Raw genomic sequence first — 57,671 nt, 5'->3', positions numbered from 1 at the left:
TTTTTTGTGTACAAAACGGAACTCTGCTGTGACTTTTGCCGGTTCCTGCCTGTTTAGGCAAAGGGAGGCGCAGCGCCCTTCAGGAATGGCGGCCTCAAAAAACGACAGCCTTAAAAAACGGCGTCCCCAAAAACCCGCGCCAAAAAAGGGGGCAGTCCCGCAAGGCCGGGCTTTTTCAAGACCCAGAGCCTGCACAGGACTGTCTCCCCTTTTTCTCACTTCTATCCGTTTTATATTTTTTATTTTTCTTCCTTTTTCTCCTCGTGATACTCTTTTTCTGTATTCACGCTCCAGATATTTTTCTTATCCTTACGGCCGCTCAGGATATTGTTTACAGCCTCAAAGGATGTAGCCATAGAGTGATCCATATTGTTGTAACGGTGCTGGCCGTTCCGGCCTACACAGTAAAGATTCTCAAAGGTATCCAGATAGGCGATCAGATCGTCCATCTGCGCATAGGTGTCAAAATACGCCGGATATGCCTTCTTCACCCGCTCGCGGTGGGAATCCAGCACATCCCGCTCGCTGGTGATAACGCCCATCTTGATCAGCTCCGCAACGCCGAACTTCACCCATTCCTCTTCGCTCATGTTCCAGTATTTATCGCCCTCAGCACAGAAATACTCCAGGCCGATCCAGACCGTGTGATCTGGATCCTTTACCAGATAGGGCGACCAGTTATTGAAAATCTGAATACGGCCCAGCTTCACACCCACATCCTGCACGTAAATCCAGCAATCGGGAACGATGTTGCCCAACGTCTTCAAATTCGTCTCGTTTTTCAGATTCAGCCTGTCAACCAGCAGCCCCACTGTCACAAAATCACGATACGGCAGTCCCGCCGCGATGGCCGCTGTCTCCTCCGGCACATCATTCATGCCGGCTACCAGATCCTTGATCGGCATAGATGAGATGAATACATCTGCTTCCACCGTGTATTCCTCTCCATCCTTCTCATAGGTCAGGCTCTGCACCCGTCCGTCCACCGTGTGAAGCTTTGTCACCTTACAGCCCTTACGGATCTCTCCGCCCATGGCTTCCACCTCGGCGGCAGCTGTCTCCCAGAGCTGGCCGGGACCGTATTTCGGATAGTTGAATTCCTCAATCAGAGAGGTCTGCACCTGATGCTTGTCCTGCTTTCCGGGCAGAAGCTTCTGAACGTTATCCTTCAGAATGCCCATGATCGACAGACCCTTGGTACGCTGCGCGCCCCAGTCCGGAGCAATCTCACGCGGATGGCGTCCCCAGAGCTTCTCTGTATATCCCTCGAAGAACATAGAATAGAGCTTGCGTCCGAAGGAATTGATATAAAAGTTTTCCAGAGAATCCACCGGCTTTTTCACAAATACCGTCTTCAGATAGCTGAAGCCTGCCGCCATTGTCGTGGCAAAGCCCATATTCCTGATCGTCCTGGCATTCATCTTCACCGGATAATCGAAAAATTTCTTATTGTAATAAATGCGGGATACCCGGTTCCTGGTCAGCATGACCCGGTCCTCCTTCTCCGGATCCGGACCGCCCTCCTTCAACGGAACGCTGCGTCCCAGCTTCCTGTCGTCGTAGGACGGCTGCCCCTGAAGCGGCATAATCCCATCCCACCACTCTGTCACGCGGTCATCCTTGGAAAAGAAACGGTGTCCTCCTATATCCATACGGTTCCCATTGTAGCGCACTGTACGGGAAATTCCACCGATCTCCTGGCTCTCCTCCAGCACAATCACCTGGTACTCGTCTGATTTCTTCAACAGCTCGTATGCCGCCGTCACGCCCGCCGGACCGGCACCGATAATCAATGCTTTCTTCATCTGAAGCTCCTTTATTTTCTACTTATGTATTCCCGCAGACAACGAGCGGCGCGGGTGGTATTTTTTACATTGTACACGATCTGCGCCGCCCCGTCAAATTCTTATTCTGCCAGGTAAATCTTCAGAAGCTCCACGGCCTTTTTCCGCCTCTTTTCATCACAGCCTCTTACCAGAAGCTGTATGCTGTCGGATTCCCGCTCCGATTCCTCTCTGCCATCGTTCCCGAAGACGAGGTAATCAAGTGTAAGTCCTAAGCTGTCTGCGATCTCTATCATTGTATCCAGAGACATCCCGCAATATCCGCGTTCTATATCCGCATAGTACTTTTCTGCCTTACCAATCTGCTCCGCCATTTCCTTTCTGGTCAGGCCGAGCTGTTTTCTGCGGCTTCGGATCCTGTCTCCCGCCGCAATTCTGCTGTAAAGCTGTTTTTTCTGATCCACGGTCAAACACTCCTTTTGTCTTTCCTGTTTTATTCGGATCTATTTTGTGTTTTTTCAGATTTTATCTTTCTGGTATAAAGGAGAATTCCGATTATGCAGCCTGCTGACAGCAGAATCAGGGCAATCCAGATCCCGGGGCTTTTGCTGTCTCCGGTCTCTGCTCCGCCTGCCTGAGACGTACTGCTGCTTCCGCTGCTTCCGGATGAAGAGCCTCCGTCTCCGTCCTCTGAGCCCGGCTTATAATTTTCAAACGATGCCTCCGAAGTGCTTCCGCCCTCTATCGTTCCTGCGGCGCCCTCCGCTGTCATCTCATAGCCGTCATTGCCGCTCTCGGTAATCTCATACTGCGTTCCCACCGGCAGATCCCAGATAGTGATCCTCTGACCGTGCTTCAGCTGAATGGCGTCTCCGCTCTTTATGGTTCCGCTGCCGCTGCCGGTATATTCATATTCTCCTGTCAGCGTATTTCCATCCGCATCCTTCAAAACGACTGTGAAGGTAAAATACCTGTCTTTTTCGGCTCCATCACCGGTTACGTTTTTCTCGATACTCAGAGCGCCGTACCTGCTTGTATTGGTTATCGTGTATCCGTCATAAGAAACGTCATACCCTTCTTCTTCCTCCTCTACCACCGTATATTCGATACGTTTTCCGTCTTCATTGTATTTCGGCAGATTCGTAAAGGTATAGGTCCAGACGTCCGTATCCTGTCCGGTCAGCGCTTTTGCCAGCCGGTCCAGGAGGCTGCCTGCTGAAACCTCAGCTCTCTGGTATTCGCTGCCATCCGCCAGCAGAATCACGGTAATGCTTTCGGGCCGCTCTCCCCGCCGGTCACTGCCGTCCACCCATTTCTTTGTCACCGTCACCTCCGTGGTTCCGGTCAGGGTGTTTGTAAGCGTGCCGGTCTCTGCATCCCAGGAGGACTCATATCCGTCTCCTGCACCCGCTGCAGCGTCCTCCGGCAGGGAAATCTCCGCTTCGCTCACCCGGTAGGTATAGGTTTCTCCTTTGCTGCTGTACGCAGGCAGCCCTGTGAAGCTGAAATACCACTCATCATCCGCCTTCGTCCAGCTCTCTGACAGGGAGGCTCCTTCTGCGTCCAGTGTCTCTTCTGTCACCTGTTCCCAGTCTCCCGCGTTCTCCGGATCCGGATTTTCCTCCGTGCTCCGCCAGAGAATCAGTTCCACGTCCTCCGGCCTTGTACCATAGAGATCCGCATTATCCTTCCATATCTTTGTCACCTCCAGTTCCGTCCGCTGAATATTTGTGATCACCGTGGAAAACGCATTGTCCCCGGCCTTTCCTTCATCCTCGTACAGAATCCGGAAGCCGGAAAGCTCCCCGCTTCCTCCGATCTCCGTCTCACGGACGTAATAGATATATTCCTCTCCATTTTCATCATACTTGGGCAGGTTTGAAACGCTGGCCTTCCAGCTGTTCGACGCGTTCAGCTTAAGCGTAACCGGACTGCCGTCACTGTCTGTCACCTGCTCAGAATTTCCGTCTCCCGCGCTGCCCGTGGTACGGTACAGGGCCGCCGTTACCTCCTTCTGCTGATCCGAATCCGCATACCATACCTTCTCTGCTGCCACTGTCACTGATTTTGAATTGATTAAGGTATATTCTGTGTACTCATTTCCTCCTTCTTCTACGACGTCCGTTCCGGAATCAACCTGGATATAGCCGCCCGGCACAGTCTCTACGATCCGGTACTGCGTCTTGCCTTCCGCATCCAGAAGGCTTCCAGGCATACTTTCCGGCACGTTCATCCAGACTGCCTTCCAGCCGTCATACTCATACCAGGAAGCTCCATCCCTTTCTGCATCTGTGTCGGCGCCGCCATCCAGCGTCACCTCTGCTCCGGATCCGATGCTGCCCCAGCTTCCTGCCTCGTTTTGATACTGAAGCTCCAGTGTGACACTGTCTGCCGCTTCCTCTCCCAGCCAGGATTTTTCCGCATAGAAGCGGGTTGTAGTCATCGTGTTCGTGACTGTCGTGGACATATGATCTGCTGTATTATTTACCGTATATGCGGCAGTATAAGCGGTGTTATACTCGCCGCCTTCCGCAATCACATCCTCTTCATCCACCTGTCTGTCCGCATATCTGTCCGCATCCGGCGCGAGCTCCTGAGCTCTGTAATAATAGGTATTCCCGGCGGCATCGGTCTTCGGAAGCCCTGTAATCTCCGCAGACAGACCGGAAACCGTATCGTCCCCATGCAGCCGGACGATATAAGCCTCCTCCGTCCCGTCATCGCCTACGGTCACGACGTTTTCCCAGTCGTCTTCGTCCGGATTTGCATTCGTGGTACGCTGAACTACAAAGCATACCTCCCAATCATAACCGCCTGCCGCGTACCTGGTGCCATAGCTGTTGTCCGCGTCGCCTGCCCAGACCTTTTCAATCGTAAAGCCGGTAGTCTGCAGTACGTTGACGTGGGTCACGGTAGATGCAGTGTTATATCGATTCTCCTCATCCTCGTAACCCGGCTCAAACATAGCCACTGAATCGAATTGATACGTGTAGGTGGTATTATCGTCACTGTCCAAAACTGTGACTGTCACAGAAGGCGCAGTATTCACATTATCTCCTGTAATGCCATAGGTAATCTTCGTTTCCACTACGCGGTAGCGCAGATTTACCTGCCCACCATCCTTTTTCTGAATCACCAGCGGAAGGCCTGTAAAGCTGCCGCCATTGCTCCAGGCGCCGCTGTCAATGCTGCCCTGGATAGATGCAGTGAAATCATATTCATCGCTGCCATCACCGCCAAAAATCGCAGTATAATTATCCTCAGACAACGCACTTTCAAAATATTCACCCGCATTCTTCCAGTTGCTTATCTCTTCCGTGCCGCCATTATCCGTGACCTCCGCTACCTGGAGCTGGAAATCTACCTTTAGCTCGTAGCCTAGGTAATCCTCTGTTATGACATTTCCTTCCGAATCCTGCCATTCCTTCTTATATGATATATCGGTCTGGAGGGTATTCGTCAGATCGTCCATTGTGATCGTGCCTGCGGCTGCGGCCGTGTCTGTACCCTCATTTTCAGAATAGCTCCCGCCGGACACCTCGCCGCTTGAAGGCTTACTTTGGTATTCACTGTCTTCAGCCAGTGTCTCCTCGACTACATAGACCCATTCCATGCCGTTAGGCGCGTAGCGTTCCAGCTCACCGCTGTCTGTTTTTCCGGTAATTGTATAGGTCCAGACATTTTCTTCTGCATCCTTATTCCATTCAAGATCATAGTTTTCCTCTGCAACCTCTTCTCTTGCAATCGCATTCTCCTGTCCCGGCTGTGAATCCGCATAGCGGTACAGTGTCAACGTAATATCACCAGGCCTGAGATGAAAGATATTTCCATAATCCTCCCAGACCTTCTGGCCCGTGATCTCCACTGTTTCCGCAGGATCCGCCTGTCTGTTGATAAAGGTGGCCGCTGCTGTATCACTAGATTCAGCCGGATCGCCGGATTCCTCCGTGTCACTGGACTCTGCCGGATAAAGACCGGTGACCTCTGTACCTTCATAGCTTTTATTTGGATCTGCAGGATCTGTAATGCTGTCTATATCTTCTGCCTCAACATCCCCGTTCACAGCCCAGGTATCGTATCCCTGCAGATTTGTCTTCACTTCTGTGATCGTATAAATGTACCGGGAACCGTTCGGCGCATAGACTGCCAGATCCTCTGCGGTGTAAAACCACTCTACAAGTCCGTCATGCTTCTCCGTGCTGCTTTCTCCAAGCGCATTATATGCCTCTTCTATCTCCGCCGAGCTCCAAGTTATTGTATCCACAACCTCCTTATCCGATGTTGCACCCTCATTCGTCGTATAGGTCCGCGATATCTCAAAGGTCACTGCCGGATAGGCCTCAGGCGTATCGGTTTCGTCAAGCGGCAAATACAGATATTTCCGGAAGGAGAGCTCTCCTGTCACCGGCTGATATGTATTGTTGAGCTGATAGGTGCCTGCCGTACCGGAAGACGTATCAAAAATATCACCTTCATCAGGAACCTCTTCTCCTGCAGCTTCATCATAGCTTCCCGTTACTCCGGCCGGCCATTGAATCTCCTTCTCTTTCAACGTATATTCATAGAGCCTTCCGGCCGGATCGTATTTGGGAAGATAAGCTGCGTCCGCTTCCCCGGTTATTTCAATAGCTGTTTCCCCTGTATCCGGATCCGTACTGATGGTCATCGTATTTGCGCCTTCATAAAGGATTTCGAAGGTATAGGAGCCGTTGGAATAGATATCTGCCCATTCCGATACGGTCAGTGTGGCCACCTCTTTCTCTTCCGACTCCGCTTCTCCCTGAACCTTCCTGCAGAGCGCGAAGGTCACCGTCGGGAAATCCTCAGCCGGATAAGAGGCCGGGAGATTCGTCCAGAGCTTTCTTCCCTGAATCGTCACCGTTCCGGATATGGTATTTACAAAGGTCCCTCCCTCCTTGAGGGCATAGCATTCCCCTGCGTCGGCGTCCGTCACAGACAATACCTCTCCGTTTGCCTTTGCTTCTTCGCTGGCTTCCTTCACTGTTCCAAGCTCTGTGCCATCCATACGGTAGGCTGTGTCCTGATAGTCAAAGGAGCTTCCGTCCACAGCCATATTCTCTACCGCGTAATAGATGATCTCATAGCCCAGCTCATCGTACATCGGCACACCCTCCAAAACAGCATGCCAGTGGCGGGTACTGTCGTAATCCTCGCCTGTCTCTCCATCTACGTCTCCCTGAGAAGACTCCCATTTGTAGTTTCTCTGATAAAGCTCTGTTACCTCGGCAATACTGCCGTCCGCATTCTCCACATGGCTGACCGCATAGATATTCAGATAGATATCCGGCCTCTGGCCCGTCTCATTATTGTAGATGTCATTCCACTGCTTATGCCAGAGCAGTGTCTTGGTTCCGGACAGCCTGTTTGTGATGGAGATCTCCTGCTTATCTATATCATGCCGGGCAGCTGTCTCGTAGCTTTCCTCTGTGATCGCAGTCTGATACTGGATCCAGAGTTCATAGAGCTCACCATAGGTATCCGGATCCTTTGCCGCAAGCTCTGAGAGTGACACAACTTCATGGCCCTTTACCCAGACCTCATCTATCTGATAATGAACTGTCCTTCCAGTCCGATCATATTTTGGCAGATTCCAGAAATAATACGTCGACGACTCCTCCTGCAAATCGATCGCCTGAATCGCCTCAGAATACTCTAAAGTATCCCTGTCGTCCTCTTCCTGCCAGTCTGCGCCTGGCTTCCGGATCTCTACCTCATTTCCCGGACTGATGGTTACAGTATTGTCCTCATAATTGATGGCATACCCGTTCGTATCCGCATCCATATCATCTGCGAATTCCAGTCTTACAGCCAGAGAAATTTTATCCTCTTCCGCCAGGCCCTCCAGAACATCCGCAATTTGATCCCGGATTTCCCCGGTTCCGTCTACCCATTCCTTTGTAACGGTCAGATCCACGTTGCCCAGACGGCGGTTTACTACCGTGTGGACTGTCTCACTGGCAATCTGCACAGCCTCCTGATAGGTAACCTCATATCTGTGGTTTTCAGTCTCGACCTGATCTGCCGTATATTCCGAAGCATCATCAGACTCATAAACCAGGTCTCCCTCTTCCCAAACCACGTTATTCCCATCTACCGAGATTTCCCGGACATATACCTCCGTCTCCGGATCAAGCTCTCCGATCCCTACCTGCGCCTGCCAGATTCCATCCTTCAGCTCCACCGCAGCAATCAGCTCATCCTGTGTATATCCGCCTTTCTCCACTTTACTGTAGACGCCGATCACCACCGTCCCTCTGTGGAGCAGATCGCTGTCATCGATCCATTCCTTACGGACCGTGATCCTGTGGCCTGTTCCCGGCGCATTGGTGATCGTCGTAGAATAATTTCCATCTTCATCACGAATCGTCTCATAAGTAGGCGTAATCCCGCTTGCCGCGTTCTCCAGCAGCACATACTCATATTCGCGGCCCTCCGAATCGTACTGGGGCAGATCTGATACCGTCACCACCCATGCTTTTGTCTCCTCCACTGTGAAGGTCTCACCATCCACGGTGATTTCCCGGGGCTCTCCGTCAGCTGTGCCGTCCATTTCAAAGGTGAAGTACGGCTCATCGGCCTCCGACAGGCTGCCGCCGCTCAAAATACGGTACACATTGAAGGTAATTGTTGTATTTTCCGGCTCATATTCTTCTCCCTCTTCATTCAGCCAGATCTTTTCCGCCAGATAATCTATGGTATTGGCGATGGAATTGGTCACATCTGTGGAATAGGGGTTTTCCGAAGACCCGTCTCCTCCTTCATCTATGACAGATTCAGAATCATACCGTACCTCTATATTCTCCTGAACCAGAGTAAAGCTTCCTCCCCCTTCTCCGTCCGTTTCCAGAAGGTTATCCGTCAGTTCCTCTCCCTGGTAGACAGCCGTCTCCACCCAGCGGTACTCCAGCTCACGCCCAAGCTCATCATATCTTGGCATGGTAAGGCTGACAGAGGCCGACAGGTTCTCTGCCGTAAAATCCCCCATGGTCTCCGTGACAGTGCTTCCGTTCTGAACCACATCCTCCCAGCCGGCATCCGGATCATTTTTCAGCCGCGACTGAAGAGTCAGCACTACTGTCACATCCTCAAAATCCGCCTGGAAAGCGGATGCCTCCCAGGTCTTTACCGCCTCCGTCTGAACGGTGTCCGTAATACGGTTGGAAAGCGTTCCTCCGTCATACAGATAGGTATCTCCGGATTCCCGCACTCCTTCCGTCAAATGACCGTCATCCCCGGAAACCCATACCGTATCGTCTGTGCTTCCATCCTCCTGGACTGCTCCAAATACCTGCTCGTATCCGTCCCCATCCATATATTCCCGGACCACATAAATATATTCATAACCCTCCGAGTCGTATTTCGGCAAATCAGAAAAATCAATAGATATCGTATCCTCCTGCGTCAGATCGATTGTCAAAATTTCGCCGTCCTCATCTCTGACAGGAGCAGCCGTGCTATAATCAGAGCCTGCGCGATAGCGCCAGAGCTGGAATTCTCCTGTAGGACGTTCGTCTTTCGTCTCCTCTTCTCCGTCATCGAGCCACATTTTGACTGCATGATAATCCGTCGTTCCCGTCAGCGTCAGGTAAAGCGATCCTCCGCTGTAAAGCCGGTCTGTCACAGAACTGACGTTCGAAACATTCGAATTGTCAATCGTGAGGCTGAAAGAATCTCCCTCCTCCAGCCCGGCATCCGGCAGATCTCCGGAGGTAATTGCTCCGTCATCGCAAGTAATATAATACACAGCCTCCGTTCCATCCAGATTGTATTTCCACATTCCAGAAATCGTCACCGTACCCGATGTAGGATTTTCCGTAATCCCGGAGGTATCAATCTGAAGGACATCCTGAATCTCATAAAGTGAATACGTCTGGGAATTGCCGCCTATCTCTATATAAAGCTGAAGCTCTCTTAATATCGCCTCCGTAAGTCCCTGTGCCGAGCCCAGATCTCCCCAGCGGACAGTAACATCAAAAGTAAATTCTGTCTCCAGCACATAATACCAGCCTGGCGTAGTTACAGAGGCAATCCCGCCGCTTTCTATCTCCTCCTTCGTCACCTCCACCAGCGTGTATCCTTCCGCCTCCACGGGATCTCCCAGCTCCCAGTCCACCTGGTAGCTGACAGAATTTCCATCGATATCCGTCACTGTGATTACGGAAGGCAGGCTGTCATAGCCCAGCTCATAGACGTCTACTCCATCCTCCTGCACAGACGGTACAGGCATCGCCTCAAGTCCTACATCAGCCATATTGCTCTCTGTCAGCTCCGTGGGGCCTTCCGCGCTGCCCACAGGCTCCCCAGCTTCGTTCAGCTCTGTCAGGGTAAATTTCAGTCCGGGCGCATAGCTTTCTGCATATTCATCCGCACCCGGGCGGGTGCTGCTCTCATTGTTGTTATCAGACCAGACGATGGTCTGTTCAAGAGCTCCTTCCCTCGCGGCGACCTCAACCGTGTCTCCCAGGCTCTGTACCTCCGGAAGACTTTCCTCCTCCGGCACGGCTTCCTCCGCATTTTCCGTTTTTTCGCCATCTGCAGAGATGCTGCAGGCTGCGGACGCCGTACGGCTGTCCGCAGTGCCTGCCAGCGGCACAGACTCCAGCTCCGCGTCCAGACGGATTTCAGACGCGCCGGCGGATGTCTGCGCGTCTGCCGCAAGGACGCTGCCGCTGACCGTCAGCGTCAATTCCAGATCTGCCAGCTCTTCCGGCTCCTGTCCGGTGCCGCTGTCATAAGCCTCCGAACGCTCCAGTGTGAAGGACAGCCCCTCCTCTGTCCTGGCGCACTCTGTCAGGGTCATCCCTTCCGGCAGCCCGGACAGCTGAATCAAAGCGCTGCCGTCCAGCATCAGCGTCTGGGTCTGCGCATCAAAAGTAAGCTCGCCCTCCGGAAGCGTAATTCCTTCCGGCAGAGCCAGCGTCAGGCGAAGCGACTGATCCTGCGTATATACAGTCCCCGTATCCTCTCGGTTCTGAGAACGCAGTACCACATCAAAACCGGCGTCACCGAGAAGCGCTTCGCTCTCTGTTCCGTCCTCTGAACCATTCAAAACAGTCTCAAGCGTGACACTGCCCTTCCCCACCGCCTCAAGCGTCCAGCCAAAAGACGCCGTAAAATTCAGCGTTCCACCCTTTTTCTCCTGTATCAGCTCCCGTAGCTCTGTGACCTCCGGTTCTTCCTCCGCCTTCCGCGTTCTCCAGAGCCAGTCCCTCCGGAAGCTCTCCCAGCATGGACGCCTCCTCTTCTGTGAGCGCAATTTTGACCTCCGCAGACTCTGCCGTCTCCGTATTTATGTAAGAGGAAAGCCGAATCGCTACCGTCTCTCCCGTCCTTGCCTCAGATGCCTCTGGCTGCCATTCTACAGACACATCTGCCCGGCTCTCCTTCTCGTCTTCTGCATATACAGTCGCCAGTGTATAAAGCAGAATAGCACTGATAAGGGCTATCAGAATACTGCCTTTCCATCTGAGCTTGTGATTTGCATATTTTTTCATCTACAACTTCTCCTTTCTCTTCCGTCCAAAACGTATCTCTTTAGATCTTCCAGAAAAAGTATGTTCATTCCATGAAAATTCCATGAAAAGTGTTTGAATATTGTGTGTCCTCGTTTCGTCTCTCGCATTGTCACCACATAATAATGATTCTGTGGTTAATTATCAGAATTTTTTAGAGAAAATCAGATATATATTACAAATATATACTTCATATAGCAATCGGATGTTCCTGTAAAACGCGGGATAAAATGTCTGATCTGACAAAAGACAGCAGAAAATACAGCCTGTACCCAGCTCCATAGGTTACAGGCTCTTTGGCATGTATGGATATTTCCGGCGTCACAGCCGAGGCTGTAAAAATAATTTGCATTTCACAAATTTTTCCGCTATACTACTATGTAAACAGATATTCCTTATCCGTCGAACGCGTATCACTACCACAGAATCATTATTCTGTGGTTTTTTACAGGACAAGCCTCATTCTCCGCATTGTTTTTTCATAAAGACTCACGCCTGCTGTCACATAGATCCTTGTGGTCTCAATAGAAGAATGGCCCAGGATATCGGCCAGACGGGCCAGATCCTTATCCATGCTGTAATAACTCCTGGCAAACAGATGGCGCAGGCTGTGGGGAAAGACCTTTCTCCTGTCCACCTCCGCTGTTTTGCACAGCTTTTTCATGTCGCTCCAGATATTGCTTCTGTCCATCGGACGCCCGCTTCTGGTTCGGAAGACGACCCCTGTCCTGATTCCTGCCTCTTTCATATAGCTCTTCAGCTTTTTTCTGAGCGCTTCAGTCAGGATTACAATTCTGTTTTTCCCTTTCATGCTGATCTCGGCACGCCCGGACAATACCGCCTCAGCCGTAATAAATTTCAGCTCCCTCACATATTTTTTTACAGTTGCGTAAGCCTTTTCTTTTTCGTAAAGGCTGTCACGGAACCTTTCCAATGACGAGTCCGTGATCTCTGCGACTTCCATCCTTATTTTCGTCTCCACTTGCTTCCTCCATTTTATTTATTTCAGCAAAAACTGCTCTGCTCTCAGTATGCGCTCCTAAACGTTAATCATACCAAATCCTCCTGCCTGCTTGAATCAGCTGATTCCTGATGGTATACTACATGCAGAAATTATTTTGCGGCAGGAGGGCTTCATAATATGTATTATTTTATCGTAAATCCCGGTTCACGCTCCGGCAGCGGAAAATACGTATGGAAAGCGGTAGAAGAAATTCTTGAAGAGGAGGAGGTAGAATATCGGGTTTTCTTCACCTCTTACCGCTATCACGCCGTGAAGCTGGCAAAGGAAATCACTTCCCGAAAGGAACGCGTCACCCTTGTGGCTGTAGGAGGTGACGGAACAGTGAACGAGATTCTGAACGGCATTCAGGATTTTTCAAAGGTAACCTTTGCCTATATTCCCACAGGCTCCAGCAACGATTTTGCACGGGCTCTGGGCCTGCCCTCTGACACTGCGGAGGCAGTGAGAAGCATTCTCCATCCTTCCTATTTCCGGCGTATTGATCTTGGATGCGCGCAGCTGGGAGAACGGACGCAGTATTTTGCGGTAAGCTGCGGCTGCGGTTATGACGCGTCCATCTGCCACGCAGCCTTTTCCTCCCATGTAAAAAATTTCCTGAACCGCCTGCGCCTGGGCAAGCTGACCTATATCGCTACAGGCATAAAAGAGCTGATTCTCTGCAAGCCTGCGCCCATGACCATTACGCTCGACGGAGGCCGGACCCTCCGGTTTCGGAGAACGTTTTTTGCATCTGCCATGAACTGCCGCTTTGAAGGCGGCGGAGTCCGATTTTGTCCCTCAGCACAGCCGGACGACGGTTTTCTGGATCTCTGCGTTGTGGAAGGGCCTTCCAGACTCCTAATCATACCCCTTTTTCTTCTTTCTCTTCTGGGTATCCACGGAATCCTGCCCGGTGTGCACCTGCTCCGGGCCCGTTCCATGGAATTCCAGAGTTCCCGCCGCCTCGCGGTACATACAGACGGAGAGCCCTATTTTCTGAAGGGTAAAATGCAGATCCGCTGTATTCCGGACGCTCTGTATGTCATTGCCAGGTCCGCTGAAAAATAGTAGAAATCGCTGATAACTTTTTGAAAATTTTCTTAAGATAAAATAAACTTCGTTGAACATGAAGAATTATTGTGCTATACTCCGTTTCATATAATGAGAACAAAAGCACTTCCGGCCTGAGCGCAGCATATGCTCACGCCCCCTGGCCGCCGGAATCCATTTTATAATATGTGGAAAAGAGGATGAGCATAATGAAGACACTATTTCAAAAGTACAGGCATGCTCTTGTCCTGCTCTACGGGCTGATCTATATGCCCTGGTTCATGTGGCTGGAAAGCAGAGCCGACCTGCCCTATCACGTCATTCATGTCCGCCTGGACGATATGATTCCCTTTGTGGAATACTTCATCGTTCCTTATCTTCTGTGGTTTGCCTATGTGGCGGTGGTCTTTGTGTACCTGTTTTTTAAAAGCAGGCGTGAATTTTATCAGTATTGTATCTTTCTGTTTACCGGAATGACGCTGTTTCTGATTGTCTCAACGATATACCCGAACGGACATCTGCTCCGTCCCTCAGGCTTTGAGCGGAATAATATTTTTACACTTGCAGTTTCGCTTCTGTATCAGATTGATACCGCTACGAATATTTTCCCAAGCCTGCATGTATTCAATTCCATCGCGGCCCACCGGGCTGTCGCCAACAATCAGTCCCTCGGCAAAAACCGCCTGATTCACGGAGCCTCCTTTGTGCTCATGGTCTCGATCATTCTGGCTACCATGTTCCTGAAGCAGCATTCCGTGCTGGACGTCGTTTCCGGCATTCTGCTGGGGCTTCTGATGGATCAGCTCGTATACCGCACGGACTACTCAGCCGTCAGAGCCGGATGGGGAAGGAAACGCAAGCCGCAGACGGAAGAAGCCGCATAGCTTGGATAATTTCAAAACAAAAATCTCTGGCCCCGTGCTGCCCCGCACGGAACCAGAGATTTTTTTACTGCATAAATTCAGGGATACGGCAGCCGCCGTATCCCTTCTGTCTGCTTTCTTCTCAGTTAAAGCCTACAAACCGGTTCGCAATCTTATAGGCCGTCTCCGAAATCTTTCTTCCGCTCTTGCCCGGAAGGTTCATCGTACGCCCAAGAATTCCCCATTTCAATTCGTAATAAAGCTTCCTGTCTTTTTTCTTCAGGTATTTCCAAAGCTCATATTTTTTCTGCAGATTTTCTTCCGTGCCGGAACGGATAGCGATAATCGACGAGATCACCATGATAATCTCCAGGTAATTCTTCATATAATGGCGCAGCTTTTTATTCGGAACCTGGCGGGAATCCGTCAGCTTATAGTCATCTATCATCAGCTTATTGACTTTGATCTGCTGATCGATGCGCCCTATCATCACCTTTTCATTCACAGACTGATCCTGCCGCCCGATATAATAACGGTAAAAATTCACATCCAGGTAATACAGATATTTCACATACGGAAGCGGATGATATACAAAAATGTTATCCACATAGAAGGTGTGCTTCGGCAGCTCCAATCCACACTCCCGGAGAAGCTTCGTCCGGTAGATTACCGAATGCATCAGAATGTACTGCCCTTTGTGAAGAAATTTCACGTCGTCCCAGGTAAAAACACGGTCCTGTGGGAACGCCGAACGGTAGCTCATGACCTTCTTACGCTTTGCGCCTTCCTTTTCATATACAAAATTGCTGATTAGCATATCCACAGAGGGCCTGCCTCCCGCCAGCTGGTTCAGCGTCTTCAAAATTTCCTTGTATGCGGAAATAGATACCCAGTCATCACTGTCTACCACCTTAAAATAGAGTCCCGTAGCATTCCTGAGTCCTGCGTTGACAGCCTCTCCATGTCCTCCGTTCTCCTGATGAACCGCCTTGACAATCGTCGGATACTTCTGAGCGTACTCATCGGCAATCGCTCCGGTTCCATCACTGGAACCGTCGTCCACAATGATAATCTCTACCTCCTCGCCGCCTGCCAGCAGCGAATGAATGCAGTTTCGCATATAAGCTTCGGAATTATAGCACGGAATTGTAACAGATAACAGCTTCATGGCTTCCTCCTCATATCGTTCGTTTACAGCCACTTCTGTGGCCGTCTTTTGTATTTATATTTTACGCCGGCCGGCGAAAAGCAATTCGCCCCTTTATCTGCCAGCGCTAATACCGCTCCTTAAAATACTGCGTATAGGCTCCAAATGCAGCCGGAATCGAGTAATTCTTTTCCATTTGTTCTTTTTCCACGAAAAAAATTTCTTCCTGCGCAGGCGCCTTTTGAATCTCCCTTCCTTCCGGCTCTGTTCCGCCGTTTTCCCAGAAAGCAGGCGGCTCCTCCACCTTCACCGCATATCCGGTCATATGCCATTCTATATGGCTGAATATATGCTTTGCCGCGGGCAGCTTCTGAATCCTGAGCGGGGACAGACCCTGTTTTTTCACAAATTCCAGTACCTCTTCCCGGTTCAGGCGGCCCGGGAGATTCGGCAGCTCATAAAGGCCCGCCAGCAGGCCCTTTTCCGGCCTCTTATGGAGCCCTGCTTTATTATCTGAAACGAGAACCAGGACGGTTCTGTCTTCCATTTTCCGCTTTTTGGGCGGCGTCTTTTTCGGCAGCTCCAGCTCCACGCCGTCCGCATGGGCCCTGCACACCTCCTTCAGCGGACATTCCGGGCATTTTGGCGCCCCGTTTGGCACGCATACAATCGCGCCCAGCTCTATCAGAGACTGGTTGAAGTCTCCCGCCCGTTCTTCCGGAATCACCTGCAGCAGCTCCTCCTCAAACCGGCGGCGGACCGACTGCTTCAAAATATCATCATAGCTTTTTTCCAGCCTTGACAAAACCCGGAGTACATTTCCATCTACCGCAGGCCGCCTCATGCCAAATGCGATCGAAGCGATCGCTCCGGCCGTATAGCTTCCGATTCCCGGCAGCGCCAGAATCGCATCGAAATCCTGCGGCATTTCGCCGCCGTATCCGCTCACAAGCTGCCTGGCAGCCTTCTGCATATTGCGGACGCGGTTATAGTAGCCGAGCCCCTCCCACAGCTTTAAAAGCCTGTCCTCCGGCGCCTCCGCCAGATCACGGATCGTGGGAAGCTCTCCGATAAACCGTTCAAAATATGGTTTTACGGCCTCCACCCGCGTCTGCTGCAGCATGATCTCTGAAACCCACACCCTGTATGGAGTGGGCTGCTCACGCCAGGGAAGGATACGCGCGTGCCTGTCATACCATGCCAGAAGAGGCGCGGGAATCTCCTGTAAATTCTCCATTTATAACCAAACCTCAATCCTCTGATCAATACTCATCTCATCCGGCCTTACCACACAGTCATAAGCCAGGATCTGCACGCCCTTCTTTGCCGCCTCCCGGAGAGCCTCCCCGAAGGCCGGGTGCGTCCTGTCGTTCGGTTCGAATGCCCGCACGCCCTTCATCTGGATTACAAAAAAGACATATGCCTCATACCCGGCGTTCAGGCACCGGATCAATTCCCGGATGTGCTTCACGCCGCGCTCCGTCGGAGCGTCCGGAAACCGTGCAATCCCGTCTTCCTCCAGCGTCACTCCTTTGACTTCCATAAACGCCTTCCTTCCATCTGCCTCCAGAAAGAAGTCAAAGCGTGAATCTCCATATTTATATTCCGGGCGGATTGTTATCTCCCGGCATCCCAGGCCGCCCTGGCGCAGCCATTCGGCTGCGGCCTTATTGGGCGCCTGGGAATCCATGTTGACCCACTGGCTTCCTTTTTTCACGGCGATCAGATCAAGAGCCGTCTTGCGGGCCGGGTTATCCGACCGCTGGACATACAGTTCTGCCCCCGGAACCAGAAGCTCCCTGCAGCGCCCGGTATTTTTTACATGGCAGATTTCCCGCCTTCCCGCCTGTTCCACATAAGCCACAAAGCGGTTTGGCCGTTCCAGAAATACAGCCGGTTCCATCTTTTCATAACGCATAGCTTCCAAGTATACCTTTGTTATTGTAATAAATATTTTTTAACATAAGATTGGGCTTTTCTTAATATTCTGTAAAATCGGCGCAGGCAGATCTGGTATCCAATCGGCCTACCGGACACAGGCGTATCCGTTATCTGCATCGAAGCCCAGAGCCGTCACCAGGCTTTCTGTAAAATGGTCATACACCAGGATATTCAGGCCATTTGCAGCGCGAATCTGGCTTTCGCCCTCATAGATGAATTCCATTCCTCCCGGACTGACTGTGAGCTCCAGATCGGAATGCTCAAATTCCAGATGCAGAAAGCCGTCCATTCCCGACGGCAGCGCAGTCTCACCGTCCGCTCCTGCGACGTACACGCCCCCCTGCTCCGCGATCACTTCCGGCACGCCGACAGAGACAAGCGTCTCCTTCAGGGGCTGTTCGCCATTGTCATAGCTTCCATTCAGGGAAATCACGTAGGTATAATGACCGTCTCCGCTTTCCGGAATGAGATGCAGCAGATCATACCAGCCCTCCTCCTCATAGACAAGCTGATTTTCATACTTTTGCTTCCAGTCGGCCAGGTTCTCATCCCAGCTTGCGTAAAGACTGCCGCCACGCCTGTCCGGAAGTCCATATTCCTCCTGCAGCCAGGACGCCAGCCAGGAGCTGAGCTTCTCGGAGCCCCGGTAGTTCAGATGGGAAGCCTCCGCAAAGTCTGTGGCAGGATCAATTCCCAGCTCTTCATACATCCGATTGAAATCCAAAAACGGTATGTCTTCCTCTGCCGCTATCTCTGCGCAGCGGTTGAAAATCCTCTGCTCACTTTCTATGATTCCCTGATAAGGGGAAATCATAAACACAAGAGGGATTCCCTCTTCTTTTGCAAGAGCAATGATTTTTCTCAGATATTCCTCCGTCTTCTCCGAGAGAGGATCGCTCTCCGTCACCTGGCTCATATCAGGCATGCTGTCAAAGGACTTCGTCACAAAAAGCGGATAAAAGCCCTTGGAAGCGCTGCCGTGGGGATCTCCGAGATACGGCTCAAAATCTTCCCGTGAAAGCTCCGTATAGCGGGAATGATACACCGGATATCCCAGCAGATAATCCAGCACATTCTCCTCTGCCGTACTGACCTGGATATCCTCAAGCTTTTCTCTCGAAAGCTTCATTCCCAGAGTATTCGTGATCGTTCTGGCCTCTTCTATATATTCCCGGCTCTCTATCGCCCGCACCAGCTCCACTACCATGACCTTCGGACGCTGGTATTTCAGACTCTCCTTCATATAATAATAGGTATTCCAGAGTGGCTGAAGGCTGCCGGCCAGATCATAGGAGGGAATCCCCTTTTCCTCCCAGAGAACAGCCGGATTGATGTCGGAATACGTATGGCTGCTTCCATAAAACATCACATCGATGCTTCCCGGCTCCTGCTCATAAAAAAGCTCCATCGGTATCACGCCGTCCTCCTGCTTCAGACGGAACACATCATTCAGCTTCCACAGAAGCGCTGCCGCGAGCGCCAGAAATATCACTGTGCCGATTATTTTCTTCTTCATCGCACACTCCTAAAACTGAAAATAAATAAACTGCTGGGCATCATAACCCGGCCCGTAAACGCCAAAGACCGCCACAGCGCCGATCAGCGCCAGGAGCACTCCCCAGCGGAACCAGAGATTCTGCTCCGCAAGAAACGCATCCGGCAGCTGTTGTTTGAAATACCGGACAAGCTCCACAAGGAAAAGTACCGCAAGACTCACAACCAGCACATTTATCTCTGTCCGGTCAAGTCCCAGATTGTAAAGCTCTCCGTTAAAGAAGGACCAGAGATCCGGTTTCGTCAGCATACGCCGGATATAACCAAGCGCATCCCCGATACTGGGGGCACGGAAGAAGATCCACGCAAAGGCCGTGAGTAAAAAGGTCACAAGCACCTGTCCCAGGCGGTAGCTGACGGCCTCTGTCTTTGTATGGAGCCTTTTGTTGATTTTCTCCTTCACACCCTTCAGCTCATACCCGATAATCTGATACAGGCCGTGAATGCCTCCCCAGGCCACAAAGCTCCAGCTGGCTCCGTGCCAGAGTCCGCTCACCAGAAAGGTCGCCATCAGATTGAAATAGCGGCGCAGCTTTCCGCAGCGGTTTCCACCCAGCGGAATATAGAGATAATCCCGAAACCAGCTGCTTAAGGATATGTGCCATCTTCGCCAGAAATCTCTCATAGAACGCGCAAAATAAGGAGTGTTAAAATTCTCCATGATACCAAAATCCAGCACCTTAGCCACACCCAGCGCCATCATCGAATAGCTGGCAAAATCACAGTATATCTGAATCGTATAGGCCACGGCTCCCACGAGCAGCCCAAACATTTCATACATCCGATAGTTGTCAAAAACCTGATTGGCCAGAATCGCCGCTCTGTCTGCAATGACCATTTTCTGAAACAGGCCGAAAAGCAGCAAAACCAGGCCGCCCGCCACACGGTCAAAATTCCAGAGCTTCTTCTCCGGCAGCTCCCGGATCTGGCGCAGCAGATTCGTGGAACGTTCGATGGGGCCGGAAAGAATCACAGGGAAAAAGGAGACAAACAGCGCGTACCGCACAAAATTTTTCTCCGGCTTTGTATCACCCCGGTACACATCCACCAGATACCCCAGCGCCTGAAACGTGTAGAAGGAAATGCCTACCGGAAGCGCAAAGCTGAAGGGTCTGGACACAGGCCCGGCTCCCAGCATGCCAAGAACCGTATTCAGATTTCCCAGCAGGAAATCAAAATATTTAAAGAAAACCAGCACCGCCAGGCTCGCCGCAAAGGTCAGAGCCAGCACCGTCTTTTTCCTGTTTTCCGGCGCTCTTTCAAGCAAAAGCCCTCCGCAAAAGGTTACTGCCGTAGAGAACAGCAGAAGCACCGCGTATTTCGGGCCTGCACTCATGTAAAAAGCATAGCTGGCTGCCAGAAGCCAGATACAGCGCAGCTTCCTGGGAATGATAAAATAGATTAACGCTGCCACCGGGAAAAAGACAGCAAACTGCAGGGAATTAAACAGCATTCGTTCTGTAGTCCTCCATCAGCCTCTCAAAGGCCGGCATTGAATTCACAATCGTTTTTTCAGATACACAGTAGGCAATGCGTACGTAGCCCGGGCAGCCGAAATCATCACTCGGCACCAGAAGCAAATCATATTTTTTCGCATGCTCACAGAAAGCAACGGCATCCGGCTCCAGAGCCTTCACAAACAGATAGAACGCACCCTGAGGCGGCACGCAGGTATATCCCAGCTTCTCCAGGCCGCCCATCAGAAGATCCCGGTTGCGGCGGTACGCAGACAAATCTCCCGTATCCTCCACACACCTCTCAATCACCTTCTGAAACAGGATCGGCGCACATACATAGCCCAGCACTCTGGCCGCGCCCGCGATCGCGGGCGCTACATGCTCATGATCCGCAATGCGGTCAGGAATCACAATGTAGCCGATCCGTTCGCCCGGCAGCGACAGCGACTTGCTGTAGGAATAGCAGACCAGCGTATTCTCATAATATTTTGTCAGATAAGGCACCGGAATATCGTCATATACGATCTCCCGGTAGGGCTCGTCCGTGATAAGATAGATCGGCGCGCCGTACTCTTCTGATTTTCTCCGCAGGATTTCGCTTACGCGCTGAACGGTCTCCTCAGAATACACCACTCCGGAAGGATTATTCGGCGTATTTACGATGACAGCTTTCGTCTTTGGTCTGATCATCCCCTCAAACACATCCGTATCAATCTGAAAATCCGGAATTCTCGGCGGTACCACCTGAAGGGAAGCGCCCGTGGCTTCCACCCAGCAGCGGTATTCCGTAAAAAAGGGCGCAAAGGTAATCACCTCATCCCCCGGATTGCACAGGGCCTTCAGGCAGATGCTTAAGGAAGCTGCCGCCCCGCAGGTCATAAAGATATGATCCGCCGTAAAGGACTCTCCGAATCTTCTGTTCAGAGACTCTGCAATCGCAGCACGGACCTTCGGATCGCCCGGCGCCGGAGAGTAGGCGTGCAGATTCTCTGCCGGCTCCTTCAGAAGCTCCAGAATCGCCTCCTTCACAGACACCGGCGCCGGGATGCTGGGATTTCCCAGGCTGAAATCATAAACCCTGTCCTCTCCCACCTCGGCTTTCCGCTTCAGCCCGTACGAGAATATCTCTCTGATGATGGAGCTTTTGCTTCCCAATTCATAACACTCCTGTGAAATCATACTCTGTATCCTCCTCGTTTCCTTCTTCCATATATTGTGTCTCTATCGTCTCCCGAAAAGCAGAAAATAAACCCAGATATCTGCTTCATCACCTGAATATTGTTTTTATTGTAGCACAGCGAGAGCCTCAGGACAAGAATTGTATGGGAATAAGTGCCGGATCTCCAGCAAAAATACCCCCAGAGCTCCGGATTTCTCCTTTGCCCTGGGGGTATTTCATCCGCCGGCCCACGACCAGCGCGGACTAAATCATAGATTTTTCGTTCTGCTTATACCAGCTCCAGCAGCACTTCCATCGCTGCATCGCCCTTACGCTGGCCGATCTTTACGATTCTGGTATATCCGCCGTTGCGGTTTGCGTACTTCGGCGCAATCTCATCAAACAGCTTCGCAGGCATATCTACCTTCTTGGTATTACGCTTCTTGCCGGCAGCTGCAGCCGGAACCTCAGTTACCGGATACAGAACCTTCAGCATCTGGCGTCTTGCATGCAGCCTGGAAGGCTGATCCTTCTTGATCGTCTTCTCTACCTCATCGTATACGGTTACCTTCTTGCCGTCTACGACTTCCTTCACGCGCTTTCCGTCTTTGTCCTTGCGCGCTACCTTAGCTGTTACAGTAACGGTATCGAAGTTATCCTTCTCCTTTACTGCAAGGGCAATCAGGCCTTCTGCAATCTTGCGTACTTCCTTAGCCTTTGCCTCGGTAGTTACAATCTTTCCGTTCTCCAGAAGAGCCGTTACCTGATTTCTCAGCAGGGCCTTTCTCTGGCTGGATGTTCTGCTCAGTTTTCTATACTTTGCCATCTTTCTTTTTCCTCCATCTGTGGAACCGCTTCCCCATGCATCTTCGGTCTTACTGGAGAAGGGCTGCTCCGGTCATGCTTATACGGCCGGAGCCTCCATAATTATTAAGACTCTTTGCTCGGAAATGGCGGAACCTCCCGGGGATATCCGGGAAGCAAACCCGCGCCTGCGTATTACTCCTCGCTTGGGTTCAGCTCCAGGCCGAGCTCCTTCAGCTTCGCCAGTACCTCCTCGAGGGACTTGCGGCCCAGGTTGCGGACCTTCATCATATCCTCCGGAGTACGGTTGCAAAGCTCTTCTACTGTATTGATTCCTGCTCTCTTTAAGCAGTTGAACGAGCGCACGGAAAGCTCCAGCTCGTCAATGCTCATCTCGAGCACTTTCTCTTTCTCATTGTCCTCTTTCTCTACCATAACCTCTGCGGTCTTGGCATTCTCGGACAGGTCAATGAACAGGCTCAGGTGCTCGCTTAATACCTTTGCAGCCAGGCTGACTGCCTCGTCCGGAACCAGGGTTCCGTTCGTATATACATCCAGCGTCAGCTTATCAAAGTCGGTCACCTGACCCACACGCGTATCCTGAACTGTCATGTTCACGCGCTCTACCGGCGTGTAGATGGAATCCACCGCAATCACGCCAATGGGAAGATCCGGATTCTTATTCTTCTCCGCGCTTACGTAGCCTCTGCCCTTCGTAATCGTCAGCTCCATGTACAGCTTGCTGTCCGCGCCGCCGTTCAGATGAGCGATCACAAGCTCAGGATTCAGGATCTCAATATCGGGATCTGCCTGAATATCAGCCGCCGTCACAACGCCTTCACCGTCAAACTCGATGTAGGCGATCTTCGGATCGCTGCTGTCGCTTGTATTCCGAATAGCCAGATTTTTGATATTCATAATGATCTCAGTTACGTCTTCCTTTACTCCGGGAATGGAACTGAACTCATGCAGAACACCCTCAATCTTTACCTGGCTTACTGCTGCACCCGGTAACGAAGAAAGCATGATTCTTCTCAGGGAATTGCCCAGTGTCGTACCATAGCCTCTCTCAAGCGGCTCAACTACAAATCTCCCGTATTTCTTATCATTTGAAATCTCTGCAATCTCAATTTTCGGTTTATTAAAATCGAACACTAAAAGGCCCCTCCTTCATATTTGGTCTGGGTGTTACGCTGCCGAATGTCTGGCTACAGCTTACTTGGAGTAGAGCTCGACGATAAGCATCTCATTTACCGGTACGTCGATAGCATCTCTGGACGGAAGCTCCTTTACAGTTCCCTTCAGGGCCTCCAGATCAGACTCCAGCCACTCCGGAACCAGTCTTCCGCCGGTTGCCTCTACGATATCCTTGTATCTCTGAGAGCTCTTGCACTTCTCCTTGATCTCGATGACATCGCCGGCCTTTACCAGGTAGGACGGGATATTTACCTGCTTGCCGTTTACCAGAACGTGCTTGTGATCTACGATCTGTCTTGCCTCTCTTCTGGTTCTGGCAAGGCCCAGACGGAACACTACGTTGTCCAGTCTGGATTCCAGCATGATCATCAGGTTTTCACCTGTCATGCCCTTCATTCTATCAGCTTTCTCATAGTAATTGCGGAAAGGCTTCTCCAGAACGCCGTAGATGAACTTTGCTTTCTGCTTCTCACGAAGCTGCAGTCCATACTCGGAAACCTTTCTGCTGGATCTCTTTAACTCTCTTGTTGACTTTTTATCAATACCTAAAACGGTCGGCTCCAGACCAAGGGAACGACATCTTTTTAAAACCGGAACACGATTTACTGCCATTGCTCTTCTACCTCCTAATTAGACTCTTCTGCGTTTGGGCGGACGGCATCCGTTATGCGGAACGGGTGTCACGTCACGGATACTAACTACCTCAAGGCCACATGCCTGAAGTGCACGGATTGCAGCCTCACGGCCGGAACCCGGTCCCTTAACCATTACATCTACAGTCTTGAGTCCATGTACCAGAGCTGCCTTGGTTGCTGTCTCAGCCGCCATCTGTGCAGCATACGGAGTAGATTTCCTTGAACCTCTAAATCCCAGACCACCGGCACTTGCCCAGGAGAGAGCATTTCCTTCAGTATCTGTCAGCGTTACAATCGTATTGTTAAAAGATGACTGAATATGTGCCTGTCCGCGTTCAACGTTTTTCTTTACGCGCTTTTTTGTCACTTTCTTTGTAACTTTCGCCATTTTAAACTAACCTACTTTCTTCTTTCTTAAAAATAAAAAATCAGGAAACACCACGGTCACTAAATTCATTTCCTCGTTTCACTCGTCATTCATTAAGTGTCCGGGTGGGCTTTCGCACTAACCTCAAGCTGCAAGGTGAATTGGCCGTAAGGCCAAGAGAAAGTCCCCTGGGGGACGCGCCAAGCGCTTGCTTTCGCTAAGTGCGGGGTGCCTATTTCTTCTTGTTTGCTACGGTTCTCTTCGGACCCTTTCTCGTTCTCGCGTTCGTCTTTGTCTTCTGACCGCGAACCGGAAGTCCTTTACGGTGACGGATACCTCTGTAGCATCCAATCTCCTGCAGACGCTTGATATTCATAGCGATCTCACGTCTCAGGTCACCCTCTACCTGATAGTCAGCGTCGATCACTGCGCTGATTCTTCTGACCTCATCGTCAGTCAGGTCTCTTACACGGGTATCCGGATTTACCTTCGCCGCTTCCAGAATCTTGTTGGCGCTTGCGCGTCCGATGCCGTAGACGTAGGTCAAGCCGATCTCCACACGCTTCTCTCTCGGTAAGTCTACACCAGAAATACGAGCCATTTGATTATTCCTCCATTTTGAAAAAATTGGGTTCGGGCGTTTTTTAATAGGTGCCCGCTGACACTTTCCTAAATGAGACACGCTTTCCCCGCGCGTCCAGCCGGATAAAGACCCGGCCTTTCAGATACTCTGTATACACATTTCTCCGTTTTAAGCAATATCATTGTGAATAATCCTGGTGAAATCTATTTTGTAAATACATTGGCGCTCTCCCTTCCGGGACTGCCATGACCGCTGAATCCGGCCTTTTTGCTCCTGTCAAGCGCGCAATGCACAGCCGCACAAAATTTTTATCACAAGAATCACAGTCTGCGGAATTATCCCTGGCGCTGCTTATGCTTCGGGTTCTCGCAAATTACTCTGATACTACCTTTTCTTTTGATGATTTTGCATTTCTCGCAAATGGGTTTTACAGATGATCTTACCTTCATCGTAAAAATCCTCCTTTCACATCTTGCGTTCTCCTCATCCTCCCGGCGACTGGGTTCTGAAGCGGAAGGGGTTTGGAAAACAAGGCGTCTCTTGCTTCAGACCTCTTTCGGACATCCCGCATAAAATCCGGCTTTCGGACTTTTTCCTGTCCTGCGCCCCATAAAAAAGCGCGCAAAAACAGGCGCAAAATCCCCGCAGAGATCATACGTATAGTAGTCTAGCATAACAGAACCTGGAATGCAAGCATTTTTTCTGTATTTTGCCAAAAACTTTTTTCCACTGAAATGAAAAGTTTATTTCCACTTTGAAGGTGGCGACCGCTGGCGCACAGCGTCTGGCAGGAACAATCCGCCGCTGCCTGCCATTGTGAACAAACATCACAAATGATATACTTAGATATACATATAAGCAGATACAGCCGGAATTCCGGCAAACACGGAAGGAAAGCGCAAAAAGGAAACGGGAAAAGGAGAAGGAAAGGGAAGATGACAAAAAAAGAAATCAGCATTCAGGAAATAAAAGGAATCCGGATCGGACAGGCCGAAAACTCTGCAGCCGGAACCGGCTGCACCGTATTTCTTTCAGAAAAGGGAATGGCTGCCGGCCTGGACGTCCGGGGCGGCGGGCCTGCGTCGCGTGAATCAGAGCTTCTGAAGCCCCTCGCGGCGGCACAGGCTGTCCACGGAATTCTGCTGGCAGGCGGCAGCGCCTACGGACTGGACGCGGCAGGCGGAGTCATGCAGTATCTGGAGGAGAGGGGGGTCGGCTTTGAGGTCGGCCCCTCCCTCAGGGTGCCGCTTGTATGCCAGTCCGATCTGTTTGACCTGACCACAGGCGATCCGCATGTGCGGCCAGATCGTGCTATGGGGTACGAGGCCTGTATGAATTCAGAAACGAACGGAACAGGAAACTACCGGGACGGAAATTTCGGCGCCGGCTGCGGGGCTACCGTGGGAAAATTTGCAGGCATGGATTACTGCATGAAATCCGGCATCGGCAGCTGCGCCTTTCAAATCGGCGGGCTGCAGGTGGGCGCTGTCGTAGCTGTCAATGCTCTTGGCGACATCTATGACTGGAAAACCGGCAGAAAAATAGCAGGGCTTCTGGCTGAAGATAAAAGGTCCTTCCGTTCCACAGAAGAGCTGATGTATGCCAATACGGAAATCATAGAAAACAAGTTTACAGGAAACACCACCCTGGGCGTCGTCATCACCAACGGAAAATTCAACAAATCCTCCCTGTGCAAAATCGCGGGCATGGCACACGACGGGTACGCCCGTTCCATACGTCCCGTACACACCTCCGCCGACGGGGACAGCATCTACGCCGTTTCTGTCGGAGACATACCGGCAGACCAGGATCTGACCGGAACACTGGCAGCCGAAGCTGTAAGCGAGGCTGTTATCCGGGCAGTAGAAAGCGCTGTAAGCGCTTATGGGTACCCGGGACTCGGGAAGCTTTCTTAGACCTCTGCGGCAGGAGAGGGCCTTAACGGCCCTGCTCTCCTGCTGCTATCTCTCCTTCTGACAGATAGATATATCCTGCGGAGAAATTTTCATTATAGAAGTAGTAAACGCCATCCTCCGGCGCCGTCAGCGTATAGGAAAACTCTTTGGCCTTCACATGCAGCTGTGCGCTCTGGAATGTGTGATTGCAGATATACCCTACACTCATAGTCTCTCCGTTTTCCACATCTCCCCCAAAGACCTCTGACGGATCTATCCGGTAGCGCAGAGTCAAGGTCTGCCCCTCCTTAAGATACCACCCCTCTCCATTCCCCCTGGCAAAAACAGTGACATCGCCATTGCCGGAAAGAAGCGGTTCTATCTTCCAGCTTTTCCCCTCTGAAGCCTCGTTCAGCTCAATCACCGTGATAATCTGTCCGTCATAAAGGCAGGGATTTCCTTCCCGGTCCAGCCCGATCTCCCGGATAATTCCATCTGTCTGCTCAGACGCCGCTTCCGCCGTCATGTATGGAGAAACCTCCGGCATCTCTGTACCTGCGTGCTCCTGCCCGATTCCCTCTTCTGCATCCTCTGATACTGCATACTGCTTTTGTCCTACAAGCTCCCTGTTTTCCTCTGTGATACGCGTAGTTCCCCGGATAGTCCGCAGCACGCTGGCCGACACGGGAACAGATGCAAGAAGCACCAGAAGCATCACGCAGAGCGCAACCCTCGCCTTCGAAATTCCCCTGTGCTGTTCCGGACGTCTTTCCAATATATTCTGAAGCTTCTGTTCATCCGCCTGAATATAGGAAAGCTCCCTGTCAATCTCTTCTTTTATATTACGCTTCATCAAAATATCCCTCCTTCAGTCTGGATCTTAGCATCGCTTTCGCCCGTTTCAGCCTTCCTCCCACAGTGCTGGCAGGAACATGGAGAAGCCGCGCAATCTCCTTCACGGTCAGTTCCTGATAATAATATAGAAGAATCACTTCTCTGTACTTCACAGGGAGCGCCATAATTTCGCCGCTGACCCAGAGACGCTCCTCTGTCTCTTCCGGTCTGCAGGACCTCAGCCCTTCCGATATGTTTCCCGCTTCCGTCAATTCCTCTATGCTCCGTTCCCTGTAAGCGGGAGATCTGAGTCGGTTCCGGCAGACGTTTATGGCGATCCGGGTCAGCCAGGTCTTCATCGAGGCCTGTCCGCGAAAACCGGGCAGTTTTCCCCAGGCCCGCAGAAAGGTCTCCGATACTGCATCCTCTGACAGATGATAATCCTTCAAATAGAGATAGCAAAGCCTTTGAAGCTCTGTCCCGTATCTGTGGTACAGCTCCGTCAGCTGCTTTTCCTGCTCATTCATAGGCTCCCTCCCTTCTGTTCTCCGTATCCTGTAGCAGCATATCCATCAAGATATCTACATCATATTAGACACCTCAGCTGCAGAAAATGAGACATAAAAAAACGCCTTAAAGCAACATTTCCGGCACATCGCCCGCTGTCTTTAAGACGTTTTTTCCGTTTTATAAGCTGTCGTGCACAGTCACAGAACATATCCTTCCGGCAGTCTTATTGCCGTGCGGAGAATTCCCGAATATACCTGTCTGTCTCCTGCATAATTGTCCTGAGGGTCTCCAGATCCTGCAGCGCGTCTCCGGTTTCCATCGAATGATTCGCATGCTCCGTCAAAAAGAGCGGCAGTCCCCTCTTTGCACACTCCTCCTTGATGGTCTCTGTCTTTGCCCAGTCGTCGCCCGTCCCATGGAACACGATCCCTTCCGTCCCAATAGCCTGAAACGACGCTGCCACCGGAGTGTAATAGACATGTCCTGCGCCAATCTGTTTTTTCCTATCATAGGACGCTGCCACAGCCGTCCCGATGCTCTTGGACAGGAACAGCACATGGCTGCAGGAAGAAAAATCTATCCTTGAAAGCTGCTCTTCCACATAGGCAGACGCCTGCTCATAGGCCTCATACATTTTCTTCGCGTCTCCCTTGATTCCAGACGGAAGTCTCCCATACTCCGCGCAGATTACTTCATAGCCATACTGCACGGCCAGCTTTCTGCTGTAATACAGAAGCGGCTTATCTGCATGATACCCCACTCCCGGAAATACTACAGCGATTTTATTATTTTTCATCACATTCGCCCTCCATTTTAAAGCTTTCCTTCGGAAACGTATACCGGGGCAGCCCCTTACTGTGCCTTCCATACTCAATCGCTTCCTTCGGGCAGCGGCAGATACAGGCCATACAATGAGTACAGCTGTTTCCCCACACAGGCTTCCCTTGATTCAGATGAATATTTTGAAGCGGACAGACCCTTTCGCATTTCCCACAGGAAATACACGCATCCGTCACATAAAATTTTTTCGAATGCACAATTACAGGATAAAAGATGTCGTTTACAATTCCGCTGCTCACTCTGTCTCCAAGCGTAACACCCGGCTCCGGAAACGCTCCCTCTCTCTTAATCACAGAAGCCGCCTGGTCAATCGCCTCTTCAGCCTGTCTGATAATCCCCAGGGCTTCTTTCTCTGACGGAGTCCGGAACAACGCAATATAATTCTCCGGCATCACCACCTTTGCACATCCACGGTAGTTCAGCCCCTTTTTCGCACACAGCGGTTTCAGGTATTTTCCTGCATTCCCAATGCTGTCGCCGCAGGTCATCACAAAATAAATATCCCTGTTTCCCGACAGCTCTGTCCTTTCCAGCCATTTCTGTAAAATACGCGGTATTCTCCATGCGTAGGTAGGTGTCACGATCACCCACGGCTTTTCTGAATTTATTCCGGAACAGTCGCCGTCACGCAGCCTCTCGAACAGATTCAAGACCTTGTCACCCGTCGCTTTTCCAATTCTTTCCGCTGCGTATTCGCTGTTTCCGGTTCCTGAAAAATATAGAATCATAAGTTCTCCTCCAGCAGTATCTCCTAATTTCTGGATTCATAGTACATATAAGTAAAAATCTCTGCAAACAATGATATAGTAAATGCAAGTGCCTTCTTATTGTAAATCTTCATACTGCTTATCCTCGAATTCCTTATTTTCCCTCAGACAGCATAAATCCTCTACTGTAACGCCAAACACCTGCGCCATCCTGTACGCCAGCATAAGTGACGGACTGTACTGCTCCTTCTCAATTGAAATAATCGTTCTCGAAGATACATGAACCAGATCGGCCAATTGCTGCTGTGTCATATTTGCCGCCGTCCGCAATTCCCTCACCCTTGTTTTCATGCACTCCTCTCCTATCAATATGCTCTCCTATCAATGTGAAGTTTGCTTCTTGTGAAGTTGACTTCATGTTATCACGCAGAGACAGATCTGTCAACGACTATATGAGATCGTTTTCTCACTTATACTATTTGAGAGCAGCTTTACAAAAAATTTCGTGATACTTATCTGGAAAATCCGGAATGAGGAGGGGCATGGAACTGGATGCTGCAGCTGCATTGTAGAAGCATTTCGCTGCAGCGCAAACGCAGCGGGGTACAAAAGTGTTTCGATCCAGCTCTTGATACAAACTTTAGCTTTTCTGTCTGGGATAAACGGCGCGGGGGTACTTGTTATCCCTTTTTATGGTCGAAAATAGCAAACGGGCTCCGAAGAGCCCGTTTGCGAATCATGCTTTATTCAAGCTTTATATAACTGATTTTCTACTATAATCAGTCACATCGCTTCCAATCTTTTCAACCAACGCTTTCACATTCATTTGCTTATTTCTCACCGCCATCAATTCATCATTCGTAACCCCTATAAATTCTATAAAATCAACCTTTCCATTTTGAGTATCTATGGAACCCAGTTTGTCATCCGGCACCGTGACAAATCCTGTTATATCCGATTTCATGTTCGCATCGATGCCTTGCGTTTGCCCCGTATATATCGTTTCATAAGCCTTAAAAAGCTCGCCATGTGTAAAAGTAATTCTGGCAATAGACTGCAAAATTCCACAAATACATCTTATTTCTGCCTCTTCCTCTTCGCAGCAATCTTTTTTCAGCTTGAACGTAAATTCCATCCCGTAACCGCTGACAGCTTCATTATCAGATTCTTTTTCGAAGATTTCTGACAAACCATAAGTCACAAAATGCCAATAGTCTCCTCCGTCATACACACTAATTCCTTCAAGCGGATCATTTCCACCCAAATCCCAGCTGATTATGGTCCCGTAATGTTTCGGTTCTTTTTGGTCTGGATATACTTTTTCACAAGCATTTGTAATAGCATCCCAGCCGGCTGCCTGAACCTCCTTTTTGTTCGATTCATCATCCTTTTTCTTAAAGCGGCTAAACAATCCCATAATTTTCTCCTTTTATAAACCTCAGCTTCTCTTAAATCATGCAAATTTAAGATATTTCCTTATTTACCCTTTATGTAATATTATAGTATAATTATTTTCAAGCTTCAAGTTCACAATCCACCCGATTTTCATACAAATATGGTAAAATATAAACCTCTCTGTATATTTCCTGCACACAAATAACTAAAAGCTCTTAAAGCGGGCAGCAAAAAATAATTTCACAGGTGACTGGATATGAAAAATTTCAAACGAACTAATCTGCTTTTCTCTTTGTGTGGGCTGAACTGCGGTCTATGTCCTATGAACTTAAATAAGTATTGTCCCGGCTGCGGCGGCGGAGAAGGAAATCAATCCTGTTCCCTGGCAAGGTGCAGTCTGCAGCACGGAAAAATAGAGTATTGTTTCCAGTGCGAAAACTATCCCTGTCCAAAATATGACCATATAGATGAATTCGATTCTTTTATCACGCACCAGCATCAGAAGCTGGATATACAGAAATTCATAGAACAAGGGGCAGAGACCTATTCATCCGTACAGCAGAATAAGCGAATTCTTCTAAACCACCTGCTCAATTCTTATAATGACGGGCGAAAAAAGACCCTTTTTTGCGTGGCAGTCAATTTGCTGGAGTTGGAGGATTTGGAAAACGTTATAGCCGAATTAGATGAACGTGCTTCAAATTTATCTTTGAAAGAAAAAGCGGCTCTTGCGTCCGGTTTACTGCAAGAAGCCGCCGAGAAGAAAAATATTATCCTAAAATTGCGTAAAAAGAAATAAGGCTGCCTCAATCATCCTTCTTCTATCTAGACAGACCGACACAGCTTATATCTTTTTTATGATTTCAACATACTTTTGAAAGCCATTCTCATCTTCCTGCGGATACGTATAGCCGGACTGTTCCGCGACAAACTGTGCCGTTTGATGAAACAGCTCACAGGCTGTGTCAATCGCCTTCCAGAAATGCTCATAGCTGCTGTCCGAATACGTTTTCAGATACTGCAGATACAGGTCTTCCGGCAGATACCTTTTAAAGTACTTATTCATTTTCCCACAGGATACAGAATAATCGGTCCGAATTCCCACATACCAGTTCAGCATCTGCTCCAGCATACTGCGCACAAGCATGTTATATGTACCCATGGCAAAGGGCAGTTCATCTCTGGCAATCCCTTTCACCACATCACACAGGCACCAGAAAAACTCCTTGCAGCAGCCCCGATACTTCTTCCCGGTCGGCGGAGTCACATAAAACTCCTCATCTGTCGGCGGCGGCAGCTGCGGCAGGCATCCCACTTTATCCAATAGTGGAAGAAACAGCCTGTTTCGATTTTTGCCCTTTTCCATCGCCGACACCGTCTCTACTCCAATATCAATACGGCTCCCATCCTCAAACAGCAGCAGCCAGGAATAGCTTTCCTCATAGTGGCTGCGTATTCCAAACCGTTCCCCATAACCAAAATCATCATCCTGCTCCTGCCTGAGCATAATATCCCCGAATTCATTCAGCCATGCCGGATCAGAAATAAAGCTTTCTGTCTCCCTGACCACATACATTACGTCAAAATCCCGATATCGATCTTTCGGGGCATGTGGATTAGTCCTCGAACCTTTCAGATAAGCCGCCAGGACTCTGTCATCCACTTCAGCCGTATGTATAATTAAGTTCATAATTTCTGTGTCTGTACGCAATTTTATGTCTCCTTTTCCATTCCAAGCTCCGGTAAAGTAAGCATCGCAAATATTCCAGAGCGTTATTCCCGAGCGTAATTATGGACTATGGTAATTTAATTAAGAAAAAGCGGGGCAAGAATCACCTGCCCCTATGCTTCTCTTTCTTTTTCTGCTGTTTCAGTTCAAACTGCCGCTGTTTCTCTGCTTCCCGTTGTTCCCGGCTCACAGCCTTACGTTCAGTTTTCAACTGCTCCTGCTGTAATTTTAAAGCCTGCTGAGACCTCGTGCCTATTCCGGTATTCTGTACCTGCTTTTGCACTTCTCTCTGTACCCGTTTCGGATTGCGGCCAGCTTCTTTTACAGCAGTTGCCACAGCCGGACTAAACCGCAGCCGGTAGTAATTTTTCAGGATAAAATCGTATATCTCATACTCCTTCGGTTCCGCTCCGAACGTAACCTTACATACAGATAGCTTTCCCTCCGATATGCGTTCAAACACACCGATCCAAAATGGTTCCTCAAAAAATACTGTCAGCCTGCCCGATACTTTGTCCATGACAATTCCTCCTTAAATGATTGTGATGAACAAAGAACGGACGACCCTAAGGAGGGAGGGTTACTTACACCGAAACGGTGCGGCCGGACTACCTACCGGCTCTGTAAGAGAGCTTATCCCTTACGTTGTGTTTTTATCTTTGCTTTCTGATTTTAACATATTATCGGAAATTTAGCTATAAAAATGAGGGATGGGAGATGCCTTGCTTTCTGAAATACGGAATATCAGAAATTTAACTTCTTATGGACTTTCCAAGGCTGAAAAGTGCATGGTACTAGCTTTTGAATGCGGCCTTGCATTATGATTTTTACAAATTTACTTGACTCTCACGTTGCGTGATATTGTATTCTTTTCTCAAGGGAAGCATAACAAATGTGACCGGTCACTCCCGTTTCCCTGTACTGAGAGGAGCTGTTTTGATGAAAAGTATAAGTCAGGTTGCCAAGCTGACTGGCGTCAGCATACGGACACTTCAATACTATGATGAAATCGGGCTGCTGAAACCAAGCGAACTCACTGCAGCCGGTTACCGAATGTATGATGATGGCGCATTGCAGACCTTACAACAAATCTTATTTTTTAAGGAACTTGGATTTCCACTAAGAGAAATAAAAGTGATTTTGGAAAAACCAGATTTTGACAGGATTGCTGCTTTCAAAAAGCAAAAAGAACTTTTCCTGCTGAAACGGGGTCGTCTTGACCGGCTTATACAGCTTCTCGAACGCTTAGAGAAAGGAGAACCATGTATGAGCTTTAAAGAGTTTGATCTGTCTGATTATATCAACGCTTTGGAAGATTTTAAATCCAATCAGACAGAAACTGTCATTCAGCACTGGGGAAGCATTGAAAATTTTGATATGTTCATCCAGAAAATCAGAGATGATGAAGAACACGTGGCAAAGCTCGCCATCCAGCAGTTTGGCAGTATTGAAAAATATACCGAAGAAATGAAGCACAATCTGGAGCATTTCTCTGAAATTATGGATGAATGGTATTCACAAGTGCCAGAAGAAATGCTGAAAGAAGATAAATTTCTTAAGCTGGCTTCTCACAAAGGAGAAGATGTGGCTTCGGAACTGGTTCAAAGCATTGTAGAGGAAATTATAGCCAGCATACAAACCACTACCTCAAAACTACTGGTTGGAAGTGCGGAAAATTACTGCCGAATGATGATTGACACCTATTCTAATGATTATCTTAGCAAGGTATTTGACACAAAACATGGCGCGGGAAGCAGTGAATATATTGTAAAAGCCTTCCGCTATTATTACGAAAATAACTTCACAGGAAACAATTAGAGCCATTTTAGAGTCAAAGGGCATAAAGTAACGCCGGAAATGCCTCATTTTATCAGCATTCCCGGCGTTTCGTCCGTTATTCAAACTCGGCGTGTCCTTTGTTTTTATTAACTATATTTGTTTAATTTTTATATAAATACATGCCATTCTTTACTTTAATTACATCATTTATTCTAGCTTGCTGATTTTCTGTTGCCAAAATGTTGCCACAGAGTTTTTTTAGTTTTGATTGGCAAATTATATCATTTCAACTATATCCCTCTGAATAATCAGTTCTACAGCAAATTTCCCTACATCCGAATCGATTTCTTGAAACGTTGTTTTTAATTGAACTCCAGACCTATCACATATTTTTTTGGCCAATCCCAAACCCAATCCGCTCCCCTTTGAGGTAACTTGAGCCTGTCCTCCTCGAAAACCATCATTATATATTTTTTCCATCTCATCAGCCGAAATATTTCTACAAATATTTACTATCTTAATTTCTGTTGTATCATGTCCATAATCATTAAAATCAATATCAATTGCTGAAAATTGCTCTGCATACTTAATTGCATTTTCAATAAAAATAAAACTAGCTAAATACATATCTCGACTACACAAAAATCTATTATTAGTATATCCATGAAATTCTATGGAAACATCTTTCTTCTTTCCTCTATACTGCATTAATTTGCATAATTTCATAATCATTTTATGAAAATTTATATTCCGTTTTTCATTTCCATAAACTACTCCATTATTTAATAGTTGATCATGATAATCCAAACGATATTGTATTAAACTATATCCTTCAATTGCAGAAAACAATTCTTCATCTTCTTCAATCTTCTTTGATAAATCCGTACTCTGTTTTACACTCTCCGCCAAATCCATAAAATGTTTTGTTGCATTTTTCAAATCATGTATTGTTAAGCGTAATATTTTTTGTTTATGTTCTAAACTCTCATTATATCCTATTATCATTCGCAATTGACTTATAGTATAGTTAGTGAAATCTTTTAAGCTCTGTTTATAAGTTTTTAAATGTATATTTACTTTTGATAAATCAGAATGTCCTCCTACAATTAAACAACTATAGATTTTACCATTACTTTTATAGCAACTAAATCCATATGGACATTGATATAAACCATCTATGTACTCATCTTTACTAATTTCTTCATAATACTTTTTACATTTTTTATTTTCATCGTAAAAGAACTTTTCACAAAAATATGGTATTTCTGTAGATACAATCAACTCTTTTTTCTCTATTGAATACTGATTAAACATCTGTAGATAATCTCCTCACAACTTCTACTACTTTTGCTAATATTTCAATATATTTTGAAATATTCTCCGCCGAAAATATTTCCGTCTCATTTAAATTAGCATTGTTGTATAAGTACCCTTTCCCTTCAAGTAATGATCTACAATACCTATCTTCAAGAAATGCTACTGTTTTTGTGGAAACTTTATTATTTAACATCTCATCTCTAGTTTTTTTCCAAACATTAATTGGATCGATCGATTGTTTATAATAGGCATCTAGGCTTTTAGCTAGTTCACTCATTGAGGATTGTTTTCTCAAATACCCGTCAAGATTCTTTGGCATTTCCCCAAAAGTCTCAACATTTTTCCCAGAATACAATAATACAACCTTTTCTGGATATACATCTTTTATTTGTTCTGCTACTGCCAAACCTTGCTTATCCACATCTACATTAATTCCAATTCCCTCTATATCACATAGTATTATATCATAGTCTTCATATTCATCCATACTCTCAAACTGTATTTTTTTTCGAATATTCTTATATCCCAAATCATACAGCATATTTATATCAAAACCTTCATCGTCAATAACGCAAACCTTGATAGTTTCTCTTGGTATTTTTATTCTCAAATCTATTCTTTGTTCTTCTACAGATGCTATTGTTTTTAAATTCGTATAAACATATTTTTTTGCATTTTTCTTTAATATAAACATGATTTCTCCTAATGTATATTATACCTGCAATATTTTACTATAATTTCCGAAATAGTTCAACTGTTTCTGCTATATTAAGATTAAGTGGCGCAATATCCTCTTCAAAAATTCCAATAAACAGACAGTTCTTATTTCCGATTCGGTTTTCTTTTAATAGCCAACAATTTCATATAATCATCAAATTCTGCCGTATCAGTCGGTTCAAACATTACCCATTTTCCATCATGATAGATTTTTGCTTCATCATATTGCCTGCAAACGGAATCAGAAAGCGTACTTCTTATATCTTCAAATTTTGTTCTTTCGTCTTTTCCAAAGATAATCATGAAACCAACGCAATTACTTTTTGCGTATAAACAACAAAGTGTTTTTCCACCTCTACGATATTTATACTCATAAGTCCAATTCTTACCACCAGTATTCCATAATCGTTCCATTTCGTATTTTTCATCAATAGCCGAACATAACTCTTGCCAAACTTCAAACAAAGATTGGCCAATCAATTCAGTCATAGTTGATTGAGACGGTATATTTTCAAGCATTGTATCCCTCCATAAATTTCGATTTTCACTATTCTAAAATTATTTTGCTCCTATCATACCTGCTTCAAACAAAGTTTCAAATGTATTTACCGCACCGCCATGCTCCACAATTAAACCGTCGATTACTTTATCAATGTCAACGCCTGTAAACACTAATCGTTTGCCAGTTGGTTTTATTCCAATCCATTCCCCTTTATGTGTACCTTCCATAATAAATTCTGAAATGACATAATCCCCATCACAAAACTGTTTGATAATCTTCATTTTATAATCGGGATATGTCTGCTTAGTTGCCTTTATGTGTTCTTTCATACCGTCAATACCGACTGGAATCAGCTTTTCTCCCATTTTTACACAGCATTCTGGCGATATAAACTCTGCCATTCTCTCAATTTCATTTTCAGATATGATAGTTTCATAAAAGTATTTTATTCTCTCTGCTGATTTCATCGTCCAATCCTCTTAAAGCACATTTTTTATTTACCATACAGCTATTCTACCAGAAGCCGCCATTACTTTCCACACATTATCAAAAGAAATAGCAAATCCCCACCAGCCAGTCAAGAGTAAACTAAATGGGCTACGCCGCTCTTGACTAACTGACGGAGATTCGCTTCATGGCGGCTAAGAGGGCTTTAAACAGCCCTCCATCTGTCAACGGGCTTCCCGATTATGTTTTCTCTTTGTAACCCGTTTCTGTTCGGCTTCTATCCGTTCCTGTTGCTTTGCCCGGTCAATCACAGCATTAACCTGTTCAGCGCCGACCACAGCTTTTATACGCCCAAAATCCGCCGCCACTATCCGCAGTTCCCGATTTTCCGCCAAGACTTCTTCCAGCCTGTTTGTCAACCGCTCATTTCCACTCCGTTCCCTATTATATGCCGCTTGCAGCTTTGTAAACTTATTTGAAATATCCAGATATGCCGAATAAACAGAGCGCATGACTTGTACGATTTTTTTTACCAGCGGCTTTGCTTTCTTCTCCCGATACGACTTTGCAGATTCCATAACCGCCGCTTCTGGAAGCGTCTGTTCCGGGTCTGCGGAAAAATCTGCCGCCAGCTTCTCCATGTTCTTTACCATAGGGGCAAGTTCATTCATGCGTTTCTGGTATTTGTCCGCCTGTTTCTGCGCTTTCTCTGCTTCCTGCCGGGATTCCTGTAAATTTTCCTGCAAGAAGCGAATCTCATCATCAACCTGTAACAACTGTTCATGCAAATCTTCGTTGATTTCTTGAAAAGCAGCATTTTCTTCCTGCAATTCCGCTTTCTTTGCTTCCAACTCTGCGACTTCCTTTGCCCGCTCCTTTTTCTCAAAATCCAGAACGGATAAATGCTTTTCATGTGTGCCTTTCTTCTCCCACTCAATCCCCTGTTCCAGCATGACAGCGGCAAGCTGTTCTTTCTCATAAGCCACCCACTGATTTAATTCCGTTTCCCGTCTTGTGCCGCCTTTAAATCCGAGAGCAGATAACGCCTGTTTCAGTGATACTCTTGTATCAAGTCCCCGCCTGCTTCCTGTCGTATACGGTACAAAATCTATATGCAAGTGGGGCGTCGCTTCGTCCATGTGAAGATAGGCGCTGAATACCCTCAACGTAGGATTTCGCCGCTGGAAGTCCTGCATATATTTATCCAACACCTTTGCGGCAAGCTGTCCGTTCTCCGTTTTCGCTCCCATATTGTCCTTATCCCCAATTTGCAGGATAATCTCATGGAACGGCTTTTCCTGCTTGCCGGAACGGATTTTCTCATAATAATCGTCAATCCGGCGGTCACTTCTGGTCTGCTTCTCATTGTACCGGGCGAGTGCTTCATCAAACAATTCGTGATATACATCCTTAACATTTTTATTGCAATATTCTACGTTTAGATAACTTCGTTCCGGGTCAGTGTTCTTTGCATGGAATTTTCTGCTGTTATGATTGACAGAGCCTTTCCCTGTCATAAAGCTGATAGTTCGCTTCAATCAATATCCTTTCTCCCTGTCCGGGTAATCAGCGCCGGATACGGCGCATAGGCTTTGTTACTTTCGTCGAAAGTAACTCAAAAGCACTTTTGACAGCCGTTCCGTCCATCAAAAGCTGCCTTTGCGCCCTGCCGGGGGCTTTTCCGTCCTACGGACGGAGCGGCTGTTCCCGCCGCTTTGCTTCCGCTGCCATAGCTTTTCGGATAGCGGAAAGTACGTTTTCTACCGTACATTCCTCCCACCCGCACAGCCATACCAGCGTCCGCATTTCTGCCGCAGTCAGTTCCACATCTCCAAAGATTTCATTGAGTGCGGCAATCCTACGGGCTTCACTTTCGTAAAAATATTTGTTCACATTTCGGGTTCCCCATTCCGGCTGAATTATCATCAAATCACACCTTTCTCGTTGTCTGCTATCCACAGGAGCGTGACACGCTCCTGTCTGTTATTATCAAAGAAAAATTACCAGCGGAAGCTATCCAGCACTCCACGTTTTTCCAGATATTCCTGTCTGGCTTTTTCCCGTTCTTCCTGTGTGGGAGCAGTCTTATATTTCGCATATAATTCATGGCGAACCAGAGAATCCAATTTCTGTTCCAACCCCTGCCGGATTTCATTCAGACAATCATCTTCTTCCATTAGATGATAGCGGAGCAGAGATACAAATAATTCATAAGGGATTTGCACGTTTTTCATAAAAATCCTTTCTGCGTCGGTTTGCGTCGATAGCGTCGATATTTTCTATACCAGCCCACTGTAAAAAATACCGTCGCAACCGACGCATATCGTCGCTTTTACTCTCTCGGCTCAAGCCGTTTCAGAATAATCTTCCTTTCATGCCCCCGCTTATTGTCATAAAAAATTCCATAGTCATTAAGCAACTGGCTATTGACTACATTCAGTTTTCTGGAAAGCACGTTTGCCTGTATCTGCATATCCGGCAACTGGCTCACAAGTTCTGTTGCTGTCCCCTCCCATTCCGGCTTATCTTCTGTCAGAAAATTGTTGATTGCTTCCAGCAGGGGATTCGGCGGCTGTTTCCACAGTTCCGTTTCTGCCTTTTTGAATTTCCAGACGCAGCGCTCCCGGTCGAACTCTATAGTCAGTTCCTGATCCGGCTGGTCACGCCCCACTATATCCATGACTGCCTCATTGTCAGTGCGCTTTTTCTTGTGCATGATAAATGCCCCGTCTGCCGCTCCAAGTAGCCCATTCGTGCCGGAAATCATATCAAAGCTGTCCTCAGATTCCAGCTTGCGTGTGTGATGAACCACCAGCAGGCAGATACCGTATTTATCGCTGAACGACTTTAATTTTGTCACAATCTCGTAGTCGCTGGAATAACTGTACCTGTCCCCGCCGACCTCACGCACTTTCTGGAGCGTGTCAATGATAATCAGCCTCGCGTCCGTATGCGCTTTCAGAAATTCTTCTAATTGCCTGTCTAAGCCCTCATTCAATGTCTTTGCCTGTGTCGCAAAATACAGGTTATCCGCACATTCCACACCAAACATACCGGAGAGCCGCCGCTGAAGCCTCGCATAATCATCTTCCAGTGCCAGATACAATACCGTCCCCTTTCGGATGGGATAATCCCACAGAGGAAGCCCCATTGCCACATGATAGGCAAGCTGCCCCATAAAGAACGATTTTCCAACTTTCGGCGCACCCACAAAGAGATAAGTGCCGCCATAGAGAAAACCGTCCACAATCGGCGTTCTCGGCGGGTAGACGGTATCATACAGTTCCGTCATAGAAACGGTTTGAAGCCCGCCGTTCCCGGATTTCTCCGGGTTTTGTGCGGCTTGCAGATTGATTTGTGCTGTTTCATTTGCTATAATTTCACTGTGATTTTTTAATTGCGGCTGCGCCCCATCTGCGTCAACAGATGATAAGGGAGCAGTCGTTTTCATTTTTTCTGTCATTCATCTTCTCCTTTCAGACCATCTAATGTGATTGCTATTACCTGCAACGTGTAAAGTAGTTCGTCATTGTCCGGGCTTAACGCTTCCAGCCGCTTCAATTCCTCGTAGATAGCCACCATTTGGTTTTTCAGCGCCTTATAAACCCTCGGATTGCCCTGTACCACTACATCCCGGCACAGCAGCCGCCTTGTGATATAGTCCTGCTTTGTCAAGCCCGACAGCGCCACCAAATCATTGAGCAGCTTTGATTCCTCGTCAGACACCCGAAACGCTACCGTATGATTACGCCACCGTCCTTTGTAATCAAGTGTTCTTTCCATTTGCACCCTCCTTTGTCATTCGCTCCATTTCCAGTTTCTCCGCCATTTCTGTCTGCACCGTAGGGAACAAGTGAGCATAACGATAGGTGATCTTCTCCGCTTCATGCCCCATGCGCTCCCCAATCGCCAGCACTGAAAATCCCATGTCGATTAACAGAGAAACCGCACTATGACGAATATCATGCACGCGAATCTTCTTTACGCCCGCCTGCTTCGCCCCTCGCTCCATTTCGTGATTGAGATAGGATTTCGTGACCGTAAATAGACGCTCGTCCGGCTGAATGTCATACAGCATTTTGATATATTCCTGCATTTCCTCACAGAGAAACGGCGGCATTTTGATTGTACGGTTACTCTTTTTCGTTTTCGGGCTTGTGATAATATCCCGCCCTTTAGAGCGGTGAAATGTCTTGCTGATTGTGACTGTCTGCTTCTGAAAATCAAAATCAGCCGGAGTAAGCGCCAGCAGTTCGCCGGAGCGGATTCCACACCAGTAAAGCATTTCAAAGGCATAATAGGAACGTGGCTTATCCATCATGGCTTCGGAGAATTTCAGATATTCCTCTTTCGTCCAGAAATTCATTTCTTTCGGAACCTCATTTCCCATTGTTCCTGCCCGTCTTGCCGGATTGTACGGCAGGTTATAAAAGTTCACAGCATGATTGAAAATCGCCGTTAGCTGAGCGTGTATGGTTTTCAGATAGTGAGATGAATAAGGCTTTCCTTTCTCATTCCGGTACGTCATAAGTTCATTCTGCCATGCGATAACGTCCTTTGCCTCAATCTCCGCTATCTTCCGATTCCCAAAATACGGTAAAATCTTTGTGCGGATTACATGGCTTTTGGATTCCCATGTGCTTTCCTTGACGCGCTGTTTCTTGTCGGCTTCGTAAACCTCAAAGAAGCTGGCAAACGTCATATCCAACTTTGAGTTCTGTTTCAGCATGACCTCATGCTCCCATGCCTGCGCTTCCCGTTTCGTAGCAAATCCCCGTTTCTGTGTCTGCTTCCGCTCCCCCTTCCAGTTCGTGAAGCGATAGATTACCCGCCACGTTCCCGTAGCATTGTCTTTGTATACAGCCATTCAAATCATCTCCTTTCCGCTTAATCGCTGTAACAGACTTTTTTGTAAAAAAATGTAGCGTTCACACGTCCCGCCACCGTCAGATAGCCCTGTTTCTGTAATTCTGCGTTCAGTTCCCGCACAATCTGGTAGGCTTTTGACTTTGACACCCGCAATTCCGCTGCCACTTCCTCCACAGTCATAAATGATTTTTCTGCCATTCCGTTATCGTCCCCCTTTCCTTTAAAATCTTCGCCGTTCTGCCTCCCTGTTCTGGCAGGCAACCCTGTTCGGCGCTGTGCCAGTCCCTCATATATGAGAGCCGCTCGTTCCATTTCTGGAAGTCATGGCGTTTGTTCAGTTTGGACGGTCATTCAGTTTTTAACTCTTTTTGTTTAAGTTATATTTATAATACTAAATAAATTCCGTTAAGTCAAGTGGTTTGCAGAAAAATATTAACTTTTTTTATTTAAGTTTCTCTTGCTATTCCTGTTGTGCCGTGTTATACTAAATTCAACAAATTTGTTTAAGTCAAGAATGGTTGTATCACTATAACTGCAACGGAGGTTTTATTATGGCAATCGGCAAACGAATACGCTTTTTCCGCAATCGAAAAGGCATGACGCAGAAGCAGCTAGGCGAAATCCTCGGTTTTCTCGGAAAAACTTCTGATGTTCGTATGGCGCAGTACGAATCAGAAGCCAGAACGCCGAAACAAGACCTTGTAAAAGAAATGGCACATATCCTTGATGTAAGTCCTCGTGCAATCACTGTCCCGGAAATAGACAGCTATATAGGTCTTATGCACACACTCTTTGCACTGGAAGATATGTACGGGCTGAAAATCGGAGAGATTGATGGAGAAGTATGCCTGCGGCTGGATAAGTCCACCGGCTCCACCTACTCCACTATGTTTGATATGTTCCACGCATGGCAGGAGCAGGCTGCCCGTCTGGAACGGGGAGAGATAACCAAAGAGGAATACGACCAATGGCGATACAAATATCCCGAATTAGATACTTCAAATCACTGGAAGAAAACTGTACCCTCACAAAGATTAAGTGACTTGATTACACAGGCTTTAAAAGACGAAACTAATTGATTTTCAACCTTAAAACACACACTATTCCTACCGCCTATCAGTTCTTTATTCACGCAAAAAACCTTACCGACTTTCAGCTTCATTTCTGAAAATCAGTAAGGTTTTCTGTTATTGAAGTATTCTGTTATTTAGTGAGTGATACCCAAAATGTTGCCAAATCGTTGCCAGCACTTAAACAAACTTGCTTGAAGCACGCATAAACACTGGGTTCTTACAACTCATTTCATCACTCAAACTCAATCGTTCCAGGCGGCTTACTGGTCAAATCATACATGACCCTGTTAACCCCCTTAACCTCATTAATAATCCTGCTGGTCACTTTAAACAGAACCTCATAAGGAATCTCCGCACACTCAGCAGTCATAAAATCACTCGTATTCACCGCACGGAGCGCTACCGCATAATCATAGGTTCTGAAATCCCCCATAACTCCTACGGACCGCATATTGGTCAGGCCAGCAAAATACTGTCCAAGCCCCTTGTCGAGACCTGCTTTTGCGATTTCCTCGCGGTAAATCGCATCGGCGTCCTGGACGATGCGCACCTTCTCCTCCGTCACCTCACCGATGATGCGAATGCCAAGGCCAGGGCCGGGGAAGGGCTGGCGGTAAACAAGATTCTCGGGAATGCCAAGCTCCAGGCCGGCCTTGCGGACCTCGTCCTTAAAAAGCATGCGCAGAGGCTCAATGATCTCTTTGAAATCCACTACGTCGGGAAGGCCGCCCACGTTGTGATGGGACTTGATGACGGCCGACTTTCCAAGGCCGGATTCGATGACGTCCGGATATATGGTTCCCTGTACCAGGAAGTCCACAGCGCCGATTTTCTTCGCTTCCTCTTCGAATACGCGGATAAATTCCTCGCCGATAATCTTTCTCTTTGCTTCGGGCTCTGTCACGCCCTTCAGCTTGTCATAGTAGCGCTGCTGGGCGTTGACGCGGATGAAGTTCAGCTCATAGGGACCGTCGGGGCCGAAAACTGCCTCTACCTCATCGCCCTCGTTTTTCCGGAGCAGGCCGTGATCTACGAAAACGCAGGTCAGCTGCTTTCCGATTGCTTTGGAGAGCAGGACGGCTGCTACGGAAGAATCCACGCCGCCTGACAGGGCGCAGAGCACCTTTCCGCCGCCTACCTTTTCGCGGATCTGCTTAATCGTTTCTTCCACAAAGGAGCCCATCTGCCAGTCGCCGGAGCAGCCGCATACGTCATAGACGAAATTGCGCAGCATCTTCTGTCCCTCGCGGGTATGCATAACCTCCGGATGGAACTGGGTCGCATAGAGCTTTCTCTCCGGGCACTCCATGGCTGCCACGGGGCAGACCGGCGTGTGCGCCGTGACACGGAAGCCCGCAGGCGCTTCCGCGATATAGTCTGTATGGCTCATCCAGACCACGGTTTCCTTTTCCACATCGTGGAAGAGGACGCTTGTCTGATCAACTGTCGTATCTGTTCTGCCATATTCGCTGACCGGCGCAGTCTTTACCTGACCGCCCAGGGTGTAGGCCACCAGCTGGGAGCCATAGCAGATCCCGAGAATCGGGATTCCCAGATCGAAGATCTCCTTCTGGTAATGGGGGGACGCCTCATCATATACGCTGTTTGGGCCTCCCGTGAAAATGATTCCCATGGGATTCATTTCTTTTATTTTCTCAAGGCTCAGGGTATAGGGGTGCACTTCACAGTACACATTGCACTCACGGACCCGGCGCGCGATCAGCTGATTATACTGCCCGCCAAAGTCCAGTACGATAACCATTTCTCTATTCAAGCCGTATCTTCCTCCTCAAATTTTTCTGTGCTTTCACTGCCACTGTCTCTATTATAAGTGATACCCCAATCCTTGACAAGTAGGGAAATTCCTGTATCTGGCGCCCCGGCGCGCCACAAATATTTCTCCGGAGGCATACCTGTCCTCCTGTTTTCATATCTTAGGACAAAGCCCTGCGGCCTTCCCGTCCGGTGCGAAACCGTATTCCTCCATAACCTTTAATAGAAAGGACCGATAATCTATGAATAACCACGACGCCTCCACCGGCATCCAGCGCGGCCAGAACGTCTTAAAGGACGCCCGCCGCAAGACGCTGCCGGAAACCTTTCTCGAGCAGCTCAACGACCCTCTGATTTTTATTCTGTTTATAGCCGCGGCTATTTCCATGCTTCTGGGTGAAGTCAGCGACACAGCCATTATTCTGGCTGTGATTCTGGTCAATGCCCTGGTGGGCGTGATTCAGGAGGGAAAAGCCCAGAAAGCCCTGGACGCCCTGAAACAGATGACAAGTCCCACCGCCCTGATAAGGAAGGATGGAAAGAAGGTGGAGATTCCGGCCCGCGACCTGATTCCAGGCGACGTCGTCTGCCTGGACGCGGGCCGGCAGGTGCCTGCCGATCTGGAGCTGATTTCCGTAAACAGCCTGAAAATCGAGGAGTCTGCCCTGACCGGGGAGTCTGTGCCGGTGGAAAAGGATCTGGGACAGCACAACCGGGCCTATATGTCCACGAATGTGACCTATGGCCGCGGAGAAGGCATCGTCACCGCCATTGGCATGGATACAGAAATCGGGCGTATCGCGCAAATGATCGGCGAGACTCCCTCCGAGACCACGCCCCTGCAGCACAGGCTGGCAGATCTGGGAAAGCTGCTGAGCGCCGTCTCAGTCGCCCTCTGCGCCTTTCTCTTCGGCATCGCCGTGCTCCAGAAGCGTGACGTAATGGAAATGCTGATCACGGCCATCTCCCTGGCTGTAGCCGCCGTGCCGGAAGGCCTTCCGGCCGTCGTAACCATGGTGCTGGCTTTAAGCGTTTCCCGGATGGTAAAGGTAAACACCATTGTAAAGCGCCTGCCAAGCGTCGAGACGCTTGGCTGTGTCAGCGTCGTCTGCTCAGACAAAACAGGAACTCTGACCCAGAACCGGATGACTGTGACAGCCTGTTACCTGGATGGGAGGATTCTGGAAGCCTCCCGGCTGGAGCCTGGCAGGGACAGGCGTTTTCTCGAGGGCCTTACCCTCTGCAACGATGCTGTCGCAGACCCCGGGAACCGGCTGGGGGATCCGACCGAGCTGGCTCTGCTTGACCTGGCACGCCGCTTTGGCCTGGAGCGTCCCGGGCTTGAAAAGGCCTGTCCGCGCATCGGTGAGATCGCCTTCGACTCGGACCGGAAAATGATGACTACCCTTCATCAAACAGACAGCGGCTCCGTCTCCTATACCAAAGGCTCGCCCGATATCATCCTCAAACGCTGCGACACAATCCTTTCTTCCGGGCGTATCCGCCCTCTGGACAGCATGGAGCGCAAAAGCATCGAAGCTGCCCTTCACACGCTCTCAGGCCGCGCCCTGCGCCTGCTGGCTCTCGCTATGCGCACAGGAGATAAGACGCCCTCCGAAGACAGGCTGACCTTCATAGGCCTGGCAGGAATGATTGACCCGATCCGTCCCGAGGCAGTCAAGGCCGTACAGGATTTCCGCCAGGCCGGGGTAAAGACGGTCATGATCACGGGAGACCGCAGCGATACCGCCTTTGTCATCGCCCAGGAGCTTGGCATTGCAGAAAAGCCCTCAGACTGTATGAGCGGTCCGCAGATTGACGCTCTGTCTGACAAAGAATTCCGCGCCGCAGCCCGCAGTCTCTCCGTATTCGCCCAGGTATCGCCCGAGCACAAGGTCCGCATCGTAAAAGCGCTGAAGGCTTCCGGCAAAATCGTGGCCATGACGGGCGACGGCGTCAACGACGCTCCCTCCCTGAAGGCTGCCGACGTAGGCGTCGCTATGGGAATCACCGGAACAGACGTGGCAAAAAACGCCGCCGATCTGATTCTGACCGACGACAATTTCGCCACCATCGCAAAGGCCATCGCAGAAGGGCGGGGCATCTATGAAAACATCAAAAAAGCCGTGCTCTTTCTTCTCTCCTCCAATTTCGGAGAGATCATTACGATGCTTGCAGCCATTCTGCTGGGACTCGGCTCCCCCTTAAAGCCCAGCCATATTCTGTGGATCAACCTGATCACGGATTCCCTGCCCGCTCTGGCTCTGGGCGTCGATCAGAATGATTCCCGCCACTTCATGAGCCGGCCTCCGCGTCCCCGGAATGAAAGCCTGTTTGCGGGCGGCGGCCTTGGCTGCACCCTGTTTTACGGCTTTTTGATCGCTTTTATCAGCACGACCGCCTTCCTGCAGCTCCCGGTGTCTCTGCTGCTTGCAGGCGAACTGCCGCTGACGCTGGAAAATTTAAAAATTCTCCTGGACGTGCCGGAGATCCTGACCCGGTGCCAGACCTACGCCTTCACTGTGCTCGGCATTTCCCAGCTTTTCCATGCCATCGGCATGCGCGATGTGGAAACCAGTATTTTCCGCAAGAATCACCTGGAAAACCGGCTGATGCTTGCCGCCTTCTGCATCGGTCTGTCGCTTCAGATCCTGGTTACAGAATTTCCGTATTTTGTGGCAGCCTTTGGAACCTGCCGTCTTTCCCTCTCCGAGTGGACCCGGCTGATTCTGCTGGCTGCAGCGCCGCTTCTGGCTCATGAGCTCCTGCTGCTCGCTCCCGGGAAAACGGCGCGCCGCACCTCGTCTACATCAGCTTGGAAATCGCCAGAATCAGCAGCAGAAGGCCGCTGACGCGGCCTGCGGCCCTGCCGCCAAGGCTTTGGGACTTCGACATACCCGCCATACGATGTCCGAGTCTGCACCCAAGAAAAAGTGCTGCCGACCCGGCCGCAAAGGAAGCCGTCACAGCCGGGATAAGGGGCATGGCAAGTGCGCCGGCCCCGATTCCGGCTGCCAGGCTGTCGGCGGAAAGCGCTGCGCCAAGTGCCAGCGCTTCCGCCGGCGATACCAGCCGGTCCTGGTTCCTGTCAGCGCTCTGCGCGCTTTCCCCGCCGGAACCATCAAACAGCTTCCAGACGCCAATCGCCGAAAGCGTCAGAAAGCCAAAGGCTTTCACGGCCCCCTCCGGAAGCGAACCGCCCGCCATTCCCCCGAGCAGAAACGAAAAGGCCAAAACCAGGCTTGATACCGCAGAAGCAGTCAGAAGCGAGACGGCAGGCATGCGGATCCCGCCTGCGCCGTACGCCAGGCCCGCGGCAAAGGAATCTACAGACAGGGCAATCACCAGAGCCCCTGTCTCCCAAAATAAAACTGTCATAATATCACCATAGAAATAGCAAAGGCATCCCTAAAAGCTTTCACTTTCGGGATACCTTCTGTTTTTTATTATTATGATATTCTGACAATCCTCGGGGTGACAGGGAAGCTGTCTTATTTTCCTGGCACCGCCCTGTATGGTATGAGGCTTGCTTGAGGCCCTGATATCTCTTATTATCTCATGTAGATTCCTGACAGCTCCATATTTTCATTAAAGGAGATCTGATATGTGACGCTCCGGTTCTCATAAAGGGCCGTCAGCTCTGTGAGTGCAAAATGCTTCCCCTGCTGGACGACCTCCACAGAAATGCTGTTCGTGAAGTCCTGGAATTCTCCCCAGTCTCCGCCCAGCTGCGCCTTGGCGTTCTGCATAAATTCCTCTGTCATCACTGTCCGCATCTGATCGGTAGATTTCTCCTGCAGCTCTTCATAGTTGTCCTCATTCAGAAGCAGCACGATTTCTTCCGATTCCTCCGCCACCGTCTCCGCATCGAAAATCTCGCTGTTTTCTATCAGATAGCTCTTAGGCAGGAACCAATATGCCGCTGCAATCAGAACAGCCAGCACCGCGGCCACAATCCCGCAAATCAACAGAATTTTTCTGGAGCGCTTCATTTTCCTTCCCGTGCTCCCGCTGCCCATATTTTCATTGAATTCCTGCGCAAGCTCCCTGGGCCCGCCCATGCGGTCACGAATCTCTTCCCAGCTTTCGCCGCGCTCCGACGCCGCACAGATATCCGCCTCCAGATCCCTTCGAATCTGTTTTTTCTGTGCCTTCCTGCAATTCAGATATTTTTCTACTTCCTTCAGATAGCTTTCCTGGTTCATCGTTTTTCCTCCAATATCCCTGATACGTTTTTCTCAAAGCTGCGCCAAAGCTCCATAAGCTCTGAAAGCTCCCCGCGTCCTTTTGGGGTAATTGAATAATACTTTCTGGAAATCTCTCTTCCCTCCGTCCGGCTCCAGCGGCTGCTCGCCAGGCCGTCATCCTCCAGCCGGTAAAGAATTGGATACAAGGTTCCCTCCTTTACCGCAAACATCTCTCCGCCTCTTTCCTTCAGCTCCATCAGCAGTTCATATCCATACTTCTCCCCTTCACTCAGAAGCTTCAGCACAAGGATTTCAAACACTCCCTTTTTCAGCTGCCGTTCATACTTAGCATTCACTCTGTTACTTCCTTACCTTCACATTTCATGCCCACAGTTTTATTATTTAGTATTACTAAATATATATTATTGCAAAATATATGTACTGTCAACAGAAAGCATTGTTTCATAACGTAATTTTTACGAGAGTAGCCAAATACCCCGCAGCAAGCTGGCGGGGCATTAAAAAGGAGAACCGTTTTCCCCGTCTCCAGAGGAAAACAGCTCTCCCATCTTTTCTGATTGTCCGTATATCGGCGGAAATTAATAAGAATAGCCGCCCACGCTGCTAATCACAGCGCCAAGAAAAACAAAATAAACTATCATAAGCACCACAGCAAGCACAATCTGAATTGCCATAAAAATCAGGTAAGCCTTGAAATAATTCGATTTGCTCTTCTTTTCCTTACTGCTGAAGGCCCACACAAAGGCCATGATAATATTCACGCAGGGAATCATCATGATCAGGAGCGAAATCACCCATTCGCCCATGGTAACCGGCTCTTCCCGCTCGTCGTCAGGCTGCTGATACTGGTACTGAAGCTGCTCCTGCACAGTCGGCTGATACGGCTGCTGGTAACCGCCGTTCTCCTGGGCTGTACCGGCCTCCTCGTATGCGCTGCCGCCGTTTTCCTCGTTTGTATTGCTGTTATTGTACATATCGTCCATTGTACATTCCCTCCTCATGGAAGCTGCCATGCCGGCAGAAATTTTATGCTTTTTAGTGTACCATGTTCCGTGTCCATCTTCAAGACGCCGTCATAAAATTTTACATAAATTTGTCACACAAGGCTTTTACCGTTTCAGGGAGCGTCCGTCCCGGTTCCGCTATCCCTTCCGGGAATCCATGGAAAATCCGGTATCCATAAAGAACCAGGCTGCTGATTAGAAGAAGAGAAAGAAGCAGCAGCCAGCCGCTTTTTTCTCTGGGCGAAAATGGCTTCCGGATAAAATACCTCCGGATTCCAAACGCCAGCCCAAACAGAATCCATCCGTAGACCGGAGGCTGAAACTCCCACGCCCTGGAAAACTGTCCTGTCAGCGCCAGAAACAGCGCTCTCGTCATCCCGCAGCCGGGACAGGGACAGCCTGTCAGAATCAGCATCGGACAGAAGCGGTCGAAAATCAGGTGCGTAACCAGGCCGTATGCCAGAATCGCTCCTATCGCAGGCGCCAGCATCCGGATATCATCCAGAAAAAGGGGCAGACCTGTCTTCCTGCGCGGCAGCTTCCCTTCCGGGCCTGCCTGCCGCGCTTCTCCGGCCAAAGCCCTCTTATGCAGAGCTTCACGCAAAGAAGACCGCAGACAATGCTGCGGTCTTTCTTCATTCCTATGGTTTACAGGGCTCAAGCCTTGCCCTCGCTGCCAAGTACGTCTTTGATCTTGTGAGCAACTACGTCCTTTACGTTCTGACGTGCAACAGTCAGATACTGTCTCGGATCGAAGTAGTCCGGATGCTCAAACATTACCTGACGGATACCTGCTGTCAGGCCCAGACGAAGGTCGGAGTCGATGTTGATCTTGCACACTGCAGATCTTGCAGCCTCACGCAGCTGCTCCTCCGGTACGCCGATCGCGTCCTTCAGTGCTCCGCCGTGCTCGTTGATGATCTTTACGTATTCCTGCGGTACGCTGGAAGCGCCGTGAAGAACGATCGGGAATCCCGGGATCTTCTTCTCAATCTCATGCAGGATATCGAAACGAAGCTGCGGCTTTGTGCCGGGTTTGAACTTGAATGCGCCATGGCTTGTACCAATTGCGATAGCCAGGGAGTCAACGCCAGTCTTGCTTACGAACTCCTCAACCTCTTCCGGCTGGGTGTAAGAAGAATCCTCTGCGGATACGTTTACGTCGTCCTCGATTCCAGCCAGCTTTCCAAGCTCAGCCTCTACTACTACGCCGTGAGCATGTGCATACTCAACAACCTTCTTTGTGATCTCGATGTTCTCCTGGAACGGATACTTGGAAGCATCGATCATAACGGAGGTAAATCCGCCGTCAATACAGGACTTGCAGATCTCGAAGTCTGCGCCGTGATCCAGATGCAGAGCGATCGGAATATCCGGATTCTCGATCACTGCAGCCTCAACCAGCTTTCTCAGGTAGGTAGCGTTCGCATACTTTCTTGCGCCTGCGGATACCTGAAGGATAACCGGGGACTTCAGCTCGCCTGCTGCCTCTGTGATAGCCTGTACAATCTCCATGTTGTTCACATTGAAAGCGCCGATTGCGTAGCCGCCTTCATATGCTTTTTTGAACATTTCTGTTGTTGTTACTAATGCCATTGGTATCATCCTCACTTTACATGATTATTTTTAGGATCAGGCTTAGTATACTACAAATTTCCCTAATCATCAATGCGTATTTTGAAAATTTTACAAAAGCCGGGGCTTTCCTTCTGGACTTTAAACGGGTTCTGTGATAGGGTTATACTGTAAAAAAATCGATTTATGATATCTGACGCAGACCACAGAATATTCTCTGCGCCGCAGACTGGAAAAGGAGAATCTATGGGCGGAATATTTGGCGTCGCCTCCAAGGGCGACTGTTTATTTGATCTATTTTTCGGAACAGACTACCACTCTCACCTGGGCACCCGCCGGGCAGGTATGGCCGTGTACGGGGAAAAGGGCTTTGACCGGGCTATCCACAATATTGAAAACAGTCCGTTCCGTACGAAATTTGACAAGGACATGCAGGAAATGAAAGGCAATCTGGGGATCGGCTGCATCTCGGATTACGAGCCCCAGCCGCTGATTGTGCGTTCCCATCATGGCACCTTCGCCATCACAACCGTGGGCCGGATCAACAACGCGGCCGCTATCGCGGAACAGATCTTTGAGCGGGGGAACGCTCATTTCCTGGAAATGAGCGGAGGCGACATTAACCCCACGGAGCTGACCGCCGCCATCATCAACCAGAAGCTGAACCTGATCGACGGCATCCGTTACGCGCAGGAGCTGATTGACGGTTCCTTAAGCTTCCTGATCCTGACTCCAAAGGGCGTCTATGCCGCCAGAGACCGTCTCGGACGGACACCTCTCGTCATCGGGCGCAAGGAAGAGGCATACTGTGTATCCTTCGAGGATTTCGCTTACCTGAATCTGGGATACCATACAGAGCGGGAGCTTGGCCCCGGAGAGGTCGTCATTCTTACGCCTGAAGGCGTGAAGACCCTGGCCGCTCCCGGGAAAGACATGAAAATCTGCACGTTCCTCTGGGTTTACTATGGCTATCCCTCCAGCTCCTATGAGGGCCTGAGCGTGGAAAAGATGCGCTACCGCAGCGGAGAGCTGATGGCAGGGCGCGATCAGCTCGGCCCCGACACGATAGATACCGTAGCAGGCGTGCCGGATTCCGGACTGGCCGCAGCCATCGGCTATTCAAACGCTTCGGGAATTCCATTCTCCCGCCCGTTTATCAAATACACGCCGACCTGGCCCCGTTCCTTTATGCCGACGATCCAGAGCAAACGGAACCTGATCGCCAAGATGAAGCTGATCCCTGTGCACGATCTGATCGAAGGGAAACGCCTTCTCCTGATCGACGACTCCATTGTACGGGGCACCCAGCTTGGAGAGACTACGGAATTTCTCTATCAGAGCGGAGCAAAGGAGGTTCATATCCGCCCGGCCTGCCCGCCGATTCTGTTCGGCTGCAAATACCTGAATTTCTCCCGTTCCTCTTCCGAAATGGATCTCATCGCAAGAAGAGTGATCGAGAAGCTGGAGGGCGGCCCGGTGACGGACGAGGTCCTGCAGGAATATGCGGATCCGGAGACCGGACGCTATGAAGCCATGCTTGAGGAAATCCGCAGGCAGCTGAATTTCACGACGCTGCGTTACAACCGGCTGGATGACCTGATTGCATCCACAGGACTTCCCCGCGAAAAGCTCTGTACCTACTGCTGGGACGGCAGAGAATAAGCACGGAAGGCCTTTAGAAGGACAGCCTCAAAATCATTTCCAGATTTTGAAGCTGTCCTTTAGTTTTTGTTTATTCTTTTTATTCTTTTTTTATATATATCTCCATTTGTCTGGACAATTTTAGCAAAAAAAGTTATAATGTTAGCATTACGGAGGTATTTTATGCAGTTAAAGACATCCAGTCTGGAATTTGAAAAATTCGGTTCTGTCTATGAGCAGCCCATCGTTCCGGAAGAGTGTGGTATGATCAGCCGCGACTGGCATCTGATTGCCAAGCGGAGTGTCAGCCAGCTCTATCACTTTGACTGTGAGGTCTGCCTGGAAATGCAGAGCGGCATGGCGGCCCTGATCGTCGGCGATACGCCGGATTCCGGACAGCTGCAGGTCTTTGCGGTTCACCGGCTTGTAAAGCTTCATCCAGGGGTTTACTTTGCTCTCGTAGCCGTTACATCCAACATTACCTGCAAGCTGATTACGACCGCAGACTACAATTATTCTCTGGAAACCTTGAGCCCTCCTTATCTGTTTGAGCGCATTCTTCCCCGCATCCGGATTAGTGAGATCCTGGGATATTATTATTCCATCCGCAATTCCGGCTACCATTTTAAAGGGGAAAAGCACAATTACTTCGAGCTCACCTATGTAGATCGGGGAACCCTGAATACAGATGTGGAAGGAAAGCATTACGAGCTGAAGGAAAAGGAGCTTATTATTTACGGCCCAGGACAGTTCCATACGCAGGACATTCCTGAAGGCCACTCCTGCTCCTACGTAACGATCATTTTCGATATGGAAACTGTCGTTTACGACGCAGAGAGCTCCCATTATGAGCTTCTTTTAAACAAGGTCTTCGGCTACGACAAAAAAATCTATACCCTGATCAAAACCTTTGTCACGGAAAGTACCTCGCAGATTCCCTATATGAACAGCCTGATGCTCTGCCTGCTGCAGGAGACTGTCATCCGCCTTCTTCAGTCGGAATTTATCGGGAAGAAGAACGACCGGCCTGTCACCGGAGCCCGGCAGCACTATCAGGACGAGCTGCTGGAAAAGATTCTGGCGTACATCGACGAGACGATTTACGAGCCTCTGACTATCGCAGAGCTCTGTCAGAAATTTTCCATGTCGCGCTCCTCGCTTCAGATTCTGTTTAAGGAAAACATGGACATCTCGCCCAAGAAATACATCAATGAAATGAAGCTGGAGAAAAGCCGCCAGATGATCTGCGAGAACAAATATACGATCAGCGAGATAGCGCTGATGCTCGGCTTCAATTCGATTCACTACTTCTCGCGGGCATTTACCCAGAAATATCACATGGCGCCCAGCGAGTATTCCAAAACCCTGTACAAAGCATAGCACGGGCATACAAAAAGCCATATAGGCCGGTCGGTACACACGCAGAAGCGCGTGTACCGGCCGGCCTTGCTGAAACTCATAATTTTTGGCTTAAAAAATGCAAACTCTTTACCTTTTCTTTTCCATTCCCGGTGATATAATAAGATTATCAAAAGAACAGGAGGAACTTTTTATGCTGATTCAAAGCAAAAAGGTATGGATTGCGGATCAGTTTATCGCTGCCGCGATTGAGATAACCGATGGTAAAATCACGGACATCCTTCCCTATGGAAGCCGTCCCGCGGACGTGGATTACGGGGATTTGCGCATCGTGCCCGGCTTTCTGGATATCCACTGCCACGGCGCGTTCGGTTTCGATACAAACGACGCGAATGAAGAAGGCTTACGCAACTGGACGAAAAACATCGTAACAGAAGGCGTAACCGGCTTTCTGGCTACCACAATCACTCAGAGCGAGAAGGTTCTGACAGACGCCGTCGCCAATGTGGCGAAGGTCATGGATGATGGCTACGAAGGCGCGGAAATCCTGGGCATCCATTTTGAGGGTCCCTATCTGGATATGGTATATAAGGGAGCCCAGCCGGAGCAGTACATCGTAAAGCCTACGATTGAACAGTTCAAGCATTATCAGGAGGCTGCCAAAGGACACATCAAATACATCACGATGGCTACGGAGACAGATGACGATTTTGCCCTGACCCGTTATCTGACTGAAAACGGCGTAGTCGTCAGCATCGGGCATTCTGCAGCTACCTATGAGCAGGCCGTGATGGCCTACGCGCACGGCGCCCGTTCCATGACCCACGTGTACAACGGCATGACTCCCTTCAAGCACCGTGAAAACGGCCTGGTGGGAGCCGCTTACCGCCTCCGCACCATGTACGGCGAAATCATCTGCGACGGAAATCACTCCACGTACGCTGCCCTGAATAATTACTTCATGTCCAAGGGACCGGATTATTCCATCATGGTATCTGACGCCCTGATGGCTAAGGGATCTCCGGCAGGAAGCAAATATATTTTCGGCGGAAACGAAATCATCATCTACGAGGATGGCAGCGCCCATCTGACCTCCACCGGCGGCCTGGCAGGCTCTACGCTCCGGCTGAACGATGGTCTCCGGATCCTTGTAGAGGAGGCTATGGTTCCGTTTAACTATGCAATCAACGCCTGCACGATCAACCCTGCCCGCTGCCTTGGCATCGACGATCATAAGGGGGCGATCGGCGTAGGATATGACGCTGACCTGGTAGTCCTGGAACCGGATTACAAGGTTCATCAGACCTGGTGCCGCGGACAGGCCCAGCTTGGCTGAACCGCTGCAAGCTGTCAGAACGTGCGCCTGCCGGGCGCACATACAGGCGCAGCCGGGATTTCCACATCCCGGCTGCATTTATGTCTCTGCTGTCTTATGCCTCTGCTGCTTTATACCTCTTCTATCTTGTATCTCTGCTGTTTTATACCTCTTCTGTCTTATACCTCTGCTGTCTTAATGCCACAGCCGTGCTCCGCCGTCCCGCCGGCAGCCTTTCTCTCATTCGTCCGCAGCAGCTTCCTTCACATGCTCCATGACCTGATCGATGGTATTGCAGTAATCGTTGACCTGAAGCCAGTCCATCTTATCGCGGTCAAGCTGAAAGCTGTCGCCCAGATTCCGGTAGAGACGAACCTCCTTCAGGGTGCCTCCGCTGGCTGTCGTGATCAGCGGCGCGTATTCACAGATCACGATCACGTCCTTTTCCCCGTCTCCGCTGTAGTCCTGAAAGCTGACCGCAAGAATATTGAGGAAGGTCTCATGGGAGCGGAAATTACCGTCCATGACATCCGGAAATTCATAAACCACGCTTCCGTCCTTCACAAGCGCAAAGCTCACATCCTGGGTGCTGTAGACACTTGTGTTGGGTCCGTAGGAGGTGAAGGTCACCTGCCCCCAGCTTCCGCCCAGGTCTACGTCAAAGCTCTGCTCCTCCATTTTCCAGACATCCTTAGAATATTGAATGCTTTCATCATAAACATTGGACAAAACCCGATAGCTGTCCCCGTGCCTTGTCAGGGTCAGACGGCAGGGCGGATAGATGGACGGATCCGACTGTCCGTCTCCCTGCACGCATTCCAGCTCATAGACTCCTTTCTGAATCTCCCTGCCGCCGACACAGGTAAAGGGCGTATAATTTGTATCTCCGTGCTGGTGCACCCAGGCGTCCGTCTCCTCCAGATAGGTCCAGTCAAGGCTTCCTGTCATCTCATCCAGCGTATACCCCAGCCTGCTTTCCAGAAAGTCATTGATCTGGGATGTGGTCAGGCGGGTCATGTCCGTATAAATCTCCGGCTGTCCCGTGATTTCCAGATAAGCCTGCTTTTCCCCTTCCGTCAAAGGCTCTGTCTCCATTCCCGCTCCA

General features: G+C 49.3%; 54 protein-coding genes (1 of these 54 only partly in view). 10 read left to right on the top strand and 44 right to left on the bottom strand.

Annotated features, from left to right (window positions below; translation table 11 throughout):
* Positions 1-239: 239 nt before the first annotated feature.
* The 5 genes from B5E77_RS02150 to B5E77_RS02130 all read right to left on the bottom strand — a co-directional run bounded on the left by B5E77_RS02150 (position 240) and on the right by B5E77_RS02130 (position 12,299).
* Entirely contained in the window at positions 240-1,805 is a 1,566-nt protein-coding gene (locus B5E77_RS02150; RefSeq protein ID WP_087163750.1) for an NAD(P)/FAD-dependent oxidoreductase, read from the bottom strand.
* Positions 1,806-1,906: 101 nt separating this feature from the next.
* Complete coding sequence (locus B5E77_RS02145; protein WP_162609620.1) at positions 1,907-2,248, bottom strand: helix-turn-helix domain-containing protein; 342 nt, start codon at positions 2,246-2,248, stop codon at positions 1,907-1,909.
* A 29-nt stretch (positions 2,249-2,277) separates the two neighbouring features.
* On the bottom strand, positions 2,278-10,887 hold the full coding sequence (locus B5E77_RS02140; protein ID WP_087163748.1) for a Cna B-type domain-containing protein: 8,610 nt from the start codon (positions 10,885-10,887) through the stop codon (positions 2,278-2,280).
* Positions 10,888-10,891: 4 nt separating this feature from the next.
* A complete protein-coding gene (locus tag B5E77_RS02135; RefSeq protein WP_087163747.1) occupies positions 10,892-11,299 on the bottom strand; it encodes a hypothetical protein in 408 nt (135 codons plus the stop codon).
* A 463-nt stretch (positions 11,300-11,762) separates the two neighbouring features.
* The gene (locus B5E77_RS02130) at positions 11,763-12,299 is read right to left on the bottom strand and encodes a tyrosine-type recombinase/integrase (protein WP_242963549.1); all 537 of its coding nucleotides are present in this window, start codon (positions 12,297-12,299) and stop codon (positions 11,763-11,765) included.
* A 159-nt stretch (positions 12,300-12,458) separates the two neighbouring features.
* Here B5E77_RS02130 and B5E77_RS02125 point away from each other — a divergent pair, with 159 nt between their 5' ends.
* Both B5E77_RS02125 and B5E77_RS02120 read left to right on the top strand, forming a co-directional pair.
* Positions 12,459-13,388 carry a diacylglycerol/lipid kinase family protein gene (locus B5E77_RS02125; RefSeq protein WP_087163745.1) on the top strand — a complete coding sequence of 310 codons (930 nt, stop codon included), beginning with the start codon at positions 12,459-12,461 and terminating at the stop codon, positions 13,386-13,388.
* A 191-nt stretch (positions 13,389-13,579) separates the two neighbouring features.
* Complete coding sequence (locus tag B5E77_RS02120) at positions 13,580-14,254, top strand: phosphatase PAP2 family protein (protein ID WP_087163744.1); 675 nt, start codon at positions 13,580-13,582, stop codon at positions 14,252-14,254.
* A gap of 121 nt (positions 14,255-14,375) precedes the next feature.
* Here B5E77_RS02120 and B5E77_RS02115 read toward each other — a convergent pair whose 3' ends face one another.
* The 12 genes from B5E77_RS02115 to rpmJ all read right to left on the bottom strand — a co-directional run bounded on the left by B5E77_RS02115 (position 14,376) and on the right by rpmJ (position 25,526).
* Positions 14,376-15,401, bottom strand: coding sequence for a glycosyltransferase family 2 protein (locus B5E77_RS02115; RefSeq protein ID WP_087163743.1), 1,026 nt, complete (start codon positions 15,399-15,401; stop codon positions 14,376-14,378).
* Positions 15,402-15,507: 106 nt separating this feature from the next.
* Entirely contained in the window at positions 15,508-16,617 is a 1,110-nt protein-coding gene (mutY, locus tag B5E77_RS17455) for an A/G-specific adenine glycosylase (RefSeq protein WP_087163742.1), read from the bottom strand.
* Positions 16,618-17,298 carry a DNA/RNA nuclease SfsA gene (gene sfsA / locus B5E77_RS17450; protein ID WP_087163741.1) on the bottom strand — a complete coding sequence of 227 codons (681 nt, stop codon included), beginning with the start codon at positions 17,296-17,298 and terminating at the stop codon, positions 16,618-16,620.
* A gap of 108 nt (positions 17,299-17,406) precedes the next feature.
* Positions 17,407-18,837 (bottom strand): hypothetical protein, encoded by a 1,431-nt coding sequence (locus B5E77_RS02100; RefSeq protein ID WP_087163740.1) that lies wholly within the window; start codon positions 18,835-18,837, stop codon positions 17,407-17,409.
* Between the two features lie 9 nt (positions 18,838-18,846).
* Entirely contained in the window at positions 18,847-20,328 is a 1,482-nt protein-coding gene (locus B5E77_RS02095) for an MBOAT family O-acyltransferase (protein WP_087163739.1), read from the bottom strand.
* Complete coding sequence (locus B5E77_RS02090) at positions 20,318-21,511, bottom strand: pyridoxal phosphate-dependent aminotransferase (protein ID WP_087163738.1); 1,194 nt, start codon at positions 21,509-21,511, stop codon at positions 20,318-20,320. The genes B5E77_RS02095 and B5E77_RS02090 overlap by 11 nt, the downstream gene beginning before the upstream one ends.
* Positions 21,512-21,780: 269 nt before the next feature.
* Positions 21,781-22,317 (bottom strand): bL17 family ribosomal protein, encoded by a 537-nt coding sequence (locus B5E77_RS02085; RefSeq protein WP_087163737.1) that lies wholly within the window; start codon positions 22,315-22,317, stop codon positions 21,781-21,783.
* A gap of 173 nt (positions 22,318-22,490) precedes the next feature.
* The gene (locus tag B5E77_RS02080; RefSeq protein ID WP_087163736.1) at positions 22,491-23,450 is read right to left on the bottom strand and encodes a DNA-directed RNA polymerase subunit alpha; all 960 of its coding nucleotides are present in this window, start codon (positions 23,448-23,450) and stop codon (positions 22,491-22,493) included.
* 60 nt (positions 23,451-23,510) lie between these two features.
* Positions 23,511-24,104 (bottom strand): 30S ribosomal protein S4, encoded by a 594-nt coding sequence (gene rpsD / locus B5E77_RS02075; RefSeq protein ID WP_087163735.1) that lies wholly within the window; start codon positions 24,102-24,104, stop codon positions 23,511-23,513.
* An 18-nt stretch (positions 24,105-24,122) separates the two neighbouring features.
* Complete coding sequence (gene rpsK, locus B5E77_RS02070) at positions 24,123-24,515, bottom strand: 30S ribosomal protein S11 (protein WP_087163734.1); 393 nt, start codon at positions 24,513-24,515, stop codon at positions 24,123-24,125.
* Between the two features lie 211 nt (positions 24,516-24,726).
* Positions 24,727-25,095 carry a 30S ribosomal protein S13 gene (gene rpsM, locus B5E77_RS02065; RefSeq protein ID WP_087163733.1) on the bottom strand — a complete coding sequence of 123 codons (369 nt, stop codon included), beginning with the start codon at positions 25,093-25,095 and terminating at the stop codon, positions 24,727-24,729.
* 317 nt (positions 25,096-25,412) lie between these two features.
* A complete protein-coding gene (gene rpmJ / locus B5E77_RS02060) occupies positions 25,413-25,526 on the bottom strand; it encodes a 50S ribosomal protein L36 (protein WP_003497809.1) in 114 nt (37 codons plus the stop codon).
* Positions 25,527-26,012: 486 nt separating this feature from the next.
* Between rpmJ and B5E77_RS02055 the strand changes: the two genes are divergently transcribed.
* A complete protein-coding gene (locus B5E77_RS02055) occupies positions 26,013-26,993 on the top strand; it encodes a P1 family peptidase (RefSeq protein WP_087163732.1) in 981 nt (326 codons plus the stop codon).
* 22 nt (positions 26,994-27,015) lie between these two features.
* Here the strand turns inward: B5E77_RS02055 and B5E77_RS02050 are convergent, their stop codons facing one another.
* From B5E77_RS02050 to B5E77_RS02025, 6 genes are all read right to left on the bottom strand, one after another.
* The gene (locus B5E77_RS02050; RefSeq protein ID WP_087163731.1) at positions 27,016-27,825 is read right to left on the bottom strand and encodes a hypothetical protein; all 810 of its coding nucleotides are present in this window, start codon (positions 27,823-27,825) and stop codon (positions 27,016-27,018) included.
* Positions 27,815-28,333 (bottom strand): RNA polymerase sigma factor, encoded by a 519-nt coding sequence (locus B5E77_RS02045; RefSeq protein ID WP_087163730.1) that lies wholly within the window; start codon positions 28,331-28,333, stop codon positions 27,815-27,817. The genes B5E77_RS02050 and B5E77_RS02045 overlap by 11 nt, the downstream gene beginning before the upstream one ends.
* Before the next feature lie 206 nt (positions 28,334-28,539).
* On the bottom strand, positions 28,540-29,112 hold the full coding sequence (locus tag B5E77_RS02040; protein WP_087163729.1) for a hypothetical protein: 573 nt from the start codon (positions 29,110-29,112) through the stop codon (positions 28,540-28,542).
* Positions 29,102-29,884, bottom strand: a complete 783-nt coding sequence (locus B5E77_RS02035) for an EFR1 family ferrodoxin (protein WP_087163728.1) — start codon at positions 29,882-29,884, stop codon at positions 29,102-29,104. Before B5E77_RS02035 ends, B5E77_RS02040 begins: the two co-directional genes overlap by 11 nt.
* Before the next feature lie 96 nt (positions 29,885-29,980).
* Positions 29,981-30,214, bottom strand: coding sequence for a helix-turn-helix transcriptional regulator (locus B5E77_RS02030; protein WP_087163727.1), 234 nt, complete (start codon positions 30,212-30,214; stop codon positions 29,981-29,983).
* 403 nt (positions 30,215-30,617) lie between these two features.
* Positions 30,618-31,280, bottom strand: coding sequence for a suppressor of fused domain protein (locus B5E77_RS02025; protein WP_087163726.1), 663 nt, complete (start codon positions 31,278-31,280; stop codon positions 30,618-30,620).
* A 234-nt stretch (positions 31,281-31,514) separates the two neighbouring features.
* On the opposite strand from B5E77_RS02025, the gene B5E77_RS02020 reads away from it, so the two are divergent.
* Entirely contained in the window at positions 31,515-32,057 is a 543-nt protein-coding gene (locus B5E77_RS02020; protein ID WP_087163725.1) for a DUF3795 domain-containing protein, read from the top strand.
* A gap of 45 nt (positions 32,058-32,102) precedes the next feature.
* Here the strand turns inward: B5E77_RS02020 and B5E77_RS02015 are convergent, their stop codons facing one another.
* Positions 32,103-32,969, bottom strand: a complete 867-nt coding sequence (locus tag B5E77_RS02015) for an aminoglycoside 6-adenylyltransferase (RefSeq protein ID WP_087163724.1) — start codon at positions 32,967-32,969, stop codon at positions 32,103-32,105.
* A 121-nt stretch (positions 32,970-33,090) separates the two neighbouring features.
* A complete protein-coding gene (locus B5E77_RS02010; RefSeq protein ID WP_087163723.1) occupies positions 33,091-33,507 on the bottom strand; it encodes a YjdF family protein in 417 nt (138 codons plus the stop codon).
* A 419-nt stretch (positions 33,508-33,926) separates the two neighbouring features.
* On the opposite strand from B5E77_RS02010, the gene B5E77_RS02005 reads away from it, so the two are divergent.
* Entirely contained in the window at positions 33,927-34,805 is an 879-nt protein-coding gene (locus B5E77_RS02005) for a MerR family transcriptional regulator (protein WP_087163722.1), read from the top strand.
* A gap of 237 nt (positions 34,806-35,042) precedes the next feature.
* Here B5E77_RS02005 and B5E77_RS02000 read toward each other — a convergent pair whose 3' ends face one another.
* The 11 genes from B5E77_RS02000 to B5E77_RS01950 form a co-directional block, all read right to left on the bottom strand.
* Positions 35,043-36,080, bottom strand: a complete 1,038-nt coding sequence (locus tag B5E77_RS02000) for an ATP-binding protein (protein WP_087163721.1) — start codon at positions 36,078-36,080, stop codon at positions 35,043-35,045.
* Positions 36,073-36,777 carry a response regulator transcription factor gene (locus B5E77_RS01995; RefSeq protein ID WP_087163720.1) on the bottom strand — a complete coding sequence of 235 codons (705 nt, stop codon included), beginning with the start codon at positions 36,775-36,777 and terminating at the stop codon, positions 36,073-36,075. Before B5E77_RS01995 ends, B5E77_RS02000 begins: the two co-directional genes overlap by 8 nt.
* Positions 36,778-36,905: 128 nt before the next feature.
* On the bottom strand, positions 36,906-37,319 hold the full coding sequence (locus tag B5E77_RS01990) for a DUF3788 domain-containing protein (protein ID WP_087163719.1): 414 nt from the start codon (positions 37,317-37,319) through the stop codon (positions 36,906-36,908).
* A gap of 39 nt (positions 37,320-37,358) precedes the next feature.
* Positions 37,359-37,769, bottom strand: a complete 411-nt coding sequence (locus B5E77_RS01985) for an ester cyclase (RefSeq protein ID WP_087163718.1) — start codon at positions 37,767-37,769, stop codon at positions 37,359-37,361.
* A gap of 204 nt (positions 37,770-37,973) precedes the next feature.
* Positions 37,974-39,266 carry a plasmid recombination protein gene (locus B5E77_RS01980; protein ID WP_087163717.1) on the bottom strand — a complete coding sequence of 431 codons (1,293 nt, stop codon included), beginning with the start codon at positions 39,264-39,266 and terminating at the stop codon, positions 37,974-37,976.
* A 169-nt stretch (positions 39,267-39,435) separates the two neighbouring features.
* The gene (locus B5E77_RS01975; protein WP_087163716.1) at positions 39,436-39,675 is read right to left on the bottom strand and encodes a hypothetical protein; all 240 of its coding nucleotides are present in this window, start codon (positions 39,673-39,675) and stop codon (positions 39,436-39,438) included.
* A 74-nt stretch (positions 39,676-39,749) separates the two neighbouring features.
* On the bottom strand, positions 39,750-39,983 hold the full coding sequence (locus B5E77_RS01970; RefSeq protein WP_087163715.1) for a complexin-2: 234 nt from the start codon (positions 39,981-39,983) through the stop codon (positions 39,750-39,752).
* Positions 39,984-40,081: 98 nt separating this feature from the next.
* Positions 40,082-41,212, bottom strand: a complete 1,131-nt coding sequence (locus tag B5E77_RS01965; protein WP_087163714.1) for an AAA family ATPase — start codon at positions 41,210-41,212, stop codon at positions 40,082-40,084.
* Entirely contained in the window at positions 41,209-41,532 is a 324-nt protein-coding gene (locus B5E77_RS01960; RefSeq protein ID WP_021844633.1) for a plasmid mobilization protein, read from the bottom strand. The genes B5E77_RS01965 and B5E77_RS01960 overlap by 4 nt, the downstream gene beginning before the upstream one ends.
* Positions 41,516-42,616, bottom strand: a complete 1,101-nt coding sequence (locus tag B5E77_RS01955) for a site-specific integrase (protein WP_087163713.1) — start codon at positions 42,614-42,616, stop codon at positions 41,516-41,518. Before B5E77_RS01955 ends, B5E77_RS01960 begins: the two co-directional genes overlap by 17 nt.
* Positions 42,617-42,636: 20 nt before the next feature.
* The gene (locus B5E77_RS01950; protein ID WP_087163874.1) at positions 42,637-42,816 is read right to left on the bottom strand and encodes a transcriptional regulator; all 180 of its coding nucleotides are present in this window, start codon (positions 42,814-42,816) and stop codon (positions 42,637-42,639) included.
* Between the two features lie 353 nt (positions 42,817-43,169).
* Between B5E77_RS01950 and B5E77_RS01945 the strand changes: the two genes are divergently transcribed.
* Positions 43,170-43,697, top strand: coding sequence for a helix-turn-helix domain-containing protein (locus B5E77_RS01945; protein ID WP_087163712.1), 528 nt, complete (start codon positions 43,170-43,172; stop codon positions 43,695-43,697).
* A gap of 226 nt (positions 43,698-43,923) precedes the next feature.
* On the opposite strand, the gene guaA is transcribed toward B5E77_RS01945, so the two are convergent.
* Entirely contained in the window at positions 43,924-45,465 is a 1,542-nt protein-coding gene (guaA, locus tag B5E77_RS01940) for a glutamine-hydrolyzing GMP synthase (RefSeq protein WP_087163711.1), read from the bottom strand.
* A 241-nt stretch (positions 45,466-45,706) separates the two neighbouring features.
* Here guaA and B5E77_RS01935 point away from each other — a divergent pair, with 241 nt between their 5' ends.
* On the top strand, positions 45,707-48,316 hold the full coding sequence (locus tag B5E77_RS01935; protein WP_087163710.1) for a cation-translocating P-type ATPase: 2,610 nt from the start codon (positions 45,707-45,709) through the stop codon (positions 48,314-48,316).
* Here the strand turns inward: B5E77_RS01935 and B5E77_RS01930 are convergent.
* From B5E77_RS01930 to fba, 6 genes are all read right to left on the bottom strand, one after another.
* Positions 48,270-48,842, bottom strand: a complete 573-nt coding sequence (locus tag B5E77_RS01930; RefSeq protein WP_143468564.1) for a hypothetical protein — start codon at positions 48,840-48,842, stop codon at positions 48,270-48,272. The genes B5E77_RS01935 and B5E77_RS01930 overlap by 47 nt on opposite strands.
* A 173-nt stretch (positions 48,843-49,015) precedes the next feature.
* On the bottom strand, positions 49,016-49,669 hold the full coding sequence (locus tag B5E77_RS01925; protein WP_087163708.1) for a DUF3887 domain-containing protein: 654 nt from the start codon (positions 49,667-49,669) through the stop codon (positions 49,016-49,018).
* Entirely contained in the window at positions 49,666-50,007 is a 342-nt protein-coding gene (locus B5E77_RS01920; RefSeq protein ID WP_087163707.1) for a PadR family transcriptional regulator, read from the bottom strand. The genes B5E77_RS01925 and B5E77_RS01920 overlap by 4 nt, the downstream gene beginning before the upstream one ends.
* A 243-nt stretch (positions 50,008-50,250) precedes the next feature.
* Positions 50,251-50,655: a hypothetical protein gene (locus tag B5E77_RS01915; protein WP_087163706.1), complete on the bottom strand. Its 405-nt coding sequence runs from the start codon at positions 50,653-50,655 to the stop codon at positions 50,251-50,253.
* A 100-nt stretch (positions 50,656-50,755) separates the two neighbouring features.
* Positions 50,756-51,253: a DUF2752 domain-containing protein gene (locus B5E77_RS01910; RefSeq protein WP_087163705.1), complete on the bottom strand. Its 498-nt coding sequence runs from the start codon at positions 51,251-51,253 to the stop codon at positions 50,756-50,758.
* Positions 51,254-51,333: 80 nt separating this feature from the next.
* Positions 51,334-52,272, bottom strand: coding sequence for a class II fructose-1,6-bisphosphate aldolase (fba, locus tag B5E77_RS01905; protein ID WP_087163704.1), 939 nt, complete (start codon positions 52,270-52,272; stop codon positions 51,334-51,336).
* Positions 52,273-52,497: 225 nt separating this feature from the next.
* Here fba and B5E77_RS01900 point away from each other — a divergent pair, with 225 nt between their 5' ends.
* The 3 genes from B5E77_RS01900 (at position 52,498) to nagA (ending at position 56,587) form a co-directional block, all read left to right on the top strand.
* Positions 52,498-53,913 (top strand): amidophosphoribosyltransferase, encoded by a 1,416-nt coding sequence (locus tag B5E77_RS01900; protein WP_087163703.1) that lies wholly within the window; start codon positions 52,498-52,500, stop codon positions 53,911-53,913.
* 162 nt (positions 53,914-54,075) lie between these two features.
* On the top strand, positions 54,076-55,272 hold the full coding sequence (locus tag B5E77_RS01895; protein ID WP_162609619.1) for a helix-turn-helix domain-containing protein: 1,197 nt from the start codon (positions 54,076-54,078) through the stop codon (positions 55,270-55,272).
* 172 nt (positions 55,273-55,444) lie between these two features.
* Positions 55,445-56,587, top strand: coding sequence for an N-acetylglucosamine-6-phosphate deacetylase (gene nagA, locus B5E77_RS01890; protein WP_087163701.1), 1,143 nt, complete (start codon positions 55,445-55,447; stop codon positions 56,585-56,587).
* Positions 56,588-56,806: 219 nt separating this feature from the next.
* Here nagA and B5E77_RS01885 read toward each other — a convergent pair whose 3' ends face one another.
* Positions 56,807-57,671: the 3' portion of a hypothetical protein gene (locus B5E77_RS01885; RefSeq protein ID WP_143468563.1), read on the bottom strand. Its footprint extends 386 nt past the window's final position; the window shows 865 of its 1,251 coding nt (coding positions 387-1,251); its start codon lies beyond the right edge, outside the window — the gene reads right to left on this strand; the stop codon is at positions 56,807-56,809.

This window comes from Lachnoclostridium sp. An131, assembly GCF_002160825.1.
Lineage (GTDB): Bacteria > Bacillota > Clostridia > Lachnospirales > Lachnospiraceae > Laedolimicola.
This window is presented reverse-complemented; position numbering and strand designations above follow the sequence as displayed.

Excerpts from the sequence above, each read along its gene's own strand:
- B5E77_RS02150 (WP_087163750.1), bottom strand. The coding sequence starts at position 1,805 with ATGAAGAAAGCATTGATTATCGGTGCCGGTCCGGCGGGCGTGACGGCG.
- B5E77_RS02135 (WP_087163747.1), bottom strand. The coding sequence starts at position 11,299 with ATGAAAAAATATGCAAATCACAAGCTCAGATGGAAAGGCAGTATTCTG.
- B5E77_RS02125 (WP_087163745.1), top strand. The coding sequence starts at position 12,459 with ATGTATTATTTTATCGTAAATCCCGGTTCACGCTCCGGCAGCGGAAAA.
- B5E77_RS02120 (WP_087163744.1), top strand. The coding sequence starts at position 13,580 with ATGAAGACACTATTTCAAAAGTACAGGCATGCTCTTGTCCTGCTCTAC.
- B5E77_RS02115 (WP_087163743.1), bottom strand. The coding sequence starts at position 15,401 with ATGAAGCTGTTATCTGTTACAATTCCGTGCTATAATTCCGAAGCTTAT.
- mutY (WP_087163742.1), bottom strand. The coding sequence starts at position 16,617 with ATGGAGAATTTACAGGAGATTCCCGCGCCTCTTCTGGCATGGTATGAC.
- sfsA (WP_087163741.1), bottom strand. The coding sequence starts at position 17,298 with ATGCGTTATGAAAAGATGGAACCGGCTGTATTTCTGGAACGGCCAAAC.
- B5E77_RS02100 (WP_087163740.1), bottom strand. The coding sequence starts at position 18,837 with ATGAAGAAGAAAATAATCGGCACAGTGATATTTCTGGCGCTCGCGGCA.
- B5E77_RS02095 (WP_087163739.1), bottom strand. The coding sequence starts at position 20,328 with ATGCTGTTTAATTCCCTGCAGTTTGCTGTCTTTTTCCCGGTGGCAGCG.
- B5E77_RS02090 (WP_087163738.1), bottom strand. The coding sequence starts at position 21,511 with ATGATTTCACAGGAGTGTTATGAATTGGGAAGCAAAAGCTCCATCATC.
- B5E77_RS02085 (WP_087163737.1), bottom strand. The coding sequence starts at position 22,317 with ATGGCAAAGTATAGAAAACTGAGCAGAACATCCAGCCAGAGAAAGGCC.
- rpsD (WP_087163735.1), bottom strand. The coding sequence starts at position 24,104 with ATGGCAGTAAATCGTGTTCCGGTTTTAAAAAGATGTCGTTCCCTTGGT.
- rpsK (WP_087163734.1), bottom strand. The coding sequence starts at position 24,515 with ATGGCGAAAGTTACAAAGAAAGTGACAAAAAAGCGCGTAAAGAAAAAC.
- rpsM (WP_087163733.1), bottom strand. The coding sequence starts at position 25,095 with ATGGCTCGTATTTCTGGTGTAGACTTACCGAGAGAGAAGCGTGTGGAG.
- rpmJ (WP_003497809.1), bottom strand. The coding sequence starts at position 25,526 with ATGAAGGTAAGATCATCTGTAAAACCCATTTGCGAGAAATGCAAAATC.
- B5E77_RS02055 (WP_087163732.1), top strand. The coding sequence starts at position 26,013 with ATGACAAAAAAAGAAATCAGCATTCAGGAAATAAAAGGAATCCGGATC.
- B5E77_RS02050 (WP_087163731.1), bottom strand. The coding sequence starts at position 27,825 with ATGAAGCGTAATATAAAAGAAGAGATTGACAGGGAGCTTTCCTATATT.
- B5E77_RS02045 (WP_087163730.1), bottom strand. The coding sequence starts at position 28,333 with ATGAATGAGCAGGAAAAGCAGCTGACGGAGCTGTACCACAGATACGGG.
- B5E77_RS02040 (WP_087163729.1), bottom strand. The coding sequence starts at position 29,112 with ATGAAAAATAATAAAATCGCTGTAGTATTTCCGGGAGTGGGGTATCAT.
- B5E77_RS02035 (WP_087163728.1), bottom strand. The coding sequence starts at position 29,884 with ATGATTCTATATTTTTCAGGAACCGGAAACAGCGAATACGCAGCGGAA.
- B5E77_RS02030 (WP_087163727.1), bottom strand. The coding sequence starts at position 30,214 with ATGAAAACAAGGGTGAGGGAATTGCGGACGGCGGCAAATATGACACAG.
- B5E77_RS02025 (WP_087163726.1), bottom strand. The coding sequence starts at position 31,280 with ATGGGATTGTTTAGCCGCTTTAAGAAAAAGGATGATGAATCGAACAAA.
- B5E77_RS02020 (WP_087163725.1), top strand. The coding sequence starts at position 31,515 with ATGAAAAATTTCAAACGAACTAATCTGCTTTTCTCTTTGTGTGGGCTG.
- B5E77_RS02010 (WP_087163723.1), bottom strand. The coding sequence starts at position 33,507 with ATGGACAAAGTATCGGGCAGGCTGACAGTATTTTTTGAGGAACCATTT.
- B5E77_RS02005 (WP_087163722.1), top strand. The coding sequence starts at position 33,927 with ATGAAAAGTATAAGTCAGGTTGCCAAGCTGACTGGCGTCAGCATACGG.
- B5E77_RS02000 (WP_087163721.1), bottom strand. The coding sequence starts at position 36,080 with ATGTTTAATCAGTATTCAATAGAGAAAAAAGAGTTGATTGTATCTACA.
- B5E77_RS01995 (WP_087163720.1), bottom strand. The coding sequence starts at position 36,777 with ATGTTTATATTAAAGAAAAATGCAAAAAAATATGTTTATACGAATTTA.
- B5E77_RS01990 (WP_087163719.1), bottom strand. The coding sequence starts at position 37,319 with ATGCTTGAAAATATACCGTCTCAATCAACTATGACTGAATTGATTGGC.
- B5E77_RS01985 (WP_087163718.1), bottom strand. The coding sequence starts at position 37,769 with ATGAAATCAGCAGAGAGAATAAAATACTTTTATGAAACTATCATATCT.
- B5E77_RS01980 (WP_087163717.1), bottom strand. The coding sequence starts at position 39,266 with ATGACAGGGAAAGGCTCTGTCAATCATAACAGCAGAAAATTCCATGCA.
- B5E77_RS01975 (WP_087163716.1), bottom strand. The coding sequence starts at position 39,675 with ATGATAATTCAGCCGGAATGGGGAACCCGAAATGTGAACAAATATTTT.
- B5E77_RS01970 (WP_087163715.1), bottom strand. The coding sequence starts at position 39,983 with ATGAAAAACGTGCAAATCCCTTATGAATTATTTGTATCTCTGCTCCGC.
- B5E77_RS01965 (WP_087163714.1), bottom strand. The coding sequence starts at position 41,212 with ATGACAGAAAAAATGAAAACGACTGCTCCCTTATCATCTGTTGACGCA.
- B5E77_RS01960 (WP_021844633.1), bottom strand. The coding sequence starts at position 41,532 with ATGGAAAGAACACTTGATTACAAAGGACGGTGGCGTAATCATACGGTA.
- B5E77_RS01955 (WP_087163713.1), bottom strand. The coding sequence starts at position 42,616 with ATGGCTGTATACAAAGACAATGCTACGGGAACGTGGCGGGTAATCTAT.
- B5E77_RS01950 (WP_087163874.1), bottom strand. The coding sequence starts at position 42,816 with ATGGCAGAAAAATCATTTATGACTGTGGAGGAAGTGGCAGCGGAATTG.
- B5E77_RS01945 (WP_087163712.1), top strand. The coding sequence starts at position 43,170 with ATGGCAATCGGCAAACGAATACGCTTTTTCCGCAATCGAAAAGGCATG.
- B5E77_RS01935 (WP_087163710.1), top strand. The coding sequence starts at position 45,707 with ATGAATAACCACGACGCCTCCACCGGCATCCAGCGCGGCCAGAACGTC.
- B5E77_RS01930 (WP_143468564.1), bottom strand. The coding sequence starts at position 48,842 with ATGACAGTTTTATTTTGGGAGACAGGGGCTCTGGTGATTGCCCTGTCT.
- B5E77_RS01925 (WP_087163708.1), bottom strand. The coding sequence starts at position 49,669 with ATGAACCAGGAAAGCTATCTGAAGGAAGTAGAAAAATATCTGAATTGC.
- B5E77_RS01915 (WP_087163706.1), bottom strand. The coding sequence starts at position 50,655 with ATGGACGATATGTACAATAACAGCAATACAAACGAGGAAAACGGCGGC.
- fba (WP_087163704.1), bottom strand. The coding sequence starts at position 52,272 with ATGGCATTAGTAACAACAACAGAAATGTTCAAAAAAGCATATGAAGGC.
- B5E77_RS01900 (WP_087163703.1), top strand. The coding sequence starts at position 52,498 with ATGGGCGGAATATTTGGCGTCGCCTCCAAGGGCGACTGTTTATTTGAT.
- B5E77_RS01895 (WP_162609619.1), top strand. The coding sequence starts at position 54,076 with ATGCAGTTAAAGACATCCAGTCTGGAATTTGAAAAATTCGGTTCTGTC.
- nagA (WP_087163701.1), top strand. The coding sequence starts at position 55,445 with ATGCTGATTCAAAGCAAAAAGGTATGGATTGCGGATCAGTTTATCGCT.